This window comes from Neisseria sp. HMSC067G12, from assembly GCF_001812725.1.
Taxonomy (GTDB): domain Bacteria; phylum Pseudomonadota; class Gammaproteobacteria; order Burkholderiales; family Neisseriaceae; genus Neisseria; species Neisseria perflava.
Genome location: NZ_KV810182.1, coordinates 282,377 through 340,047, shown reverse-complemented (window position 1 = coordinate 340,047; position 57,671 = coordinate 282,377). Strand labels below are relative to the sequence as shown.

Here is a 57,671-nt window from a genome sequence, read left to right as displayed (position 1 = left end):
CTTTCCGGTCAGCGCAGCGTGCCGCAGATTTTTATCGGCGACACCCATGTCGGTGGCTTTACTGATTTGTACCGCTTGCAGCAGGAAGGCAAGTTGGACGAATTACTGAATCCTTAACCCTTAACTTAGGAAAATAAAATGAGCGAAGAATTGCAACCCGTATTCAGCGTTGAGCGTCTGTATGTAAAAGACTTGTCTTTGGAAGTGCCTCACGCACCACAAATCTTCTTGGAACAAGGCGAGCCTGAAGTCGATATGCGCGTTTCTACCGGCAACACCAAACTGGAAGACGGCTTCTACAGCGTTGACGTTACCGTGACCGTAACTGCCAAACTGAACGAAGAGCGCACCATGTTCTTGAACGAAGTTACCCAAAGCGGCATCTTCCGTTTGGAAAACATTCCTGAAGAAGACGTACAACTGCTGCTGGGCGTTGCTTGTCCGAACATCCTGTTCCCTTACGCACGCGAAGCCATTTCCAACAGCGTAACCCGCGCTGGCTTCCCACCTGTACTGCTTGCTCCGATCAACTTCGAAGCAATCTACCAAGAGCAACAGGGAGCTAACGCTTAATCGCGTTATACCTAAATTAAGGCCGTCTGAAACATTGCGTTCAGACGGCCTTTTTTATTTGAAAATTAGGACATAAGAAAAATCTATAATAAAAAAAGTTCATATATTAATGTAATAAGTATATAATGATACCGTTTATCATTACGATAATATTTTTAATTTTATAGGTTTATATACCATTTAAAATCAATAAATTAGAATTTTATCCAGTAAGTAGATTCTATTAATTAAGGAAATAGTTGTGAAACCTGATTTTCAAATGAAAACAATTTGTTTGTTATTAGTGCTGCCTTGCCAAACTGTTTTTGCAGATACGGGACATCAAGAAGTTGAACATGTAGATATGGATACGGTCAAGGTCAGTGGCAAACGGCAGGCACAAAGTAATACCGAGCGCAGTCAGTCTTATACAATCGGAACGATGGCAACGGCGACTGGGTTGCGTATTTCAGGCAAGGATACGCCGCAGTCGGTGAGCGTAATGACGCGTCGGCAGCTAGATGATAAAGCAATATATTCTTTAGAAGATGCAATGAAAAACACTACGGGAATCAACGTGGTTCGCGATTCGGGCCTACAAACTCGTTTTTTGTCTCGTGGTTTCTATGTTGATCAGATTGGTGAAGACGGTATTACTACTAATGTGTCTGGACGTTCGGGCTATACGGCAAAAATCGATGTCTCACCCAGTACAGACCTGGCTGTTTATGATCACATTGAGGTTGTCAGAGGTGCAACCGGTCTTACTCAGTCCAATTCTGAACCGGGTGGAACCATTAATTTAATCCGTAAGCGGCCAACAGCTCTGTTTAAGCATACAGGTGAAATCAGCACTGACCATAGGGGCAGCAAGCGTTTGGCTTTGGATGTATCTGGAAGCTTGAATAATGAACATACGGTACGTGGTAGGCTGGTTGGTGTTCATGAGGACCACCGTTCTTTTAAAGAGGGTGTATGGAACAAGAAAGACATGGTTTATGGCGTGATCGATACGGATTTGAGTGATAACAGTATGCTGACTTTGGGTGGTACTTATCAGAAAAATAAAGATATTCCCGATTTTGCCGGCGTGATTTTACCTTGTGAGGATCAAAAAACTGCGGCCTTCAGCTCCAGTCCGGCTTGTAACAATCCTTTGAAATTGCCACGTAATACTTATTTGGGTGAAACCTCATGGTCACGCCTGAATGCTGATAAATACAATATTTTTTCCGGTTTCAAACATGTCTTTGACAATGGATGGCAACTCAATGCCGAAATTTCTTATACGCGTAATGATTCAGATGCCAAAGTCGGACAATTTTTTCTGAAAAACGAACACGCGGCAGGTATTTCAGCATCTGCGGCAACAGGTTTCCTAACTGAAAAGGGAGAGGTGATCCCTTTTGAGCCTAAAGACAAGGCGTTGGCAAAATTAAAAGAATATCGTGATGGCGTCACGAAAACATATGAAGAGAAAAAAGCAGATTACGTTGCCCATCATTTCGATGCATCTGCTTTTGAACAATATCGCTCCCAAAGGGCGGCAGCACGTCGGGCAGGTTTTGATCAATGTATGCAGGACATTGGTTTGGATTTCCTGTGCAACGACTGGCAGGATCCGGGTGTAGAAGTAGATAAAAAAGAGTTTGTTGATAAGGAGCTTGCAAAGCAAGGCATTATTAACAATGCAGAAGGCCTGTTTCCCAACCGTCTATACGACTCAGCATACAATCTTCGCCACACATACAACCGCCGTTACAACTTCATGCCGTTGCACTATACCAAACATGATGTGCAATGGGGCTTTAAGCTGGATCTGACAGGTAACTACCGCCTGCTTGGACGTGAACATGATTTCTTTATCGGTTATGCGTATAACAATGAAAAAATCCGTTCTGCCTATACGGAAATATATCAAAACCGTTATTTTGTCCGTCCTCAAGGTTATGCAGGTGCAGGCAGTTGCGGCATTCATCCCGATGGTCCGGAGCGTAATCCTTTAGAAAAAGGCATTGTCGAACCAGATTGGCATATTTATAACGAAAAAGGTAATAACAAAATCTATGTGCCGGAATGTAGTGGCGCGCATGTTACCAAATATACTCCCCGTTTGGATGCAGAGGGTAAGCCTGTCTGGACAGTCAACGACAATGGTGAGCGCGTAATGGTGCAAGATCCTGTTTACGAATTGGATGCAAATGGAAACAAAATACAGGAGCGGGATGAAGAGGGAAATTTGAAATGGGCAAACCAATATCTGAAAACGCCGTTGTGGAAAACTGTTCAGGTTGCAGATGATCATGTTCCGGCGTTATACAATTATTCGAAATACCTTAACACGAATAAAACACATTCTTTGACTGTCAGCACCCGCTTTAATGCAACCAACCGCCTACATCTCTTGGGTGGTATGCACTATACGCGTTATGAAACCACACAAGCCAAAGAAATGCCTGTACGCTACGGCCAGCCTGCTACGGCATTCCAAACTGAGAGCAGTAACAAAATCGACAAAGAACACTACACCTCAAAAATGCAAAGTCATCGGTTTACGCCATATGCAGGCATTACCTACGACCTGACGCCGCAACAAAGCCTGTATGCCAGCTATACTAAGATTTTTAAACAACAGGATAACGTTGATGTAACCAGCAAATCCGTTCTTCCACCACTCATCGGGACTAACTATGAAATAGGTTGGAAAGGGTCGTTCTTGCAAGGCCGTCTGAATGCTTCGCTTGCCTTGTTTGTTTTACAGCAGAAAAACCGTACCGTTGTCGATTTCGGATTTGTTCCTGATACTAGTAGTAACGGAGGCTCATTCCAAACCATCGCTAAACCTGTGGGTAAGGTTAAGAGCAGCGGTGCAGAACTTGAATTGGCTGGCGAATTGTCGGAAAACTGGCGTATTTTTGTTGGCTACACATATAACAAAAGTAAGTATAAAAATGCGGCAGAAGTCAATGCGGAGCGGTTGGAGAAAAATACGACTGCCGACCCGTATAACTTCAGTAACTTCACGCCGGTACATATGTTCCGCCTCGGTACAAGCTACCGCTTGCCTCAAACTAAGTTAACCTTGGGTGGCGGAATATCTGCACAAAGTCGTACAAGTAGCCTTTACAATATTCGCCAAGGAGGCTACGGACTTATAGATGGCTTTGTTCAATATGACTTTCACAAACACGGCAGAATCAGCCTGATAGGAACTAACCTGGCTGACAGGACGTATTTTGAAAATAACTACAACCGTACGCGAGGTCAAAACAATTTCTATGGCGAACCGCGGACAGTTAAACTGAAATTGGATTGGCATTTCTAGAGAGAATGGATAATGATTGGGTATGTAAACATTATTGGCTAAATTCATAAAAGTATGGGTTGAATATCCTTCTTTTTTGAAAGCTGTTTCCTAACAATGGCTGAAGTTGATTCGATAGCCGGCGTATTTTCAAATATTAATTCGTTTCAAGTATTCAGCTTTGAAGGCCGTCTGAAACATTGCGTTCAGACGGCCTTTTTGTTTTCGGATAAAATACAGCAAACTTTCAATCAGCTGCCTTTTAAGATGACGCCCGAAACCCAAAAACAGCTCAAAATTACCGATGTCTCTGCTAAGAAGCTCGAAAAACTCAACCTCCATACCGCATGGGATTTGGTGTTGCACCTGCCGCTGCGTTACGAGGACGAGACGCACATCATGCCGATTAAGGATGCGCCGATCGGCGTGCCGTGTCAGGTTGAGGGCGAGGTCATCCATCAGGAAGTCACGTTCAAACCGCGCAAGCAGCTGATTGTCCAAATCGCCGACGGTTCCGGCAGCGTCCTTTTTTTGCGTTTCATCCACTTTTACGCCAGCAACCAGAAACAGATGGCGGTCGGCAAACGCATCCGAGCCGTGGGCGAAATCAAACACGGGTTTCACGGCGACGAGATGATTCATCCCAAAATCCGCGATGCCGAGAGCAGCGGTTTGGCGGAAAGCCTCACGCCGATTTATCCGACCGTAAATGGTTTGAACCAGCCCACTTTGCGTCGCATCATTCAGACGGCGTTGGACGTTACGCCGCTACACGACACGCTGCCCGATGCCTTATTGAGTCGTCTGAAACTACCGCACCTTGCCGAAAGCCTGCGCCTTTTGCATTCGCCGCCGCCGAGTTTCACCATCCACCAGCTTTCCGACGGCGCGCTACCCGCATGGCAGCGGCTTAAATTCGACGAACTTTTGGCGCAACAGCTTTCCATGCGCTTGGCGCGGCAGAAGCGTGTCAGCGGCTCAGCCACGGCATTGGGCGGCGACGGCATATTGACTCAAGCCTTGCGCCACGCCTTACCGTTTGCCCTGACCGATGCCCAAGAAAGAGTCGTGTCCGAAATCTGCCGCGATATGGCGCAAACCCACCCCATGCACCGCCTGCTGCAAGGCGATGTCGGCAGTGGCAAAACCATCGTTGCCGCCTTGTCTGCTTTGACCGCCATTGAATCTGGCGCGCAGGTGGCTGTAATGGCACCAACTGAAATCCTTGCAGAACAGCATTTTATCAAGTTCAAACAATGGCTTGAGCCGTTAGGCCTTGAAGTCGTTTGGCTTTCCGGCAGCCAGCGCAAAAAAGCCAAAGATGAAGCCAAAGCCAAACTCGCCGATGGCACCGTCAAAATCGCCGTCGGCACGCACGCCCTGTTTTCAGACGACGTCGAGTTCCAAAATCTGGGCTTGGTGATTGTGGACGAACAACACCGGTTCGGCGTTGCCCAACGTCTCGCCCTCAAAAGCAAAGGGCGCGACGTCCACCAGCTGATGATGTCCGCCACGCCCATCCCGCGCACGCTCGCCATGAGTTTCTTCGCCGACTTGGACGTGTCCGTCATCGACGAATTGCCGCCCGGGCGCACCCCGATTAAAACCCGCCTAGTCAACAACATCCGCCGCGCCGAAGTCGAAGGCTTCGTCCTCAACATCTGCCGCAAAGGACAGCAGGCATACTGGGTCTGCCCGCTGATTGAAGAAAGCGAAACCCTGCAACTGCAAACCGCCACCGAAACCCTAGCCCAGCTTCAGGCAGCCTTGCCCGAACTCAACATCGGCTTGGTACACGGGCGCATGAAGGCCGCCGAAAAAGCCGAAGTCATGGCTCAGTTTGCCGCAGGCCATCTGAACGTCTTGGTCGCCACCACCGTCATCGAAGTCGGCGTAGATGTACCCAACGCCGCCCTGATGGTGATCGAACACGCCGAACGCATGGGCTTGGCGCAGCTGCACCAATTACGCGGGCGGGTAGGGCGCGGCGCGGCAGAAAGCGTGTGCGTCCTCCTGTTTGCCGAACCCTTGAGCGAACTCGCTAAAGCGCGGCTGAAAGTCATCTACGAACACACCGACGGCTTCGAAATCGCCCATCAAGACCTCAACATTCGCGGCCCCGGCGAATTTCTCGGCGCGCGCCAAAGTGGCGTCCCCATGCTGCGTTTTGCCAATCTTGAAGAAGACCTGCACCTCTTGGAACAAGCGCGCGAAATCGCGCCCATGTTAATCGAACAAAACCCTGAAATCGTCGAAGCGCATTTGGCAAGATGGCTTTCCAGCAGGGAAGGTTATTTGGGCGTATAAAATTTGCATGAAAAGAAAAAGGCCGTCTGAAAACAGACGGCCTTTGGTTTGGCTGGATAGAGGTTTAGAAACCTTGTGCCAACATAGCATCGGCTACTTTGACAAAACCGGCAATGTTCGCACCGTTGACATAGTTTACTTTATCGCCGACTTTGCCGTATTTCAGGCAGGATTCGTGGATGTTGTGCATGATGTCGAACAGGCGTTGGTCGACTTCTTCACGGGTCCAAGACAGGCGGATGGCGTTTTGGCTCATTTCCAAACCTGAAGTTGCTACGCCGCCGGCGTTGGAGGCTTTGCCCGGAGCGTAGAGGATGCCGGCTTTGATAAATTGTTCGACTGCGCCTAAAGTTGACGGCATGTTCGCACCTTCGGCAACCACATAGCAACCGTTTGCCAGCAGGATTTTGGCAGCGTCTACATCCAATTCGTTTTGGGTGGCGCAAGGCAGGGCAACTTCGGCCGCAATGTTCCACGGTTTTTGGTTTTCAAAGTATTGCAGGCCTTGTTCTTTGGCGTAAGTGGCCACGCGTTCGCGGCGTACTTCTTTCAGCTCGATCAAAGCGGCCAGTTGCGCTTCGGTCATACCGCTATCAGGGAAGAGGACAAAGCCGTTGGAGTCGGAAACGGTCAATACTTTTGCACCCAGTTGGATGGCTTTTTCGGCAGCGTATTGCGCCACGTTACCGGAGCCGGAAATCAACACGCGTTTGCCTTCAATGCTGTCGTTGCGGGTTTCCAACATGGCTTGGGCAAAATACACGCAGCCGTAGCCGGTGGCTTCAGGGCGAATCAGGCTGCCGCCCCATTCGAGGCCTTTGCCGGTCAGGACGGAAGCAAATTCGTTGCGGATTTTTTTGTATTGGCCGAACAGATAGCCGATTTCGCGGCCGCCTACGCCGATGTCGCCGGCAGGAACGTCGGTATCGGCGCCGATGTGGCGGTAGAGTTCGGTCATAAAGGCTTGGCAGAAGCGCATTACTTCGGCATCGGATTTGCCTTTAGGATCAAAGTCGGAACCGCCTTTGCCGCCGCCCATAGGCAGGGTGGTCAGCGCGTTTTTGAAGACTTGTTCAAAAGCGAGGAATTTCAACACGCCCAAATCGACGGTCGGGTGGAAGCGTAAGCCGCCTTTGTAAGGGCCGATGGCGGAGCTCATTTGAATGCGGTAGCCGCGGTTGACTTGGACTTGGCCTTTGTCGTCCATCCAAGTGACGCGGAACATAATCACGCGCTCCGGTTCAACAATACGCTCAAGTAGGCTTTGTTGGGTGTATTTCGGGTTTTTCGCCAAAAACGGATCCAAACTCATGAACACTTCTTCAACAGCTTGGTGGAAGGGTTCTTGGTTGGGGTTGCGTTGTTTAAGATTGGTAAACAGGGTGTTCAGGTCAGTCATTTTTCTACTCCTATTGAGTGAGATATTTCAATATTTATGTTTTGAAATATAGCTGTAAAAATTTTACTTGCCAAGAAAAATTTTACCTAGATTGTTGACATTATTTTTTTACCAATTTGTAAAAATGGAATTATATTTTAAATTCAATTAAAAATATATAAAAATATTTTATTAAATAGATTTAAATAAAAATAAAATACCGAGTAATTAAACTAGAAAATGTTGAAAATTTTTTTGTAAAAATTTAATTCAGCTCATAAATTTGTGTAAATTAGCGCTGAATTGTCAACATTGTTAATGAGTGTACTACGCGAATATGGGGAAGGTTGCCCCATTGAAGACAGAGAGGCAGGCCGTCTGAAAATTCGGTACAATACACAAGAAATTCCCACAACACATACATTAAGGAAACACATGAAAGCCTATCACGACCTTATGCGCCATGTTCTCGACAATGGTATCGACAAATCCGACCGTACCGGCACCGGCACGCGTTCCGTGTTCGGTTACCAAATGCGTTTTGATTTGAGTGAAGGCTTTCCGCTATTGACCACCAAAAAACTGCATCTGCGCTCGATTATTCATGAGCTGCTTTGGTTTCTTAAAGGCGATACCAACATCAAATACCTGAAAGACAACAATGTGTCTATTTGGGACGAATGGGCGGATGAAAACGGCGATTTAGGCCCGGTTTACGGCTACCAATGGCGCAGTTGGCCTGCACCCGACGGCCGCCATATCGACCAAATTGCCAACGTGGTGGAACAAATCAAGAAAAATCCCGACTCGCGCCGTCTGATTGTATCGGCATGGAATCCGGCTTTGGTCGACGAAATGGCCTTACCACCTTGCCACGCGCTGTTTCAGTTTTACGTTGCCAACGGCAAACTGTCCTGCCAACTTTACCAACGCAGCGCCGATATTTTCCTTGGTGTACCGTTCAACATCGCCAGCTACGCATTGTTGACCATGATGATGGCGCAAGTGTGCGGCCTGGAAGCCGGTGAGTTTATCCATACGTTTGGCGATGCGCATTTGTACAGCAACCATATCGAGCAGGCCCAGCTGCAATTAAGCCGTGATTTCCGAAAACTGCCGACCATGAAAATCAACCCTGAAGTCAAAGACTTGTTTGCCTTCAAATTTGAAGACTTCGAATTGGAAGGCTACGATCCGCATCCGCACATCAAAGCAGCCGTATCGGTGTAATCCAAGTTAAAAAACAAAAGACCGTCTGAAACTTCAGACGGCCTTTTTATTTAGGTAGATTTATTGACGTTTCGCGCCATAGCCACCGATTAAGTGTTCGGTTGCATCTTTGTTTTTCAAGCCGTAAGTGCCGCCAATTTCTGCAGCATTGGGGCCGTAAAATTTGCCGTTCAGGTTGCCACTTAACTTGTCATCGGCCGTGCTGACTTTGCCGGAGAAGAGGTTGCCGTCTTTCCAGCTTGCCGTACCTTTGAAATCGTAGTTTTTATCTGCTTTGGATACGCGCTTACCATTTTCCAAAGTATGGAAGTGTGAGTTTGATGTTTCAAAACGGATACCTTTGAGGCCGAAATCAACGATAGCCATGACATTGGAAGTCAACTGACGATTGTTATTATCGGTAACCACATAGGCAGTAGAAATACCTTTGTAGGTGGCTGTACCTTTAGCAGGCAGGGTCGTGAAGACAGTTTCATCGCCCAGGCTTTGGTAGCCTTGGTATACATGTCCTTTAGGGTCGGTGTAATGCGCGAAGGTTTGATATGTCCAGCCGGCCGCAGAAGGATCATGCAACACAATTTCTGTGCCATCGCCAAAATTGATGACATAGACACCGTCGAATTGTTTGTCGAATACCAAGCCATCTTGGTCTGGACGGAAATAGGCTAGATTATTGCTAACATTCTCATTAATTTCTGCTAGTTTAGTTCGATTTTCAAGATTTTTAGCGTGTGAAGTCTTTAATTCTTCAATCTTTGCTTTGATCTCCGTTACTTTTTTATTGTTAACTGGACCTGCTTCTGGATTTTCTTCTTTTTCAAGCTTTTCTTCTTCAGCCTTTAATTTTTTATAATCTTCAGCAATTTTGTCATCCAAAGTTGATTTGCCGTATGCGAATTCGGTATTTTTCTCCTTGCCCGTTTGTTCGCTGACATCAGTTTGAGTATTGCCTTTTGAATATACTTTGGCAATAACAGAAGCGTAACTTGTCCATGTAGGTTGGGTTGCGTTGCCATTAGAGGTCTTATTAAATAATACAACGCCGTCCATTTTGACTTCATCATTGCTGTTAAAGTCAATAGAACTGATCAGACCATTTTGGTTGCGGTCTTGATTGTCCGTTTGGAACATTTTGCCTGCGGCATCTTTGCGGATTTGTACGTTAGGGTTGGATTGCTGTGCACCTTTGGAAGAGATGAAATGTGTGTGCAAAGGCTGGGTAACGTTGGCCGGATCGATTGGAGCTTCATCGGTCAGTTCGGCAAGGTTGTCGGCACTGTTAGTAAGCGTAGTAGACGGAGCTTTCGGAGTGTTGGCATTGCTGTTGTTGGCAGGATTGCCATTGTTGCCAGCAGAGTTGCCGGTATTATTGGTAGGAGTTGCGCCGGTGCTTAAAGCAGATGAACCGCCGCCTCCGCCACCACCGCATGCGGACAAGATGGCTGCGCTGATGGCTGTAAAAACGATGGTTTTAAGTTTGGTTTGGATGTTTGACATGAGATTCCCTGTATGGTTATTCGCTTGATTAAAAGGTCGGAGAGATCGTTTATCTGATTTTTAAACCTTTAATATCTGATAATAACCATAAATCATAAAAAAATAAACAGTTTGTTTGCATTTCTGTACAAAAATTAATCAAAGGGAAGATGGTTGGGTGGATATTTTCTTAGTTAATTGTTTTATATGAATTTATTTTGAATATTTTAGTGAGTTCTATAGCTAGTCTGTTTCTTTTTAACAAACTTTTCAGACGGCCTTTTGAAGATAAAAAAGCAGTCGGACTTTATGGATGCTTTTCTCTCAACGGATAAGCGTATTTCCGTTAAAATACGCCTTCTTTTCCGATTCGAAACATTGCCATGCGCCTTACCCACATCAAACTCTCCGGCTTCAAATCTTTTACCGACCCGACTACGATTCATGTGCCGGGGCAGCTTGTTGCGGTCATCGGGCCGAACGGCTGCGGCAAGTCGAATGTGATTGACGCGGTGCGCTGGGTGTTGGGCGAGGCTTCGGCGAAGCAGCTTCGCGGCGAGAGTATGCAGGACGTGATTTTTAACGGTGCGGCGACGCGCCGTCCTGCGCCGAGGGCTTCGGTGGAGCTGGTGTTTGACAACAGCGACCACAGTTTGCAGGGGGCGTGGGGGCAGTATGCCGAGGTGAGCATCAAGCGACAGCTAACGCGTCAGGGAGAATCGACTTATTTCATCAACAATCAGACCGTGCGCCGCCGCGACATTACTGATTTGTTTCTGGGTACGGGCGTGGGCGCGCGCGGTTATGCCGTCATCGAGCAGGGGATGATTTCACGCATCATCGAAGCGCGGCCGGAGGAGTTGCGCGCCTATATCGAGGAGGCGGCGGGCGTGTCCAAATATAAGGAACGCCGTAAGGAGACGGAAGGCCGTCTGAAAGGCACACGCGAGCATTTACAGCGTTTGGGCGATTTGCAGAACGAGTTGGCGCGTCAGGTGGAAAAGCTCGAGAAACAGGCGGAAACCGCCGAACGCTACAAATCCCTGACCGCGCAGTTGAACCAGCAACAGGATTTGCTCGATTACGCCCAATGGCAGCAATCGCTTGCCGCCGCAGATAAGGCGACCGCGCAGCATCAGTCTTTGCAGGCGCAGCAAGACGAAACCGCTGCGCAGATTCAGGCGTTAAACGACGAAGTCCACGCCTTGCAGACCGCCGAGCAGTCGCAGCAGCAGGCGGTACACGAATTGAGCAACAAACGCGGCGTGTTGCGCGAGCAGATTGCCCGTTTGGAAGAACAAATCCGCCATCAGCAAAACCTGCACCAACGCATCGAACGCGACAAACAGGCGGCGCAGGCGCAGATGCAGCGCATTCATCAAGAGCAGCAGCAAATCCGCGTGAAGCTGGAAGAAAACGAGTTGCAGGTCGAAGAAAAGCAAACCGAATTGGCGGAATGGGCAATGCAGGTTGCCGAACACGAAGAGCGTCTGCCCGAATTGGAAGAAGCCCAAGCCACGCTCAACGCCGCCTTCCAAACCCAGCAGGACGAGGCAAACCGCATCCGCCGCGAGTTGGCGTTGAAGCAGCAGCAGCTTGCCCATGCCGAACAAACCGTTGCCAAGCACGAAGAGCGCAAAGGTCGTCTGAAACAGGAAAACCAAGCCCTGAACCTGCCCGACGAAGCTGAAACCGCTGCCGCGCAGGAAGCCGCCGCCTTGTTGCAAAGCCAGCAAGAGCATTACGAAGAACAAATCATTGCTGCCGAAGAAGCCCTACACGCCTCCCGCGAGGCGTTTCAGACGGCCTCAAACCGCTTCCAAAGCCTGAAACAGCAACACATCACCTTGCAGGCGCAGCAGCAGGCGTTGTCGCAAATCCTGTCGCAACAGCAGGAAGCCGCCGACTTCTGGCAGGCAACCGACCACACCGCCGCGCCGCAGCTGTGGCAACACATCACCGCGCCCGCCGAGTGGCAGCACGCCTTGTCCGTCATCCTTGCCGAACGCCTGCACGCCCGCGCCGTGCCTTCTGGCTTTGTCCCGCCCGTGCCGTTGCCGCAGGGGCAGGCGGCGTGGCTTTCAGACGACCTCTCCGGCGGCATCAAAAAATCCCTGCCCGTACAGGCATTGCTGAACCAAATCCAAGCGCAGCCGCCGTTTCAGACGGCATTGCACCACTGGCTCGACGGCGTATTGTGCGCGCCCGATTTGGGCTACGCCCTCGCGCATCAAAGCGATTTGGGCGCACACCAAATCTGGCTCACGCCCGAAGGCCATCAGGTCGACAAAGTCAGCGTCCTGCTCTATGCCAAACCCGCGCAGGAAAGCCTGATTGCCCAAAAAGCACGCCTTGACGGCATCGCGTCCGAACTGGAAAACCTCGCCCCCGAACTTTCCGCCGCCGAAGCCGCGTTCAAACAGGCGGAAGCAGCCGTGCGCTCGTCCGAAGTGCAACATAAAAACCTGATGCAGCAGCAACAGCAGCACACGCGCCAATACAGTCAAGCGCAGCAACGCGCCGCCGAACTTCTGGTGCGCATCAACCAAGGGCAAATCCGCCGCGAACACATCGAGCGCGAACTGGCGCAGTTGGCAGAAGAGCAGACCGTGTTGCAACACACGTCCGACGGGCTTTCAGACGACATCGTTACTTTGCAGGAAGCCGCCGCCGAACTCGAACACCAACAGCAAACCACCGCGCACAGCCGCCAAGAGCAGCAAGGCCGTCTGAAACAGGCGCAGCTTGCCCTGCTGGAAGCCAACCGCCAATACGGGCTGGCGGAAGTCGCCGTCCACAAGCTCAACCAGCAAAAACAAAACTACCAACAGCAAATCGCCCGGCTCGAACAGCAAACCCTGGACTGGCAGGAACGCCAGCAAGAGCTTGCCCTCGCCTATGAAACCGAGTTCCAAAACGACGAGCAGCACATCAAGCTCGACGAGCTGACCGAAGCCGTACACACGCTGGACGAAGAATACATCGCCGTGCAGGAAAAACTCGCGCAGATTCAGGAGCAGGGCAGGGAGCAATACGCTAAAGTGCAAACTCTGCAAACCCAGTTGCCACAGCTTCAGGCCGCTACCCAAACCGCCCTGTTGCAGCAGCAGGAAGCCCTGATTAACGCCAAACGCTACCATCAAAACCTGACCGAACGTGCCGCCGATTTGGATGCGCTCGAAGCCTTGGCGAAAGAATCGCCGAAAGTATTGAACAGCAGCATCGGCAGCCTCACCCAGCAAATCGAAGCACTCGGCGCCGTCAACCTCGCCGCCCTGCAAGAACTCGAAGAAGCGCGCGAACGCGACGGCTACTACCGCAGCCAGAGCGAAGACGTGCAGGCCGCCATCACCCTTTTGGAAGAAGCCATCGCCCAAATCGACGACAAAACCAAAGAGCGTTTCAAAGAAACCTTCGATGCCGTCAACGGCAAAGTCCAAACCTTCTTCCCGACCCTGTTCGGCGGCGGCGAAGCCACCCTCAAAATGATAGGCGACGACCTCCTGACCGCCGGCGTATCCATCATGGCGCGCCCGCCCGGCAAGAAAAACAGCACCATCCACCTCCTCTCCGGCGGCGAAAAAGCCCTCACCGCCATGAGTCTCGTGTTCGCTCTGTTCAGCCTCAACCCCGCCCCCTTCTGCCTTCTGGACGAAGTCGATGCCCCGCTGGATGATGCCAACACCTCGCGTTTCTGCAACCTGGTCAAAGAAATGTCGGCGCAAACCCAGTTCCTCTACATCTCCCACAACCGCCTGACCATGGAAATGGCAGAGCAGCTCGTCGGCGTAACCATGCAGGAAAAAGGCGTCTCGCGCGTCGTCGCCGTGGACATCAAACAGGCGTTGGAAATGGCGGAGCCGAATTGAGGTAAGAACAAAGGCCGTCTGAAAGAATGAGGAAGAAATCTATAATTTCATCTTCCCATTTTTTCAGACGGCCTTTTTGTATTGGATACAGCGTTATTGTTTTGACGTATCATCTTTGGCGCGTTGAGGTTGCCCCGAGCGTTGGTTGCTGCGGTTGACGGCATCACGCCATGCTTTGCGTTCGGCTTCGATTTTGGCGGCTACTTCGTGAACCATGGTTTCTTGTTTTTTGACGGCCGGCTCTTCTGGTGTGTTGTCGGAAAAGTGGAGACCGTACCACAAGGCGGCGAAAATGCTGCAGACGAAGATAACGGCAATCAGGCCGATGATGGCCTGTTTGCCTGCGAGGGGTTTTTCGGGGGGAGGGACGAGGACATCAAAGCAGTCGGCGCAATCAAGGGCGAAGCAGACGTTTTCGGCTTCTTTGCGGCCGCGCCGGCCTTCTGTGATGTTGAAGGAGATGTGTTGCCCTTCGGCCGGAAGGCGGGTAAGGGTGGTGAAGGCGGCAAGGGCAAGAAAGATTTCTTGGCCTGTGTCTTCTATGGTAGCGGCTCCGAAGCCGCGCTTGCTGTTCCAGCGAGTAATCGTTCCGTAATAGCGCATAATGTATGTGGGGATATTATTATAGGTAACAGTTTTTCCTTGGACTGATTTTAAATCAAAAAGTTTAGTTATTGTCTTAATTTTACACTAGATTTGTCTTGTTGGAAGCAGGCAGGCCGCATGAAGGATTTCAGACGGCCTGTATGGTTTATGCCTACTTATTAAGCACTTTTTGGAATGTGCCGATCAGGTGTTGCGCAATGGCACGGCTGCCGAATTGTTGCAGGCAATCTTGGCGCAAACGGACGGGATCGTAGTTTACATGGTTTTCGTAGAGGGTGAGCAATGCTTTGGTCAGTTCCGGTATGTTTTCGATTGGAACCAGCAGGCCGTTGTCGGAAGTGACGATGGATTCGGGGCCGCCGCAGCGTGTGGCGATAATGGGCAAACCTTGCGACAGTGCTTCGATATAGACGACGCCGAAGGTTTCGGTACGGCTGGCGAGGACGAATGCGTTGCTGTGGCGCATGAGGTCTAGGGTTTGGTCGGTGGTTAATGCGCCGGTAAAGGTAACGGCGTGATTGATGCCCAAGTCGCTTGCCAGTTGTTTCAGACGGCCTTCTTCTGTGCCGCCGCCGCCGATTTTGAGTTTGAGTTGCGGATAGGTTTTGAGTGCTTTGGCAAAAGCAGGCAGGAGCAGGTCGTGGCCTTTGAGGTGGCGCAGGTGGGAGACGCTGCAGAAGGTGAAGTCTTGATTGTTTTTTTCGGGGAACTCGAAATCCTGTTCAAAATTGCCGCCCAGCATATTGGGCAGGTATTGCCAGTCTGTACCGGCGTAGGTTTTTTCGAGAATGCGGCAGAAATCACGGCTGACGGCGAACCGGGCGGCGCTGTGGCGCACGGCTTCGTGCATGGACGGCCATTGGTTTTTGCGGACAAGGCCGCGTGAAATGGCGCTGCTGTGTTCGGTAATTACATAGGGAATGCCGTATTTTTTGAAGATGGCGCAGGCTAAAATGGCGGCGTAGTTGACGCAATGGGCGTGAATTACGTCGGGTTTGCCGTTGTCGGCGATATAGGCTTCAAAAGCTTTCATGCCTGCGTTGACCCAGCGGATGCGGTCGATATCGACAACCGGGCATCGCGGGAAGAAATACATGCTGTCGTAGGCGTAAGTTTTGAGTCCGCCTTGCTGATGGCGGCGTAGGCCGTAGAAGCGCGAGAAGATGGTTTTCGGCTGGCTTCTCAAGTAGCGGAACATGGGCACGACCATGCCGATTTTCATGCCTTCGCGTTGCAGGGCTTGGGCTTGGAGGCGAAAAAAGATTCCGTCCACATCAGTTTCGGAAGAAGGATACCAAGAGGGGATAACGACAATATGCATGATGTATTTTTTATGGAAGTAGATAACGGCGAGGCCGTCTGAAAAGAAAAGATATCTTTCAGACGGCCTTTTGTCTATTTAGTTCAATCAGTTGCCGGCAACTGTCATTTTGGAAACCAAGATGGAGCCGATTTGGTTGGACGAACGGCGTAATGCGTCGTCTGCCACGCCGATGATGTCGCGGTACATATCCTGCAAACGTCCGGCAATGGTGATTTCCTGAACCGGATAGGCAATGACGCCGTTTTCCACCCAAAAACCGGCTGCGCCGCGCGAGTAGTCGCCGGTAATGCCGTTGACGCCTTGACCCATTAATTCGGTAACCAGCAAACCCGTCCCCATTTCTTTCAACAGGTCGGCCTGCGTGGCATGGGTGTGGTTCAGATACAGATTGTGCGCGCCGCCGGCATTGCCCGTTGTCTGCATGCCGAGTTTTTTCGCGCTGTAACTGCTGAGGAAATAGCCTTCGACTATGCCGTCTTTCACCACAAAACGCGGCTGCGTGGCCACGCCTTCGGCATCGAAATAAGTGCTGCGGAACGAGCGCAGGATATGCGGTTCTTCGCGCAGGCTGAGAAACTCGGGCAGCACCTGTTTGCCGATGCTGTCAATCAGAAAGCTGCTTTGACGGTAGAGCGCGCCGCCGCTGAGTGCGCCGATAAGGTGGCCGATTAAGCCGACTGCGACGGTGGTGTCGAACAGTACGGGATAGCTGCCGGTCGGAACGCTGCGGCTGTTCAGACGGCGTAAAGTCCGTTCGGCTGCAGTTTGGCCGATGAGTTCGGGCGCGTCCATGTCTTCGTGACGGCAGGAAGAATCATACCAATAGTCGCGCTGCATGCCGTGTTCGTCGCTGGCGACCACGCTGCAAGAAATGCTGTGGTGCGTGCTTTGCTGATGTGCGGCAAAGCCGTGGGCGTTGCCGTAAACATATTGGTAATGGCCGGTATGAACCGATGCGCCTTCGGAATTTTCAATGCGTTTGTCTGTTGACAGCGCAGCCTGTTCGCATTGCTTGGCCAAATCGATGGCGGATTCGGTACTTAAATCCCATTCGTGGTAGCGGTCGAGGTCGCCGATATGGGTTGCCATCAAGGCAGCATCGGCAAGGCCGGCGCAATCGTCTTCGGCGGTATAGCGTGCAATATCAATGGCGGCTTTGACCGTATCTTGCAGGGCGCGTTCGGAGAAGTCGGCCGTGCTGGCACGGCCTTTGCGTTGGCCGACATAGACTGTAATGTCTAAAGATTTGTCTTGTTGGAACTCGATTTGTTCGATTTCGCCCAAGCGCACGCTGACGCTTTGACCGAGCGACTCGCTGAAATCGGCTTCGGCCGAGGTAGCGCCGGATTGTTTGGCCAAATCCAGCGTGTGTCCGCACAAGCGCAACAGCTCGTCCGGTGTGTGGTTAAACAGCATAAAAAGGTTTCCTGACAGGGTTTTGCGGCATTTTAACCGTTTCAGACGGCCTCTGCAAAAATCGCACGGAAAGGCCGTCTGAAAACTGATAAAATAGGCAGATTCAGAAAATCAGGGAAACACAATGTTTGAACAAGAAGACGAATGGGTCAGCAAAACCCAAATGAAAAAGCAGATGAACGATTTGCAGGCTTTGGGTATGGAATTGACCAAACTCTCCAGCGATACGTTGAAAAAAATCGGCTTGGACGAAGAGCTGTTCGAGGCCATCGTTACCTATAAAAAAATCACCTCCAACAGCGCACTCAAACGCCAAGCACAATTTATCGGCCGCCTGATGCGCGATACCGACCCTGCGCCCATCGAAGCCTATTTGGCCAAACTGCGCGGCGACAATACGGTGCACAATGCCTTTTTGCAACGCGTCGAGCAGGCGCGTACCCGACTGTTGGCAGACGATGGCTCGATTACCCAATTTATGGCCGATTTTCCGCAAGCCGACGCCGGCAAATTACGCACCTTGATCCGCAACACTAAAAAAGAGCAGGAACAAAACAAACCGCCGAAAAACTTCCGCGCGCTGTTCCAAGAAATTAAAGCAGTGATGGAGGCCGGTCAATTCGATGCTTCAGAAGAAGGGCAGGATTGGGAGGAATAAACCTCAAGGCCGTCTGAAAACGGATTGCGGTTTTCAGACGGCCTGTATCGTAATGCCGAAGGAGGATGACCATGAAATTTCGCCGCTTTGTACCTGCCTTGTTAATTAGTGCACTAACCCTCAATGGTTGTACTAACGATCTTTGGGAAAGAAATAGCCCGTTCCATAAAACCACAACCGAAAAAACCGTTGCCAAAGACAATATTCAAGCATTTGGCGTGGTTGCCAAAGACAATACGCAGTTGGAAAAAGGCAGCTTGGTCATGATGGGCGGAAAATATTGGTTTGTCGTTAATTCTAAAGATTCGGCCAAGTTGAAGGCGATCTTGGATGCTAAGCTGAGCAAACGGTTTCAAATGGTTCGGCAAAACCCAAAACAGGTGTATGAGGCTTTGCCGGTTGAATTGAAATCCCCTGAAGCGCAAACTTTCCGCTCGAATTTCTGCCTGCGTTACGATACTCAAAAAGTTGCCGAGATTGTCAAGTTGAAACAACTGGCGTTCAAGCCGGTTGAGCTCGATGGTAAAACTGTCTACACACGGTGTATTTCTGCCGAAGGTCATTATTACGCAACGCCGAAAAATGTTGCCGAAGACCGCCATTTTGACACTGCCGTTCCAGTCAGAATTTATTATACGGAAACCAAAACAAGCACCGATGTTTGGAAGTTGACGGGGAATATCCTGAAAACGCCATTGGCGCTGGCTTTGGATGCAGTCGGCGTAGTGATAGCAGGCTCCTATGCCGTGATCGGTGAAATTGTCGATGATTCACGCAAATAATATCCAAGGCCGTCTGAAAACGGATTGCAGGTTTCAGACGGCCTGGCCCTTAAAATAAACGCTTCAAAAATATTAATTTCTCTCTATTTAATCCCACACACCATGTCCGTCAAAATCCAAACACGTTCCATTAATCCGACTGTTTTTAACGACTTGCTCACTGCCGGTACCGATCCTTTGATTGCGCGGCTGTGTGCTGCGCGTGATGTACAAAGTCCGGCCGAGTTGGACGACAAGCTTGCAGCTCTTTTGCCGTATCAAACGCTGACAAACTGCGAAGCCGCCGCCGGCCGTTTGGCGGATGCGGTTGAGCGTCAGGAAAAAATCCTGATTGTCGCCGACTACGATGCCGACGGTGCGACGGCGTGTTCCGTCGGTATGAGCGGTTTGGCGGCGATGGGGGCGAAAGTGGATTTTCTCGTGCCCAACCGCTTTGAACACGGCTACGGCTTAACGCCCGAGCTGGCTGAAATCGCGGCAGAGCAAGGTGTGGATTTATTGGTGACGGTGGATAACGGTATCGCCAGCATTGCAGGCGTGGCGCGCGCGCAGGAATTGGGTTTGGATGTGATTGTAACCGACCACCATCTGCCTGCCGAGACCGTGCCCGACTGCATCATCGTCAATCCAAACCAAAAAGGCTGCGGTTTCCAAAGCAAAAGCTTGGCGGGCGTGGGCGTGATTTTTTATGTATTAATGGCTTTGCGTGCCGAACTGCGCCGCCGCAATTATTTTTCAGACGGCCTGAAAGAGCCGAATCTGGGCGACCTCTTGGATTTGGTTGCACTCGGTACCGTCGCTGACGTCGTCACTCTAGACCACAACAACCGTATCCTCGTATCGCAAGGTCTGAAACGGATGCGTTTGGGTAAAATGCGCCCCGGTATCCGTGCCTTGTTTGAAGTGGCACGGCGCGATTGGCGCAAGGCTCAGCCTTTTGATATGGGCTTTGCGTTGGGGCCGCGCATCAACGCGGCCGGACGGCTGGACGATATGTCGGTCGGCATTGCCTGTCTGTTGGCGCGAGATAATGCCGAGGCGCAGGAACTGGCGGCGCAGTTAAACAACCTCAATATCGAGCGCCGCGAAATCGAGCAGTCTATGCTGCAAGACGCGCTGAATGCTTTTCCTGAAACCCTGCCTTCAGGTCAGACGACTTTGGTGGCGTATCGCGACGACTTCCATCAGGGCGTGGTCGGCATCGTTGCCAGCCGCCTCAAAGACCGTTTTTATCGTCCTACTATCGTGTTTGCGCCTGCCGACAACGGCGAAGTGCGCGGTTCGGGACGCTCCATTCCCAATCTGCACTTGCGCGATGCTTTGGACTTGGTGTCCAAACGCTATCCCGATTTGATTTTGAAATTCGGCGGACACGCGATGGCGGCGGGTTTGAGCATACTCGAACACAATATCCCCGCGTTTCAGACGGCCTTTGAAGAAGCCGTGCGCGAGATGGTGTGCGAAGACGATTTGTCGCAAACCTTCATCACCGACGGCAGCCTGCCTGCACGCGACATTACGCTGGAACAGGCGCAAAACCTTGCTAAACACGTTTGGGGGCAGGGCTTCGCGCCACCGAGTTTTACTGACGAATTTCATGTTGTCCGCCAGCAGCCGTTGGGTGCGGAAGGCAAACACAAAAAAGTCTGGCTGCAAAAAGACGGCTACGAATTTGAAGCCATGTTCTGGCGTTGCAGCGAAGACATTCCAGAATACATCCGCACGGTGTACCGCCCCGTTGCCAACGAATGGCGGAACAATCTCGAATTGCAGCTTTATATCGACTACTGGGAAGCCGCGTAAGCAAAGGCCGTCTGAAAAATGAAGAAACAAAAACCTTGGCTCGGCTTTTCATTGGCGCTGCTTGCCACCATGACTTGGGGTTCGCTGCCGGTCATCGCACAGCAGGCCTTAAAAGCCGTCGATGTGCCCACGCTGGTGTGGGTACGCTTTTTAGTGGCTTCGCTGGTGTTGTTTGTGCTGTTGGGTTTGACCGGCAAGCTGCCGAGGCCGTCTGAATTTTCCAAGCAAACCTTATTTTTATTGGTGCTGGGTATTATCGGCATTTCTGCCAACTTTGTTCTCGTTGCCATGGGTTTGCACTATATTTCGCCGACAACCACGCAGGTGTTGTGGCAGATCTCGCCCTTTACCATGATTTTGGTCGGCGTAGGCGTGTTTAAAGAAGCATTTACGCACTGGCAAAAAATCGGCTTGATGCTTTTGCTGACGGGTTTGGTCATGTTTTTCAACGACAAATTCGGCGAACTTTTCAGCTTGGGCAGCTACGCGGTTGGCGTGATGATGGCGGCTTCGGGCAGCATGATTTGGGTGTGCTACGGTGTGGCGCAAAAACTTTTGTCCAAACATTTCAATTCGCAACAAATTCTGCTCATGATTTATTTTTGCAGCAGCTTTGTTTTCCTGCCGTTTGCCGAACCGTCTCAAATCGCCCATATCGGCAATCCGTTTTTATGGGGCTGCTTTATCTATTGCTGTTTGAACACGCTGATCGGCTACGGTTCATTCGGCGAAGCGCTCAACCATTGGGACGCTTCAAAAGTCAGTATCGTCACCACGCTGATTCCTGTGTTTACCATGATATTTTCCACCATAGGCCATCATCTCGCCCCCGATTATTTTGCCGCTTCAGATATGAATATCGTCAGCTATGTGGGTGCCATGGTAGTTGTGACCGGAGCCTTGCTGGCGGTGGCCGGAGAGAAAGTAATGGGGCTTTTTTTGAGAAAGATATGAAGCATTTATTGCAAAACAGAATAAAACAAGGCCGTCTGAAACAGGTTTCAGACGGCCTTTTATTTTCTAAATCAGATTAATATGAAACGGCGGATTAATAGAAGCCTTCGCGTTCTTCACGGGTGCTGATGTAGATGTTTTTCACTTGGGTGTAGGCGGCGAGCATCATTTTGTGGGTCTCGCGGCCAATACCTGAAGTTTTGTAGCCGCCAAACGGCGCGCCGGCAGGCAGGCGGTTGTAGCAGTTTACCCAAACGCGGCCGGTTTCCAATGCATTGGAAACGCGCAGGCAGCGGTTGATGTCGGTACTCCAAACTGCGCCGCCCAAGCCATATTCGCTGTCGTTGGCCATTTTGATGACTTCTTCTTCGGTTTTAAATTTAATCACGGTAGCAACCGGGCCGAAGATTTCTTCTTGGGCAACGCGGGCTTCGTTGCTGCTGGCTTCAATCAAAGTAGGCTCGACAAATTCGCCTTTGCCCAATTCGCCTTCGATTTTTTTACCGCCGGTAATGATGCGGCAGCCTTCTTGTTCGCCGATTTTGACGTATTTCAAAATAGTCTCGAGTTGACCGGCATTGACTTGAGAACCCATTTGGGTGTCGTCTTCCCAAGGCAGGCCGACTTTGATTTTTTTGAATTCTTCAGCCAAAGCATTGACGAATTTGTCGTAAATGCCTTCTTGTACAAAAATGCGCGAACCGGCGCAGCACACTTGGCCTTGGTTGAACAAAATACCTTTTTGCGCGCCTTCGAGGGCTTTGTCGAAAGGCATATCGTCGAAGAAGATGTTGGCAGATTTGCCGCCCAATTCCAAAGTGGACGGAATCAGCAATTCGGCGGCGGCGATGCCGACGCGGCGGCCGACTTCGGTTGAGCCGGTAAAGGCCAGTTTGTTGAAGCCTTTGTGGTGTAGCATGTATTCGCCGGATTTGGAACCGCGGCCGGTAATCACGTTCAACACGCCTTTAGGCAGTAAGTGGTTGATTTTTTGAGCGAGGGACAACAGGCTCAATGAAGTGCTGGAAGAAGGATGGATGACGATGGTGCAACCTGCGGCCAATGCCGGAGCGATTTTCCATGCGGCCATCAAGAATGGGAAGTTCCAAGGAATGATTTGGCCGACAACGCCGATCGGTTCGCGCAGGACGATAGACAAGTCTTCGGCATCAAGTTGGGTCGCAGTGCCTTCTTCGCCGCGGATCACGCTGGCGAAATAGCGGAAATGGTCGGAAGCCAAAGGCACGTCGGCGGCGCGGGTTTCGCGGATCGGTTTGCCATTGTCCAAGGTTTCTTGCAGGGCAAACAATTCGGCATTTTCGTCGATCACATCGGCGATTTTGTTCAAAATGGCTGCGCGTTCGGCAGTCGTGGTTTTGCGCCATGTTTTGAACGCTTCTTGCGCAGCGGCTACGGCAGCATCGACATCGGCATCGGTTGCGTCTGTGAACTTGGCCAACTCATCGCCATTAGCAGGGTTGTAAGAGGATAAAAGTTTGCCTTCGCTACCTTTCGTCCATTCGCCGTTGATTAAAAGACCATATTCTTTATCAAACACATTTAAATCTTTTGCCATAATGCTGTCTCCTTAATGAATGGGAAGGCGTGTTTCTGCGCCATAAAAACAGCTTATGCTTTTTTCTTTTTAAGTTCAAGTACTAAAAATGAGAATATTCTCAAAATTTACATTTGCAATGTTGTCTCATGTAGCAGGCCGTCTGAAAATAAAGGATTTTATTGAAATGAAAGTGCATTTGTTAATATATTTAAAGATTTATACGGGTTAAATAGATTTTGTTATGGTATAACATTATAAATCATTGTTTTAAAAAAGATTATGGGTTGACGGCTTCAGATATGGGGAGTATTCTCATTCATAGCTAAACAGTTTTTAACACCCTAGGAGACTCTCTTATGAAAATGCATGCTGTGGTAGTAAATAAAGATGTAGCAGGTGATGTAGAAGTTGTTGAACGCGAACTGCGTCCGCTGGAATACGGCGAGGCGTTAGTGGAAGTTGAGTGTTGCGGCGTGTGCCACACCGACTTGCACGTTGCGGCAGGCGATTACGGCGACAAACCGGGTCGCGTGTTGGGACACGAAGGCATCGGTTTGGTTAAAGAAGTTGCTGACGGTGTGAAAAATCTGAAAGTTGGCGACCGTGTTAGCATCGCATGGTTGTTCCAAAGCTGCGGTTCTTGCGAATACTGCAATACCGGCCGCGAAACCTTGTGCCGCTCTGTATTGAACGCAGGCTATACTGCCGACGGCGGTATGGCGACCCACTGTATCGTGAGTGCCGATTATGCGGTCAAAGTCCCTGAAGGCTTGGATCCTGCGCAAGCTTCGAGCATTACTTGTGCCGGCGTGACCACTTATAAAGCGATTAAAGTTTCCGGCGTTCGTCCGGGTCAATGGATTGCGATTTACGGCGCAGGCGGTTTGGGCAACTTGGCGGTTCAATACGCGAAAAAAGTGTTTGGCGCGCATGTCGTCGCCATCGACATCAACGATGAAAAACTGGCATTCGCTAAAGAAAGCGGCGCAGATTTAGTCATCAACGCCGCCAAAGAAGATGCCGCCAAAGTGATTCAGGAAAAAACCGGCGGTGCACACGTAGCCGTTGTTACCGCCGTATCCGCCGCCGCGTTCAACTCCGCTGTGGACTGCGTCCGCGCAGGCGGTCGCGTCGTCGCCATTGGCCTGCCGCCCGAATCTATGAACCTGTCCATCCCTCGTCTGGTCTTGGACGGCATCGAAGTGGTCGGCTCTTTGGTCGGTACCCGCAAAGATTTGGAAGAAGCATTCCAATTCGGCGCAGAAGGCTTGGTTGTGCCTAAAGTCGAGTTGCGTGCTTTGGATGAAGCGCCTGCCATCTTCCAAGAAATGCGCGAAGGTAAAATTACCGGCCGTATGGTGATTGATATGAATAAAGAGTGCAGCTGCATTCATCACTAATCAAATGATTCAGTGACAAAAAGGCCGTCTGAAACTTTTCAGACGGCCTTTTTTATTGGACTGGATAACTTACAGCGTAAAGCCGCTTTCAAATGCGCGGATTTCTCCGCTGACAGGATCGGTAAACTCTATTCTTTTGGCCAGAAGTTTTAAAGGCTTTTCATAGTCTTCATCACCGGCTGCCAATGGGGTAGGGTAAAGCGCATCGTTCATCAGCGGCATATTCAAACTCATCATATGCACGCGCAGCTGGTGTTTCTTTCCGGTATGCGGCGTGAGGCGGTAGAGGCTGAATGCGCCGCGGTTTTCGATAAGTTCGATGGTCGTGTGGGCGTTGGGTTCTCCTTCCGTTTCCCGCGTGAGAAAGAATTTTTCGCCGCGTTCCATTCGGGACGAAATATCCAGCGGATAGTCCAAATCCGTCCTCGTCGGCGCCACCGCTTCATAGGTTTTTCGGACGTTTTTTTCTTGGAACATGGTCTGATAGTCGCGACGCGTGGCAGGGTTGAGCGAAAGCAGCATAACGCCAGCCGTATCTTTATCCAAGCGATGAATCGGCGTAATGTCTTCAACATTCAAATACTGCAATTCAGGCCGCAGACGTAGGCGCGTGAGCAAGGTTTCTCGCAAAAACCTGCCGCTGGGGATGACGGGCAGAAAATGCGGTTTGTCCACCACAATCAAATGCTCGTCAATATGCAAAATCTTTTCTTCAAACGGAATACGCGGCTCGCTCTCACGGCTGGTTTCACGGTAATAAAACATCGTCTTGCCGGGCTCAAACAAAGTATTTTCATCAAACGGTACGCCATCCGCACCCACCACAAAACCGCTGTTCAGCCGCCGTCGCCAGTTTTCTTCGCCGACAAAGGGAAAATGAGCGCATAAAAAATGCAGCAGAGGCAAGCCGTAAAATTGCTTTTTATGTGGCAAAACTAAGTAGCTGGGTTTGACACCGTCTAAAAGGGGTAGGGGACTAGTACGTTTTTTCATGCGGCGGATTGTACTCGTTTTTTAGGATTTTTTCAGACGGCCTTGTTTATATGGAAAATAAACTTCTAATAACGGATATGTAGTGATGCCGGTTTTGTGCTTAAATAGATTCTTCAACCGACCAAAGAAACTGGTTTTGTTTGAACTTGCTTTTGTGGCATAAATTAAAGAAATGATAAAGAAGCAATATTTGAGAAAAGGAGAATATTATGCAGAGAAAAATCGGCATAATCATCATGTTATCCGCGTTTTCCGTATCCGCTATGGCGGGAGGGGAAGTTCGGCTTGGCAAGAGTAAGGCATACGATAATGAGTATGAACTTGTGGCAGAGCATGAAGTCAATGAAGAAGGTTCACAATTAAATCAAGATGAGTATGCCGCACATCCAATACGCAACGATAGCGGCGTCATGCAGTCAGGGAAAGTGGCTTCAGGCAGACAAGCTGTTTCCCAATACGGAAAACCTAATTTGCCGCCTGTCCGCTTAAATCCGCATCCTTCACGACCTTGATTTCAAAATCAAAGGGCTGCTCCATTTGTTTGGGCAGCCCTTTTGTTTTGTCGGCTCACTCACATTTTTGTTTGCGCAAAACAAGTTTGTAATCGGTTTTGATGCCGGTTTGATCGCCAATCATCTTAAAATCATCTATCAAACAACGGTTTTCTGTACATTTCAACGTGAAATCTGCACCGACCCTATGGCCGTCAAATTGTTTAAATGTTGCCCGGACGGTATGGGGAGAAGTGACTTTGACTTGCAAGGTTTTATGGAAGTTATCAGGATGATCTTGACCAAAGCCTAAGTAGTAATGTATCGGCATGTCACATCCCATCTCCATATCGGGTTGCTTACGGATATTTGTGTCGAATTTATTGAATTGTCGGATGATTTTTTGTAGTTCAGGCGTAGTAACACGATTATGTTCAGAGCCTAAATCCACTTTAGACAGATAAACCTTTTTGACTAAATCTATTTTCGTTTGATTGTTTGTGGCGTTATTTGCAGCCGTCGCTTGTGAGGGGAAGATAGTAGTTAACAAGCCGATAACAAAAAGAGAGTGCAGTGTTTTTATGATGTGCATATGGACGGGATGAAAAGAATCCAAGTATAACGGCATTGAATCTATATTGAATATGTCTCTAAGAAATTTAAGTTGAAAAGCAGGGGAAGTGTTGGAATCATTGAATATGATTCTGTAATCTGCTTTACAGGCCGTCTGAATGCGAAAACCAATTTTCAGACGGCCTTTTGATTTGTTTCCAACCTCACAAACCCTTAAAAATCAGCTATAATGCCCAACTATTTGATTTTCGCTTATCCCATATTGAAATGGCACAAAAAATTCAATCTGTAAAAGGTATGAACGACCTTTTACCTGTCGAACAAAAAGATTTCAAACTGACGGCTGCGTTTTGGCAGGCGTTTGAAGATACGGTCGGCCGTTGGACACGCGCTTACGGCTATCAGCAAATCCGTACGCCGATTGTCGAGCAAACCGGTTTGTTTGTCCGCTCCATCGGCGAGGAAACCGATGTGGTCGGCAAGGAAATGTACACCTTCTCCGATTCAAACGATTCTTTGAGTTTGAGCTTGCGTCCTGAAGGTACGGCTTCTTGTCTGCGTGCTGTGGTTGAACACAATCTTCTCTACAACAGCCCGCAAAAGCTGTGGTATATGGGGCCGATGTTCCGCCGCGAGCGTCCGCAAAAAGGCCGTTATCGTCAGTTCCATCAGGTTGGTATCGAGGCTTTGGGTTTTGAAGGGCCGGATATTGATGCGGAAATTATCGCGATGTCTGCCGACTTGTGGGAAAAATTGGGTATTCGCGAATACCTGACTTTGGAAATCAACAGTTTGGGCAACCGTGAGGAACGCGCGGCACACCGTGCGGCATTGGTTGAATATCTGACCCGTTATGAAGATAAATTGGACGAAGACAGCAAACGCCGTCTGAAAACCAATCCTTTGCGCGTTTTGGATACGAAAAACCCTGATTTGCAGGAAATCTGCAATGCGGCGCCACGTTTGGTGGATTATTTGGGCGAGGCTTCGCAAAACCACTATGCACGCTTCAAGGCGATGTTGGACGGTTTGGGTATTCAATATATTGAAAATCCGCGCTTGGTACGCGGTTTGGATTACTACAATCAGACGGTTTTTGAGTGGACGACCGACAAACTCGGCGCGCAAGCGACTGTGTGCGGTGGCGGCCGTTACGATGGTTTGATTGAAGAGCTTGGCGGCAAACCTGCGCCGTCTATCGGCTTTGCAATGGGTATTGAGCGCCTGCTGCTTTTGGTGAGCGAATACGGCTCTCTGGAAGTGAACGCTGCGCCTGATGTCTATGCAATGCACCAAGGCGAAGGTGCGGACTTGCAGGTGATGAAATACGCGCAAGCCTTACGCGCACAAGGCTTCAATGTGATGCAGCATTCCGGCTATCAGAGCCTGAAAGCGCAAATGAAAAAAGCAGACAACAGTGGCGCAAGCTTTGCCCTGATTGTGGCTCAGGATGAGCTGGCAAACGGTACGGTTACCCTGAAAGATATGCAGGGCAAACACGAACAGAAAACCGTTGCCGCCGCTGATTTGACAGACACTTTACAACAATGGAAGAACGCATAAATGGCAGCCCATTTGGAAGAACAACAAGAGTTAGACAACTTTAAATATTTTTGGAAAAAAACCGGCCGTTGGATCTTTGCCTTGCTGATTGTGGCGGCTTTGGGGTATTTGGGTTACACCATTTACCAAGGCCAAAAAGCTTCAAAAGATCAGGAAGCCGCCGCCGTATTGGCGCAAATGGTGGAAAAGGCGCAGCAAAAAACCGACCAAAAAGCCATCAACGCCGATTTGGCCGAATTGCAAAAAAACTATCCTGATTCCATTTCGACAGCCCAAGCCACTTTGATGGTAGCGGCGACCGAGTTTGATGCCGGCCGTTATGATGTGGCGGAAGGTCATTTGAATTGGGTGTTGAAAAACCAAAATGCACCGCTGGTTCAAGCTTTGGCAGCGCAACGTTTGGGCGTTGTCCTGTTGCAGCAGAAAAAATACGATGCCGCCATCAATGTCCTGAATACTCAGGTTGAGGCTGATTTCGAGCCTTTGATGCTGGAAACCAAAGGCGATGTTTACGTTGCCCAAAATAAAACCAAAGAAGCCGTACAAAGTTACGAAGCTGCTTTGAGCAAAATGCCGCAAACCGCAGTAGGCCGCGAATTGCTGCAAATGAAAATCGACAGCTTGAAATAAGTTTGTTTGAAATCAAGGCCGTCTGAAGTTGCAATGACTTTTCAGACGGCCTACACTTATCCTTATCAACCGTGTTTTTAAAACACCTGCTTGTGTTCCGCTCCCGTTTTTAGGCGGCACTTGACACAGAAAGACTCAATTATGAAACCAACCATCGCGCTTGTCGGCCGCCCCAATGTCGGCAAATCTACTTTATTCAACCGTTTGACGCTCACCAAAGACGCGCTCGTGCATGACTTGCCCGGCCTGACGCGTGACCGCCATTACGGTCATGGCAAAGTCGGCAGCAAACCTTATTTGGTCATCGATACCGGCGGTTTTGAGCCGGTTGTCGATAGCGGCATTTTGCACGAAATGGCAAAACAAACCTTGCAGGCTGTCGATGAAGCCGATGCGGTTGTGTTTTTGGTGGACGGCCGCACCGGTTTGACGCCGCAAGACAAAATCATTGCCGACCGTTTGCGCCAAAGCCCACGCCCCGTTTATTTGGCCGTGAATAAAGGCGAGGGTGGCAATAGGGCTGTACTTGCAGCCGAGTTCTACGAACTTGCCTTGGGCGACCCTTATGTTATCTCAGGTGCGCACGGCGATGGCGTGTATTATTTGATTGAAGATATTTTGGAAACCTTCCCTGAGCCTGAAAAGGAAGAGGAAGAAGCGAAACATCCTGTTTTTGCTGTAATCGGCCGTCCAAATGTCGGTAAATCGACCTTGGTAAACGCCATTCTCGGCGAAGAGCGCGTGATTGCCTTCGATATGGCAGGCACGACGCGCGACAGTATCCATATTGATTTTGAACGTGAAGGCAAACCGTTTACCATCATCGATACTGCAGGTGTGCGCCGTCGTGGCAAAGTGGATGAAGCGGTGGAAAAGTTCTCCGTTATCAAAGCCATGCAGGCGGTTGAAGCGGCAAACGTTGCAGTTTTGGTATTGGATGCGCAACAAGATATCGCCGACCAAGATGCGACGATTGCAGGTTTTGCTTTGGAAGCAGGCCGTGCCTTGGTCGTAGCGGTCAATAAATGGGACGGCATCAGCGAAGAGCGCCGTGAGCAAGTGAAACGCGATATCAACCGCAAACTGTATTTCCTTGATTTTGCTAAGTTCCACTTTATTTCTGCATTGAAAGAGCGCGGTATAGACGGTTTGTTTGAAAGCATTCAGGCTGCCTACAACGCGGCAATGATTAAGATGCCGACGCCGAAAATCACGCGCGTATTGCAAAGCGCGATCGAGCGTCAACAGCCGCCGCGTGCTGGCTTGGTGCGTCCGAAAATGCGTTATGCCCACCAAGGCGGCATGAATCCGCCGGTGATTGTGGTACACGGTAATTCGCTACACGCCATTTCTGACAGCTATACGCGCTATTTGACCCAAACGTTCCGCAAAGCCTTCAATCTGCAAGGTACGCCGCTCAGAATTCAATACAATGTTTCGGAAAACCCGTATGAAAATGCGGAAGACAAACCGAAGAAAAAACCGCTGCGCCGTGTCAGCTTGAGCAACCGTATTGAGAAACGCGAAGGCCGCAAGGAAGAGAAAAACCGCTTCAAGAAGAAAACCAAAGTCAGCGTGAAAAAACAATTCAGCAAATAAGCATAAAGGCCGTCTGAACAATTTCAGACGGCCTTTTTTTAATGAAAAACAGCTCGTTAGAGCTTCATGGCATATTTTCGATAGGATTTGCCGAATTTTAAAAAACATCCAATTTGGATTTGGGATTGTTGTGAATATGGAAATGAAACAGTCGGTTTGACGTGAAGTTCCCTTATTGCTGGATTCCTAAATGGTGTGATAGAAAAAAATAGTTGGTAATTTATCCTATTCGGGGCTACAATCCCATCAAACGCCGATTTTGGCGTCTTTACAATCATAATAATGGAGCTCAAGAATATGACAGCTAAAGGACAAATGTTACAAGATCCTTTTTTGAATGCGTTGCGTAAAGAGCACGTTCCGGTTTCGATCTACTTGGTAAACGGCATCAAGCTGCAAGGCCAAGTGGAATCATTCGACCAGTACGTTGTTCTGCTGCGTAATACTTCCGTCACTCAAATGGTTTACAAACACGCTATCTCAACAATCGTTCCTGCACGCGCAGTCAGCCTGCAACACGAAAACAAACAACCTCAAGCCGCTGCCGCAGCTGCTCCGGTTCAAGTTGAGACTGTGCAACAACCTGCCGAATAAATGATGTAACGCATTCCTGTTTTTCAATACCTTACCGCTTTTGCGGTAGGGTATTTTTATTTTCAGACGACCTTTATCATGCTGCTTGAAAACATTCTTCCCTTTGCCCACTCCCTGTTACGACAAGCCTTAAAAGCAGGCGGCCACGCTTTGGATGCAACGGCCGGAAACGGGCATGATACTTTGCTGTTGGCGCAATTGGCTGGCGAAACGGGTAGAGTGTGGGCTTTTGATGTGCAACCCAAAGCATTGGCGCAGACTCAAGGCCGTCTGAAAGAAAACGGCGTAGATGGTCGGGTAGCCCTGATACATGACGGCCATGAAAACCTTTTGTCTTATATCGACGAGCCTTTAGATGCCGCAGTATTTAATTTCGGTTGGCTGCCGGGAGGCGATAAAAGCTGTACAACTGAAGCAGCAAGCAGTATCCGTGCGCTGACGGATACTTTGGGTTTGCTGAAAGAGGGCGGGCTTGCCGTGGCGGTATTGTATCCTGGACATGAAGCCGGCCGAATAGAGGCTGAAGCGATTGTGCAATGGACGGAAACTTTGCCGCAGGAAGCCTTTGCCGTGTTACGCTATGGCTTTGTCAACCGCCGCAATGCGCCTCCCTATCTGCTGGCGATTGAAAAGTTGCGTCAGAAATAGATGTTTGCGGTAAAATAGCTGCTTTGTTTTTCAACCCTCAACATAAGAAACTGCCATGCAATATCTGTTTGTAAAATACAGCCATCAGATTTTCGTTGCCATTACCATCCTGTTGTTCAACATCCGTTTTTTCCTGCTCTGGCGTCATCCTGAGAAACCGTTGGCAGGCATTTGGAAAGCCATGCCGCATTTGAACGACACCATGTTGCTGTTTACCGGCTTGTGGCTGATGAAGATTACCCATTTTTCGCCGTTCAATGCGCCGTGGCTCGGCATGAAAATCCTGCTGTTGCTGGTTTATATTGTGTTGGGCATGATTATGATGCGTTCGCGTCCGCGTTCGCCGAAATTCTATATCGTCTACGTTTTGGCCATGTCGTGTGTTGCCACGATTGTTTTCCTTGCCAAAACCAAAACGCTGCCGTTTTAAAAGAGGCCGTCTGAAATGTATCCGCATTTTGCCGTTATTGCTTTGGGCAGCAATCTTGCCAATCCTGCCGAACAGGTTCGCGCAGCTTTGGCCGAATTGGACGTGCATCCGCATATCCGGCTCGAAAAGGCTTCTTCCTTGTATTTGACTGCGCCGGTCGGCTATGACGATCAGCCCGATTTTGTGAACGCCGTTTGTACCGTGAAAACTTCATTGGACGGCGTGGCGCTGTTGGCAGAGTTAAACCGCATCGAGGCCGAATTTGGGCGCGAACGTACTTTCCGTAATGCGCCGCGCACTTTGGATTTGGACATTATCGATTTTGACGGTATTCGCAGCGATGACCCTCATCTGACCTTGCCGCATCCGCGCGCGCATGAGCGCAGTTTCGTTATGTTGCCTTTGGCCGAAATTCTTCCGGATTTCGAGTTGGGCGAGCATGGCCGTGCGGCTGATTTGGCTCAGGCTTTGGGCGGGCAGGGTATTCGCCTGTTGAAAGAATAAGGGCCGTCTCAAAAACGGACTAAAACAAGAAAGGGCGTGTTGGACACGCCTTTTTTACTATAAAATATTGTTGGGAAACACATTACAAAGAGTTACTATGAATCCTCGTTATATTGTTGTCGAAGGCGCCATCGGTAGCGGCAAGACCGCTTTGAGCCGCCGCTTGGCAGAGCATTTCAGCGCGTTGCTGTTGTCAGAGAATCCGGATCACAATCCGTTTCTCATGAAGTTTTACAGCAATGTTTCCAATAATGGCTTGGCTGCCGAACTTTTCTTCCTGACGCGCCGCGCTGAAAGCGTGAATATTATTGAAGAGCAATGCGCACAAGGCGGAATGGTTGTGGCTGACTTTTTATTGGAAAAAGACCGTATTTTTACGCCCATCGTTTTGAATGATGACGAGCAGCAGCTTTTTGCCGATATGAAGCAACGTATTCTGCCGCAATATGCGGAGCCCGATGTGGTGATTTATCTGCAAACCGCCGTCGAAAACAACCGCAAACGCCTGCAAAAACGTCACGAAGGCATTATCAGCTTGTTTCCCGAAGGCTATTTGGGACGGGTGCATGACGAATACAGTCATTTCTTCCATTTGTATCAAAGCGCGCCTTTGCTGACCGTCAATGCCGATGAGTTGGATTTGGCCGGCAATGACGACCACTTTCAGCTTTTGTTGCGCGCATTGGAAGATTTTCAAGGCACGCGCAGTTATTTGAATTTAAGCGAAAAATGAATGCAGGCTAAATTTAGGCCGTCTGAAAGGAATAATATGTCAAAATATCAATTCACACTCCCATCTTCTTCCGGCAGCGATTTTAACTCTGCCGAACATTTGCCGTTGGTTGTCTATTTTTATCCCAAAGACAGCACGCCCGGCTGTACCACTGAAGGCTTGGATTTCAATGCCCGATTGGAGCAATTCAAAGCATTGGGCTATACCGTTGTCGGTATTTCGCGCGATGGTGTCAAATCGCATCAGAATTTCTGCGCTAAACAAGGCTTCCAGTTTGAATTGTTGAGCGACAAAGAAGAAACCGTTTGCAAACTGTTTGACGTGATCAAGCTGAAAAAGCTTTACGGCAAAGAATCCCTCGGCATCGAGCGCAGCACGTTTGTGTTGGATGAAAACGGCGAAATCGCCCATGAATGGCGCAAAGTCAAAGTGGCCGGACACGCGCAGGAAGTTTTGGATACAATTTCTCAAGCCTCTTAAATAGGGCTTTGGAAACCTAAGGCCGTCTGAACGGATGTAAAGTCATGCCGTTCAGACGGCCTTTCAATACAGTTTGATGAATATGGACGATTTAATAGACAAGCTGCTTGAATCCCTTTGGCTACAAGACCGGCTCAGCCACAATACGCTGCAAAGTTACCGCCGTGATTTGGTCAAAGTCGCGGCGCGTTTGGCCGAGGGCGGGCAGGATTGGTTGAGTGCCGATGAGTTTGCCCTGTCTGATGCCGTGTATGCGGAGGGGGAAAAAAACACGTCCCAAGCGCGGGCATTGTCGGCTTGCAAGCGTATGTACGGCTGGTTGGAAGAAACGGGTCAAAGGGCAGACAATCCCACCCGTTTTCTCAAAGCGCCGAAATCGGAACGCAAACTACCCACGCTGATTACCGAAGCCCAAATCGACGCGCTGCTGGCTGCGCCGGATGTGGACACGCCGCACGGACTGCGCGACAAAGCCTTGCTTGAAGTCATGTATGCAACAGGTTTGCGCGTGACCGAAGCCGTCAAATTGACGCTCAGCGATATCGATTTACATCGCGGCAGTATCCGTACCATAGGCAAGGGCAACAAATTGCGTCTGGTTCCGCTGGGTCAGGAAGCGGCATATTGGGTGGAACGCTATTGCAACGAATCGCGCCCGTTGTTGCTGAAAAACAAAATCTGCGACGAAGTGTTTGTCAGCCAGAAACGCAGCGGCATCAGCCGTCAACTTGCATGGATGATAGTCAAAGAATATGCCGAAGCGGCCGGTATTGCTTCGCTCAGTCCGCACGGTTTGCGCCATGCTTTTGCCACGCATTTGGTTAATCACGGCGTCGATTTGCGTTCGGTCCAGATGATGTTGGGACATTCCGATATCAACACCACACAGATTTATACCCATGTTGCTAATATTCGTTTGAAAAACATGGTCGATGAACACCATTCCCGTTCATGAATAGAGGCGGCATTTCGAAGATGCCGCCTTTTGTTATCGTGGCCGTCTGAACGGTTATAAAGTTTATTATTTATAAAATAACAATCAAAATACAAATTTACATAGAAAAATTTCAAAACAAAAGGACAGTGCCAATATTGCAATGCAAACCGTTTTTATTTATATTTACGTTCAAGAATAAATCCTACTCTCAATTACAGAGGGTAACAAAATTATTGGAGCACATCATGTTTGTCTGCATCTGCAACGCCATTACTGACCACGACATCAAAGAGACTATCGCCGCCGGTGCAACCACCATGAGCGATTTGCAGGCTCAATTAGGTGTGGCGACTTGTTGCGGTTGTTGCGGCGAATTGGCAGCGTCATTTTTGACTGCAAGCAGTGCCCAAAATACTGTGACTGCCGGTATCAACGTTCAGTCTTAATTTTAGAATATACACAAAGGCCGTCTGAAGGCGTGACAGAAATCCTTGATTTCGTTTCGCGCCTGTTCAGACGGCCTTTGTCATGCCTGTATGGTTTGGCGGCATTTTGCTATACAATGGCCGCTTTTGTCCCTCCGAGAGTAACCGCCATGAAACTGACCTTGATGTTTCGGGAGTATTGCAGCCTGTGCCACAAAATGCGCGAACAATTAAAGCCTTATCAGGAGCAGTTTGGATTTGAGCTGGATATTGTCGATGTTGATGAAGATCCGGTTTTAGAAGAAAAGTACAATGAGCTGGTGCCTGTTTTGCTGGATGGCGATACCGAAATCTGCCATTGGTTTTTGGACGAAGAAAAACTGAAAGCGCATTTGAGCGCATAACAAACCGTTGACCATATTGTCTTTCAGACGGCCTTTTGCTGTTCATGCCGTCTGAACATTGATTTTATTATGACTGAAAAACTTTCTCCCGATGCGCTGATTGAAGCGGCGCTGTTGACGCAAGTCGAACCCTTAAACGAAAAAGCCATGCGCGAATTGTGCGTGCCGCCATTGTCGCAAGACAAGCTGATTGACGTGTTGGCGCAACTGAAGGCCCGTTGGCAGGGCAGGGCTTTGCAACTGGTGCATACCCATGAGGGCTGGCGCTTCCAAATTGCCCAAGCCGCATTTGAGCGACTGGGCAGCCTGCAAGAGCAGCGCGCGCCGCGTTATTCCCGCGCCGTGATGGAGACGCTGGCGATTATTGCCTATCAGCAACCGGTAACGCGTGGCGATATTGAAGGCATACGCGGCGTGGCAGTGTCGCAAAATGTCATGCAAACCTTGCAGGATAGGGGCTGGATTGAAGTCATCGGCCACCGTGATTCTGTCGGCCGTCCGGCTTTGTGGGCGACAACGGCAACTTTTTTAAGCGATTTGCGTTTGGAAAGTTTGGAAGAATTGCCGCCGCTGACTGAATTGGGTGAGCTGGTGTTGCCTGATTTGATGGAAACGCCGCCGACAGGCGATGAGGAGGCTGAAGAAGCAGTTGAATCAGGAAGCAGACTGATTAACTGATTTGAATGTAAAGGCCGTCTGAAACAATCGTGTTTCAGACGGCCTTTATTATTGTATAACATCATGATTTTAAATATAATTTTCATCTATTTTAATAACTTATTGATTTTGTGATATAATTTAAGAATTATTAGAATAAATATCTCTCATTCTGTAATAGTTTGAGAAGGCATACGGAAACGTTTCTTTCTTTATCAATCGGCAGCCCGTTTGTTCTTCAAATATGCGCTGTATCAACTACGGAACCGATATGAAATTCAAACAATTTATTCAAAACAAATCTTCTTTCAATCCAAGCGTGGTCGGTATTACGCTTTTCTTCGTCCTTTTGCTTTTGTCAGCTGCTTTGGTTTGGCCTCAAAATACTGAGGCTTTGTTAAATGCAATGAAGCAGTTTATCTTTCAAAATGTCAGTTGGTTTTACATTCTGACTTTCTCTGTATTCCTTATTTTCTTATTGGCGCTTCCCATCAGCAGCTTCGGCAGTATCAGGCTGGGTACAAACGAGGACGAACCTGAGTTTTCGTTTTTATCATGGTTGGCCATGCTGTTTGCGGCCGGCATGGGCGTGGGCTTGATGTTTTTTGGTGTGGCCGAGCCTTTATCGCATTTTTCTTCCCCGATTGCCAAAGGCAATGCGCAAGAGGCGATTCTGCATACGGTATTCCACTGGGGGATTCATGCCTGGGCAATCTACGGAATCATTGCGCTTGCCTTGGCGTATTTCGGTTTCCGCTATAAATTGCCGCTGGCGTTGCGTTCCTGCTTTTATCCGATTTTAAAAGACAAAATCAACGGCAAAATGGGCGATGCCATCGATGTGATGGCTTTGATTGCGACTTTGTTCGGTATTATCACAACCTTGGGATTTGGCGCGGCACAAATGGGTTCCGGTTTGCTGAAGATGGGCTGGGTGCAGGACAACAGCTATGTCTTGCAGGTCGGCATTATCGTTGTTGTGATGGCGATTGCCATATTTTCCGCAACTTCGGGCGTGGGCAAAGGCGTCAAAATTTTGAGTGAAACCAACTTGGTATTGGCACTGTCATTGCTGTTGTTTGTCTTGTTGAGTATGCCGACGACGTATTTGATTTTCGCATTCAGCGACAATTTGGGCACTTATTTGAGTAACTTCGTTTCGTTCAGCTTTAAGTCATATACCTACGAGCCTGAGCATACAAAATGGTTTACCGGCTGGACGGTGTTGTATTGGGCTTGGTGGTGTTCGTGGTCGCCTTTTGTCGGTTTGTTCATTGCCCGAATTTCGCGAGGCAGAACCATCCGCGAATTTATTTTTGGTGTATTGGCAGTGCCTAGCCTGATGAGTATTTTGTGGTTTACCGTATTTGGCAATTCAGCCTTGTGGCTGGACACGCATGTGGCAAACGGCGCCTTGTCTGCCTTGACCAACGAGCCTGAAAAATTGTTGTTTGCCTTTTTGAATTATTTGCCGTGGCCGGTTGTCAGCAGCTTGGTAGCATTGCTGGTGATTTCGCTGTTTTTTATCACTTCTGCCGACTCGGGCATTTATGTGCTGAACAATATTGCTTCGCGCGATAAAGGGCTGGCTTCGCCCAAGTGGCAATCGGTTATGTGGGGCGTGTTGATTTCGGCTGTGGCTATTGTGTTGCTGGGCGCCGGCGGTTTGCCTATCTTGCAAACCATGACCCTGATTGCGTCTCTGCCGTTTGCGGTGTTGATGATTTTTATGATGGTTTCTTTGTGGAAAGCCCTGAACAACGATGCCAACTATTTTGCAACCGCCGTCAATCCGAGCAGTATTTTCTGGTCGGGCGATCATTGGAGGGAACGCCTTGGCCAAATGATGAATCAGACGCAGGAAGTCGATATCATCAAATTTATGAAAAATACGGCGCTTCCGGCAATGCAGGAATTGAAAAACGAATTGACCGAAAAATACAATATGGACGTAGAAATCCGTTGCCTGTTGCAACAGGATGAGCCGTCGGTGGAGCTGGTGGTGCATAAAGGGACGGTAAGGGATTTTGTCTATGGGATTAAATCCGTAAAGCGGGAAATTACCGACCAGTTGATTCGTGAAGACAGCCTGCCTCATTTCAAATATGCAGCAACGTTCATACCGTTGACGTATTTTTCGGATGGGCGCGATGGATACGATGTGCAATATATGACGCAAAAAGAATTGATTGCCGATATGCTCAAGCAGTATGAGCGTTATCTGAACCTGCTTGCAGGAGTAGGGCAGGAATTGATGGGGCATGAACAAGTAGAACTGGCAGAGTAAAATAAATTTAGGCCGTCTGAACATGTAGCAATATTCAGACGGCCTTTTTATTGCCCGCTTAAAAAATAATTTGTTTAAAATAAATATCTTAGATAAATCATAAGAAAAATCTGATTTAAACTATAAAAAACCTTAGTTATAATCAACTTATCTAAAGCTATTCCGCATGAGTGCGGGTGATTTACTAAGGAATACTGCAATGCTGTTGGCACTTTCTTTGCGTGATTTTGTCATTGTTGAAAACCTGAATCTTGATTTTCAAAACGGCTTTACCGTTTTAACGGGCGAAACCGGCGCAGGCAAATCGATTACTCTGGATGCGATTGGCCTGTTGTTGGGCGATAAAGCCGACTACAGCCAAGTGCGCAACGGCGCCAAAGAGGCGCAGTTGTCGGCTTTGTTTGACATCAGCGGTTTGCCCGAACTGAAAGCGCAGCTGCAGGAGCAAGGCCTTTTGGAAGAAGATGCAGAAGAGCTCAGCATCCGCCGTATTATCGATGCCAAGGGCAAAAGCCGCAGTTATATCAATAACCAAGCGGCAACACTGGCGCAGCTGAAAGCCATTGGCGAGCAGTTAATCGATATTCACGGCCAAAATGCCCATCATTCGTTGAATCAAGAATCTGCGCAACGCGAGTTGTTGGACGCATTTGCCGGCAGCAAAGAGCAGGCGGAAACGGTCAAGCAGCTTTATCAAAATTGGGTCAATGCGAAAAAAGCCCTGCAAGAAGCGCAAGAGCAGGCAGAAACCATGGCCATCGAACGCGAGCGTTTGGAATGGCAGTTTAATGAATTAAACCAATTGGAGCTCAAACCCAACGAATGGGAAACCTTAAGCCAAAGCCACGACAGCCTGGCGCATTCGGCCGAGTTGCTGCAAACCGCCGAGCAGGTGGGCGAAAGCATAGACGGCGACAACGGCATCCAACGTCAAATCTACCAATGCCAAAAACTGCTGGGCAATCTGCAAAACATTGAGCCGCGCTTTGCCGAAAGTCTGAATATGTTGGCAAGTATTGAAGCAGAATTGGGGGAAATCAGTGCTAATATGCGCGATGTGGCCGGCCGCAGCGATATCGATCCGAATGAATTGGCCGCACAAGAAAGCCGTATGGGCGAATTGATGAGCATGGCGCGCAAATACCGCATTGAGCCGGAAGAGCTGCCGCAAAAGTTGGCGGAAATTGACGAGCGCCTGCAAAACCTGCAAGCGGCCGCTGATTTGGAAGCCTTGGAAAATACGGTTGCGCGCAATCTTGCCGAATACCACGAAGCCGCTCACGTTCTCTCCGCCATGCGCCATCAGGCTGCCGGCCGTTTGGGCGAAGAGACCACTGAGCATATGCAGCATTTGGCCATGAAGGGCGCACGTTTTGACATCGTCTTGTTGCCGTCTTCGCCGACCGCGCATGGTCTGGAGCAGGTGCAATTCCAAGTGGCGGCAAATAAAGGCAATCCGTCCCGTCCTTTGAACAAAGTAGCTTCCGGCGGCGAATTGGCGCGTATCAGCTTGGCTTTGCAAGTGGTTGCCAGCCAATACACGCAAGTGCCGACATTGATTTTTGACGAAGTGGATACCGGTATCGGTGGCGGCGTCGCCGAAATGGTCGGTAAAGCTTTACGTGCCTTGGGTAAAAAACATCAAGTCTTGGCGGTAACCCATCTTCCCCAAGTCGCCTCTTGCGGTGAAAACCATTGGCAGGTACGCAAACATAGCGAAGGCGAACAAACCGTCAGCGAAATCAGCGTATTGGATCATCATCAGCGCATTGAGGAAATCGCGCGTATGTTGGGCGGCGAAATCATTACCGATACCACACGCAGCCATGCTGCCGAACTCTTACATCTGGCCGCCGCCTAAAAGTCTTAAGGCCGTCTGAAAATGAAATTCAGACGGCCTTTCCCGTATTTTGCGCCCTTTCAGACAAGCAGAATACAAGGTATGATTATAGCGTCTGTTTATAAGGAAATTTTGATGAAAGTCCTGTTTATCGCCGATCCGATGGCAAGTTTTAAAACCTATAAAGACACTACTTACGCCATGATGCGTGAAATGGCAAAGCGCGGTTGGCAGCTTTTTCATACCTTGAGCGGAGAATTGTCCGTCCGTGAAGGCTGGGTGGTGGCTCAGGCAGCGGCATTTGAGTTTGTCGGTGCGAAGAACGATGACGATCACGAATGGTTTAAAGCAGAGGCAAAAGTTCAGACGGCCTTAAAAGATTTCGATGCGGTCATTATGCGCACTGATCCGCCGTTTGATATGCAATATTTGTACGCAACCCAATTTTTGACATTGGCACAGCAGCAGGGCGCAAAAGTATTTAACAGCGGACAAGCAATGCGCGATTTCAATGAGAAATTGGCTATTTTGAACTTCAGCCAGTTCACCGCCCCCACTTTGGTAACCACGCGTTCTGCCGATGTTCGTGCCTTTTTGAAAGAACACGGCGACATCATCATCAAACCGTTGGACGGCATGGGCGGTATGGGTATTTTCCGCCTGACCGAATCCGATCCCAATATCGGCAGTATCCTTGAAACCCTGATGCAGCTTGATTCACGCACCATCATGGCACAACGCTATATTCCTGAAATCGTACATGGCGACAAGCGCATTTTGATTATCGGCGGGGAAGTTGTTCCGTATGCTTTGGCGCGTATTCCGCAAAACGGTGAAACGCGCGGCAACTTGGCTGCCGGCGGCCGCGGCGTGGCGCAGGAATTGAGCGAGCACGACCGTGAAATTGCAGAAACCCTGGCGCCTGAATTGAAGCGCCGAGGCATCTTGCTTGCCGGTTTGGATGTCATCGGCAACAACCTGACCGAAGTCAATGTAACCAGCCCGACCGGCTTCCAAGAAATCATGAAGCAAAAAGATTTCAACGTTGCCGCTATGTTTGCAGATGCCGTAGCATCTTGGGCAAAACAATAAACCCAAAGGCCGTCTGAAAATTGACCCGACCGTTTCTTTTCAGACGGCCTTTTTATGTTGAGAATATGATGGAACCATCTTCCTACGCATCTGAAAAAAAAGGTAAAAACGGCATTAAGCGCATTATCAATGCGTTTGGTTATTCCAAAGACGGACTGGCTGCCGCGTATCGTTATGAAAGCGCATTTCGCCAAGTTTTTTGGTTGAACCTGATTTTAATTTTCTTAGCGTTGTTTCTTGATTTCGGATCGGTCACCAAAATGGTGCTTGTTGTCGCATCGTTTATTTCACTGATTACCGAATTGTTTAATACCGCCATCGAGGCAGCCGTTGACCATACTTCTACTGAAAAACACGAGCTGGCCAAGCGTGCCAAAGATGCCGGCTCGGCCGCGCAATTGATGGCTTTGTTCATGTTATTTATTGTTTGGATTATTGCATTAACTGCTTAAAAATGTGGTAATATAGTAATTCGTTAGGATTAGATAGTATTAATTAATCTATATCAAAGTTTTCAGGCGGCCTTTGGTTGTAAGATGAAGGCTGTATATCCCAGCCATTTGGCAAACACAAGGAGCAAAACATGAAAAAATTAATGGCAACCCTGATTCTGGCAGGCTTGGCAACTTCCGTATCTGCAGCCGGTATCCATATTGAAGACGGTTGGGCACGTGCCACTGTCGAAGGTATGAAAATGGGTGGCGCATTCATGAAAATCCAAAACGATGAAGCCAAACAAGACTTCTTGGTAGGCGGCAGCAGCCCTGTTGCCGAACGTGTTGAAGTACACACCCATATTAACGACAATGGTGTTATGCGTATGCGCGAAGTTAAAGGCGGCGTGCCTTTGGCTGCAAAAGGCGTAACCGAGCTGAAACCGGGCAGCTACCACGTTATGTTCATGGGTCTGAAAAAACAATTGAAAGAAGGCGAAAAAGTGCCTGTAACCCTGAAATTCAAAAACGCGAAACCTCAAACTGTCGAGCTGGAAGTGAAAACCGCACCTAAAGCCGAAATGCAGCATGATCACGGCGCACACGGTGGCGCACATCAGCACTAATTGCTTGAATTTGCATATAAAGGCCGTCTGAAAGTCGTTGGGCTTGCAGACGGCCTTTTCTGTCGTCAAATCAAAATGTGCTAAAATCACGCTTTAAAAAATGTATTTAAAACCCACATTCCGCTCATGAATACTCACAACACACCAGCAAACATCATCGTCGGCCTCTCCGGCGGCGTCGATTCATCCGTTACCGCGGCCCTGCTCAAACAGCAAGGCCATCAAATCAGCGGCGTGTTCATGCAGAACTGGGAAGATGACGACAACGACGAATATTGCAGCATCAAACAAGATTCCTTTGATGCCATTGCCGTTGCCGATATCATCGGCATCGACATCGACATCGTCAATTTTGCCGCGCAATATAAAGACAACGTATTTGCCTATTTTCTCAAAGAATACAGCGCAGGCCGCACGCCAAACCCGGATATCTTGTGCAATGCCGAAATTAAATTCAAATGCTTTTTGGACTATGCCATAGAGCAGGGCGCCGATACCATTGCCACCGGACACTATGCCCGCAAAGAAGTTCGAAACGGCGTGCATTACCTGCTCAAAGGCTTGGATCAAAATAAAGACCAAAGCTATTTCCTATATCGTCTCAAGCCTTTCCAACTCGAGCGCTCGATTTTCCCATTGGGTGAGTTGGAGAAGCCTGAAGTCCGCCGTCTTGCCGAAGAATTCAAATTACCGACTGCAACCAAAAAAGACAGTACCGGCATCTGCTTTATCGGCGAACGCCCGTTCCGCGAGTTTTTGCAAAAATACCTGCCGACCAATAATGGCAAAATGGTGACCCCTGAAGGCAAAGTAGTCGGCGAACACGTCGGCTTGATGTTTTACACGCTGGGCCAACGCAAAGGCTTGGGCATCGGCGGCGCAGGCGAGCCGTGGTTTGTTGCGGCCAAGGATTTGACCAAAAACGAACTGATTGTCGTCCAAGGCCATGACCATCCTTTGCTTTATACGCAAAGCCTGGTTATGAACGATTTGAGCTTCACATTGCCAGAACGCCCGAAAGAAGGCCGCTATACCTGCAAAACGCGCTACCGTATGGCCGACGCGCCTTGTACGTTGCGTTATTTAGATGATGAAACCATCGAGCTTGTTTTTGACGAGCCGCAGTGGGCAGTAACCCCAGGCCAATCTGCGGTACTGTATGACGGCGATGTGTGCTTGGGCGGCGGTATCATCATGTCCACCGACAAGCCTGTCATTATTACAGCTTAATAAAAGGGCCGTCTGAAAACGAAGCGGCAGATTGAATAAAGCCTTTCAGACGGCCTCGATTTCAAAAAACGACTAAATAAAAGACTGATCAATATGGAAAAACTCTGGCTCAAAAGCTACGAACAAGGCGTAAACCCTGAAATCGATATCTCTCAATACAGCTCCATCAGCGATGTATTCCGTCAAAGTGTCGAGAAATTCGCAGATAAACCTGCTTTTCAAAATATGGGCAAAACACTGACTTATGCCGAAGTGGGCAAGTTGGCGACCGATTTTGCGTCTTACCTGCAAAACGTATTGAAACTACCGCGCGGTGAGCGTGTGGCAATTATGATGCCGAACGTTTTGCAATATCCGATTGCGCTTTTCGGTATTTTGCAGGCAGGTTTGGTGGCAGTGAATACCAATCCGCTTTATACGCCGCGCGAGTTGGAGCATCAGTTGAAAGACAGCGGTGCGACCACGATTGTCGTGTTGGAGAACTTTGCCAATACGCTGGAGCTGGTGTTGCCGCGTACGCAAATCAAACATGTGATTGTCGCGTCGGTCGGCGAGATGTTCGGCATGATTAAGGGCGCGTTGCTGAACTTTGTCATCCGCAAAGTGAAAAAAATGGTGCCGGAATACCGCATTCCAAATACCATCACTTTTCAGACGGCCTTGAAGCAAGGTGCAGCAAATACGTTCAAACCAGTCGAGTTGACACGTGACGATACTGCCTTGCTGCAATATACAGGCGGCACGACCGGTTTGGCAAAAGGTGCCGTCCTCAGTCATGGCAATATCTGCGCCAATATGTTGCAGGCAAAAGAATGGATTAAAAACAGCCTGCACGAAGGCAAAGAAACGGTTATTGCCGCGTTGCCGCTTTATCATATCTTTGCCTTGACGGTAAACCTGATGATCTTTGCGAATACCGGTTCTAAAATCATCCTGATTACCAACCCTCGCGATATGAAGGGGTTTATCGGCGAATTGAAAAAAGAGCCGATTAGCGTGTTCATCGGTGTGAATACCTTGTTTAATGCGATGGTCAACCGTCCGGATTTCGCCGAAGTCGATTTTTCCCGTTTGAAGCTGACTTTGGGTGGCGGTATGGCAACGCAAAAAGCCGTTGCGGAAAAATGGAAAAAAATCACCGGTACGCCGATTGTGGAAGCTTACGGTTTGACCGAAGCCAGCCCGGGTGTGTGTTGCAATCCTTTGAATATCGAGGCTTACAGCGGCGGTATCGGTTTGCCGGTTCCTTCGACCGAAGTCGAATTACGCGATGCGGACGGCAAAGAAGTGCCTATCGGACAGCCGGGCGAATTGTGGGTACGCGGTCCGCAAGTGATGAAAGGCTATTGGAACCGTCCTGAAGAAACCGCCAAAGCAATCGATGCACGCGGCTTTTTAGAGACCGGCGACATTGCCGTGATGGATGAAAAAGGCTGGCTGAAGCTGGTGGACCGCAAAAAAGATTTGATTGTGGTATCCGGTTTCAATGTATATCCGAACGAAATCGAAGAAGTGGTGGCCAGCAACGACAAAGTCTTGGAAGTCGCCTGTATCGGCGTGGCAAGCGAGAAAACCGGTGAAGCGATTAAGGTCTTCGTCGTACGCAAAGACCCGTCTTTGACCAAGGAAGAACTGATCGATTTCTGCCGCAAAGAACTGACGGCGTATAAAGTGCCGAAAGACATCGAATTCCGCGACGAGTTGCCAAAATCCAACGTTGGCAAAATCCTGCGCCGCGAGCTGCGCTGATATATAGAATCAGTATGATAAGGCCGTCTGAAAACGCTGTTTTCAGACGGCCTGAAGCTTTTGCCGTTTGCCAGAATATGCTGCTTCAAGTTAAAATCACACATTCCAACATGGGTATCACATCATGACTAAATTCATTTTCGTAACCGGCGGCGTTGTATCTTCTTTGGGTAAAGGTATCGCCGCCGCTTCTATTGCTACTATTCTCGAGTCGCGTGGCTTGAACGTGACCATGCTTAAGCTTGACCCGTATATCAACGTTGACCCGGGTACCATGAGCCCGTTTCAACACGGCGAAGTATTTGTGACCGATGACGGCGCGGAAACTGACCTCGACCTTGGTCACTATGAGCGTTTCATCAACGCCACCATGACCCGCCGCAACAGCTTCAGTACCGGCCAAGTCTATGAAAACGTGATTGCCAAAGAGCGTCGCGGCGACTATTTGGGCGGTACCGTACAAGTGATTCCGCACATTACTGATGAAATTAAACGCCGTATCCATGAAGGCGCGGCTGGTTATGATGTGGCGATTGTTGAAATCGGCGGTACAGTCGGCGATATCGAATCGTTGCCTTTCTTGGAAGCCATCCGTCAAATGCGCAGCCAGCTCGGCCGTAATAATACATTGTTTGCCCACCTGAGCTATGTTCCCTACATTGCCGCCGCCGGCGAAATCAAAACCAAACCGACCCAGCATACCGTTAAAGAAATGTTGAGCATCGGTTTACAACCGGACATCCTGATCTGCCGTATGGACAGAGAAATGCCTGCGGACGAGCGCCGTAAGATTGCTTTGTTCTGTAACGTTGAAGAACGCGCCATCGTGGGCAGCTACGATGTGGACAGCATTTACGAATGCCCTGAAATGCTGCACAACCAAGGCATCGATAGCATCATTACCGAGCAGCTTCAACTGAATGTCAAACAAGCCGATTTGACCGAATGGAAGAAAATCGTTCACGCGATTCAAAATCCGAAACATACCGTCAAAATCGCGATGGTCGGCAAATACGTTGATTTGACCGAGTCCTACAAATCATTGATCGAAGCACTGAAACACGCCGGTATTCACACTGAAACCGACGTACAAATTACCTTTGTCGACAGCGAAAGCATTGAGAAGGGCAATGGCGACGTTTCCATGCTCAAAGACATGGACGCGATTTTGGTGCCGGGCGGCTTCGGTTCACGCGGCGTGGAAGGCAAAATTGCCGCCGTACGCTATGCGCGTGAAAACAACGTACCATACTTGGGCATCTGCTTGGGCATGCAAATTGCCCTGATCGAATACGCCCGCGATGTTGCAGGCTTGAAAGGTGCGAACTCTACCGAGTTTGACTTGAAATGCGCTGCGCCTGTCGTTGCCCTGATTGACGAATGGCAAACTGCAGACGGTAGCGTAGAAACCCGTGACGAATCTGCCGATTTGGGCGGTACCATGCGTTTGGGTGCGCAAGAAGTTGACCTCAAACCGGGCAGCCTTGCCGCAAAAATCTACGGTAGCGAACATATCCGCGAACGTCATCGCCACCGCTACGAGGTCAACAACAACTATGTGCCTCAGTTGGAAAAAGCTGGTTTGGTCATCGGCGGCGTATCCGCAGGCCGTGAGCGTTTGGTTGAAACCATCGAATTGCCAAATCATCCTTGGTTCTTCGCGTGTCAGTTCCATCCGGAATTTACTTCCAATCCGCGCAAAGGCCATCCTTTATTCAGCGCGTTTGTGAAAGCCGCGTTGGGTAACAAAAAAGCCTGATTGATGTGATTGAAAAAGCACCCGTTATCCGGGTGCTTTTTTCTTTTCAGACGGCCTTAGAAGTTATTTGTCTTCATTGACTTCGCGGTCGTTCAAAGGTTGTACGGGACGGTTGTTTTCGCCACCGATAATGTCGCGCATGGCTTTAAACTGCGCCGCATCTGCCTGAACCGGAGTTTTTAAGACAACCCAAGTCACGTTTTCGCTGCAAGGCGGCGTTGTCAGCGAGCCTTTCAGCTGAAATGACTTGCTATCTTTAGGCAGCAGGGCTTGGATATTCAAGTTTTTCAAATCTACGGATTCGCCTGCTTTCAGTTTTTTGGCAATGAGTGCGGACAAGGCAGGGTTGTTTTTGCCCGGTTTAAATACAGAGCCGATGACCGCCAAAGTACCGTCTTCGGCTTGATGGACGAAATGCGCTTCCATCGGGAAATGTTTGCCTTTGAAAGTATGTTCGCTCGGCGTATGGAAGTGGAATTGTTTTAAGGTATAGGTTTTACCGTTAATCACGATGGTTTGTGCCTTGCCTTGCGGCGTGGCTTGAAGGGTATGGCCGTTATTTTCTACTTTGTAGTCGGCGACGTTGTAACGGTATGCCAGTTGTTTGCCTTTTACTGCTTTTGTTGCGGAGAAGTCCACAGGAGATTGCTGTTTGCCTGTTTTGCAGACAGCAAAGTCTTCACTTAAATCGCCCCAGTGTGCAGCATCGTTTTCACCTGTGTAAGACCAATGTGCATGATGGGTTTCGGCGGATACCGTTGCAGTAGAGACAGCCATTAGCAAAGATAAAAAGAGATGTTTGTTCAACATAAGGGCTCCTGTTTATTTATATTAGGTAAAAGAAAAAATTTATACCAAATAAATTATTGATATAAAAAAACTTCTTCATAAGAAGAAAGTTAATGATAGTGGCAATTTGGGAATGTTGGGTTGATATATGGCAAACATTTATCAAGCAATCATTTTTGATTAAATGATTGCAATAAGAGGGATGATTGTCCTTGCAGTGACTTTGAATGGGAGAGGCCGTCTGAAATTTCTTTCAGACGGCCTGTTTTATTTGAAAATGTTGTAAAAAGTCTAAACTCTAATAAATAAAAGTGCTTATCAAGATGAAAGTAGTTGTTTGTAGCGTTGGAAAACATTAATATTGCTAAACGTGTTTTCACGAGATTTTAACTTTGTTTTGGAGAGAATAATGAAAAAATCGATTATCGCTTTGGTTATTGCCGGTTTGCCGCTGGCTGCATCTGCAGAAGTGATTCTGTATGGTCAAATCAAAAGTAGCGTGACCGTCGGTCAAGTAAAAATCAAAGGTGATGCAGGTTCTGAAACCAGCTCTACCGCAACCAGCATCAATGACAATACCTCCCGCATCGGTTTCAAAGGCAGCGAGAACTTGGGCGGCGATTTGAAAGCCATTTGGCAGGTAGAACAAAAAACGGCCATTACCGGCGGTTCCCAAGGTTTTGCCACTCGGGACTCCTTCATCGGCCTGCAAGGTAACTTCGGTAAGATTCGCGCCGGTAAACTCAGCAATATGCTGAATGAAATGGACACCATCGATCCATGGATGTACAAAACCAATGCCGCAGGCTTGGGCATCTTTACCCGTACCGGCAACCGCAACGCCGCTGTACGCTACGACAGCCCGGATTTCGGCGGATTCAAATTCAACGTGTCTTACGCACCGCGCGACAACCGCAATCCTTCAGATAAATACACGCATACCCAAGCGGCCAAAGACCAATACACCGGCGGCGTGAGTTTCTCTAAAAACGGCTTTACCGCCAATGCGGCTTACGGCCACTACAACGGCGCGTACACCGACAAATCAAGCAAAGCCAAAGCGGCGCAAATCGCCAAAGTCGAAACTTATTACGATAAAGACAATCTCTTTGTCGGCGGCGGCGTACAATATGCCAAAGGCCATGAGACAGCCAACAAATATTTAGGCTATTTCACCGATGATTTTAATCAGTACAAGGGTAGTGACATCACTACCGACACAGGCAAAGAGGAAGCCGTGAAAGTAGTTGATGCAGCGGTAACTGTCGGCTACAAATTCGGCAACGTGACCCCACGCATTACTTACGCACACGGCTGGCCTGCCAAGGGCGTGAACAGTGGCGAGAAATTGGTGGATAAATTCGACCAAGTCGTTATCGGCGGCCAATACACCTTCAGCAAACGCACCGGCATCAATGCTCAACTGGCGTATCTGAAAGTCGGCAACAAAACCCGTCTGACTGCGGCCAACAAAGGCGGCGTTGAACAAAAAGCCGCTTCTGTGGGCCTGTATCACAAATTCTAAACCGTCTTGAAAGACAAGGCCGTCTGAAAAATTTCAGACGGCCTTTTTGTTGATTAAAGCGGTTTATTTGTCGTGCTTGGTCAGTGTTGTGCCGTGACGGCCGCCGCGTTCTTTCAAACGTTGTACCAAGCCTTCGACCGTTGTCGGCATACCGTCGATACAGAATGCCTGATACAGGGCGGTGTGCAGGGCATCATTGCGGCTGAACGCATTGCCGATCAGCTTCCAATCGCCTTTACGCGGCTCGATCCAGCGGTGGTTTACTGTGTCGCCGTATGCGAATACTTTGTAAGAAGAACGCTTGTCGTTACTGTAAGTAAAGGACGTACGGGCGCAATAGAGGCCTTCGACGGAGAGGTTGTCGTAGCCTTTGTCGGAGCGTACGTTCAAGACATAGCGGATGCTGTTGTCCGGCGCAGGCATGATTTGCAGGCTGCTGAGCAGGATTTTGGGCTGCTTGCCGTAGGTTTCGTTGACATAGAGGTCGAACCAATCGCCCGATTGGGTATCGGGCAAGGGCGGCAACTCGGCTTTATGTTCTTTAAATTCGCGTGCGGCAACTTCTTCAGGGCTTTCCTGATAACGCGTGTTGGTCAGCGTATCCTTTTGGCTGAAACCCAAAGCAAATGCTTGAGTCGCGGCAAGGCTGAGAGCGAGAAGGGCAAAACGGCGCATAGACAGCTCCAAAGTGAAAAACGGCTTTATTTTATGGGCTTGCAGGGTGGGGTGCAAGTAAGTGCGGTATAATTGACGTTAATTCTGATTAATATGACGAGTTTTCATCATGAATACACAAACTCTGGATGTCATCGGTTTGAAATGCCCGCTGCCGATTTTGCGTGCTAAAAAAGCTTTGGCGCAAATGCAGGAGGGCGAAGTGCTGACCGTATTGGCTACCGATGGCGGCGCGCCCGGCGATTTTGAAGCGTTTTGCCGTCAGACCGGACATGTCTTGTTGGAATCGAGCGAAGCCGACGGCGTGTTCAAGCTGGTGTTGAAACACAAATAAAGGCCGTCTGAAATGTCTAAAGCCGTCGCGTTGTCTGCCGTCGTATTGGCTGTTTGCCTGAGTGCATGCGGCAATGAAGGCGTTTCACCGCAGAACGCTGCCGATTATGCCCAAAATGTAACCGACTTGTTCCGCCAAAGCTGCGTGGCCGCAGACGGCGATGCCGCCCTTGTCGGCGAGTTTGCCAATGCCAACAAACTGGTTTTATTGTCGAAAAAAGATATTGCCGATTTGCCTGCCGGAATGATGGATTTGGAGGCATTAAGCATTTGGAAGAAAACGGTAAACGGCGCAGATTATTATTTGAGCCTGACTGAAGACAGTTGCAGCGTGCGCACGGCTAAAGCCGACGACCATCTGATTTTTAAACAATTTTTGGCTTTGGCAGAAAATCCGCCGCAAGGTTTGAACGCTGAATTGCGTGCCGATAATTTGTCGGAAGCTCCGTTGCCTATGCGTCAGATTTCTTACGCATGGCGCGCGTCCGGCAGTCCGAAAGAAACCTTGTTGACTGTCAAAACAACGTCGTCCGAGCATTTTCAGGTACAGGCTGTTTTTTATTTGACCCATCATTCTTACGACAATAAGGCTGCCGTTTTGCCTTAGGCCAGCTGACGATTGAAACATCAAATTAATAGAAACCGTTACCGCCGAATAAAGGCCGTCTGAAACATTATCAAACCAAACCACTCGAAAGTAAGCTATGCAAACCCTGACTATCATCCGCCCCGACGATATGCACTTACACCTGCGCGACGGCGATGCGCTCAAAGCCGTTGCCCCGTACACCGCCCGACAAATGGGCCGCGCGGTTATCATGCCCAACCTGAAGCCGCCTGTCGTCAGCGTTGCCGATGCCCAAGCATACAAAGCGCGCATTATGACCGCCCTGCCGGAAGGCAGCACCTTTCAGCCGTTGATGACGCTTTATTTGACCGACAATGCCACTCCCGAACTCGTGCGTGAGGCTAAGGCTGCCGGTATTGTGGCTTTCAAACTTTATCCTGCGGGCGCGACCACCAATTCCGATTCCGGCGTGACCGACTTGTTTAAGCTGATTCCCGTGTTGGAAGAAATGGCAAAACAGGGTATTTTGTTTTTGGTTCACGGCGAAGTAACTGATTCAGAAATCGATATTTTCGACCGCGAGGCCGCCTTTATCGAGCACGTGATGAAGCCGGTTTTGGCGCAAGTGCCGAATCTTAAAGTCGTGTTTGAACACATCACTACTGCCGAAGCAGCCCGACTGGTATTAGAAGCCGGCGATAATGTGGCCGCGTCCGTTACGCCGCAACACTTGCTGCTCAACCGCAACGACCTTTTGGTCGGCGGCGTACGCCCTCATCATTTCTGCCTGCCGGTTCTCAAACGCGAAACCCACCGTCAGGCTTTGGTTGCCGCCGTTACCGGTGATAAGGCGCACAAATTCTTCCTCGGCACGGATTCTGCACCACATGCCAAAACTGCCAAAGAAAATGCTTGCGGTTGTGCCGGTATGTTCAGCGCGATGACTGCCATTGAGCTTTATGCTGAAGTGTTTGAGAAAGCAGGCGCGTTGGACAAACTGGAAGCCTTTGCTTCTAGAAACGGTTCGCACTTCTACGGTCTGCCTGAAAATACCGATACCATCACATTGGTCAAACAAACACAAACCGTACCTATCAGCGTACCTTACGGCGATGGCGAGCTTGTACCGATGAGGGCCGGCGGTGAGATTGAATGGACGGTGCAATATTAAATTTGCTGTCAATAAGGCATAAAAAGAAACAACCTGCTTGAAAGGGCAGGTTGTTTTTTTATTGTCGTTCAGACGGCCTGTCGTGGGGAGGGGAGACAGACAAGGCCGTCTGAAAACCAAATTATATTGCGTGTTTATTCGGTCAACATGGGTTTCAGTGCTTCCCAAGCCTGCGGCAGTTGGGTAAAGCCGTCCGAAGCCATCAAATGGCCGCCTTCGGGAATATGGGTAACAGGACTTTTGAGTTTGGCCGCCATGTCCAAAGTCAGTTCGGGCGGAACATGGGTGTCGTTGTCGGAAACCAGACAGTGTTTGGGCATGTCGATTTTGCGCAGGATGTCGAAATCGGGCGACGCTGCTTTAATGTAGGCATCAAGCGCAGGCAGGGGTGGCAGCGTATCGGCAAAACCGGCGGCAAGCAACAGACCGCCGATTTTTTGGGGCTGTTGGCGGCTGAGAAAGTGAAGGAGGGTAATGCAGCCGAGACTGTGGCCGACTAGGAAGGTATGGGCATCGGGCTTGCCGATGTGCTGGTCAAGGGTAAACTGCCACGCGGTCGTGCTTGGTTTGTCGGGATTGGGCATGGCGAGGGAGATTGCTTGTGCGCCGGTGCTTTTGATTTGGGCGCAAAGCCAGTCAAACCAGTTGCCGTGCGGATTGCCTTCAAAGCCATGTACGATATAAACGCGTCGATTCATGTTTTTCCTCCTTCAGACGGCCTGAGACTTTTGTCTAAATCTCTGCCTGTAAGCGTTTATTATACCATGTTTGTTTATGTTTTATTGTTTGTCGCTTGGTAAGGATTTTTAATTAAGCTTTTGTTGTTAAATGATATTTGCAAGAATAATAAAGCAAACAACACGGCAGGGGCAGATGGTTTTGCCGTGTTGTTCGGGTTTGAAATATATATGGGCCGTCTGAAAAACCGGTTTAGAAATAGCCTTGTTTTTTGCGTTCTTCCATTGCCGCTTCCGATACGCGGTCGTCCATGCGCGTGGCGCTGCGTTCGGAAATGGTTGCGGCGGCGGTTTCAGCAATGATGTCTTCGGGCGTGGCGGAGGTACTGGCAACAGGGCAGGTGCAGGAAATATCGCCGACGGTGCGGAAACGGACATCACGGATTTGGGCAATTTCGCCTTCGCGTTTTGGGGTCAACGGGGTAACGGGAACGAGCAGGCCGTTGCGTTCGACAACTTCGCGCTTGTGGGTGTAATAAATCGGCGGCAGGGCGAGTTTTTCGCGTGCGATGTATTGCCAGATGTCCAATTCCGTCCAGTTGGAAATCGGGAATACGCGCATGTTTTCGCCTTGGAACAGGCGTGTGTTGTAGAGCGACCATAATTCAGGACGTTGGTTTTTAGGATCCCATTGGCCGAACTCGTCGCGGAAAGAGAAGATGCGTTCTTTGGCGCGCGCTTTTTCTTCATCGCGGCGAGCGCCGCCCATTAGCGCATCAAAGCCTTGTTCTTCAATGGTTTCAACCAGCGTAACGGCTTGGGCGGCGTTGCGAGAATCGGTTTCGCGGCGCAAGACGACACTGCCTTTGCGGATGGATTCTTCTACGCTACCGATCACAAGTTGTACGCCGGTACGCGCGACTGTGTCGTCGCGGAATTGGATGACTTCGGGGTAATTGTGGCCGGTATCGACGTGCAGGAGTTTGAACGGCAGCTTCAGCGGACGGCCTTCGATTTGGAAGGCTTTGACGGCAAGCGCCAGCAATACGACTGAGTCTTTGCCGCCGGAAAACAGCAAGGCCGGATTTTGGGCGTTGGCAATGACTTCGCGGATGATGTAGATAGACTCGGCTTCGAGCCAGTCGAGGTGGTGGTTTTGGATGGACATTTTTTCTCTCTTTGCAACCTTGGCGATAGTCGATACTTTAGTGAGGCCGTCTGAAAAAGGGAAAGAATGGTTTGTTTGTTGCAAAGATGTTTTTGTTATATTGCAAGGCCGTGTTTTTCAGACGGCCTTTGCGCTTTAACTTATTTTTAAACCGATTTCTCTGACGAAGCCTCTGTCTTCGCGTACACTTTGGTCTTTTAGAAATGAGAATGGTTTATGTATCACGGCGAGAGATTTAATGCGTACAGCCATTTGGCCGGTTTCTTATTGGCAGTGGCGGCGTTGGTGCTGATGCTGGTGAAAGCGGTGGAATCGGCGGACGGCTATCGGATTGCCGGTGCACTGACTTACGGAATCTGCCTGCTGCTTCTGTATTTGGGTTCAACCTTATATCACAGTATTCCGCAGCCTAAGGCCAAGGCGATTTTGCAAAAGGTTGATCATTGTATGATTTATCTTTTGATTGCAGGCAGTTATACGCCGTTTACGCTGATTACCCTTCACGGCGGCTGGGGCTGGTCGCTTTTCGGCGTGTCTTGGGGATTGGCTTTGCTAGGCATTGTTCAGGAACTGACAATTGGGCGCAAAAGCGAGAAGCGGCTGCTGTCGATGGTGATTTATGTGTTGATGGGCTGGCTGATTGTGGTGGCGGTATGGCCGCTGATACAGTCGCTTTCGGCTGGTGGATTATTTTGGCTGGTGTTGGGCGGCGTATTGTATAGCGCGGGGATTTATTGGTTTATCAACGATACGAAAATCCGCCACGGCCACGGTATCTGGCACTTGTTTGTCTTAGCAGGCAGTTTGACGCAATTTATCAGTATTTATTTTTATGTGTTGTAGTTTCAGACGGCCTGAAATAAAAAACCTCTCAGTTTGACTGAGAGGTTTTTGTTTGTCGTTAATCTGGGTTTTTGTCGTGGAATTCGTGGAATTCGTAGTTGTAGGTCAACTCTTTGCCGGCTTTGGTTTGCGCCAGATAATCGTCATAAACCGCACGGATTTCCTTACGCAGCAGGAAGAGGGCGATTAAGTTCGGCAAAACCATAAAGCCGTTGAACATATCGGACATACTCCAAACCAAATCCACTTTGCCCAATGTACCCAATACGATGGCCACCAAAACCAGTGCGCGGTAGATGCCCAAGTGTTTGCCGCGGAACAGGAAGCGGATATTGGATTCGCCGAAGTAGTACCAGCCGATGATGGTGGTGAAGGCGAAGAAGGTCAGGCAGACGGCGAGCAATTGTGAACCAAAACCCGGGAAGGCTTTGTTAAACGCCAGTTGGGTAACTGCTGCGCCGGTTTCGCCGGACAGGTTGGCATCGGTCAGCAGGATAATCAGCGCGGTTGCCGTGCAGACCATCAGCGTATCGATAAAAATACCGATAAACGCGGCCATACCTTGTTGCACAGGGTGTTTGACGTTGGCGGTCGCGTGAGCGTGCGGGGTCGAACCCATACCGGCCTCATTGGAAAACAGGCCGCGTGCCACGCCGAAGCGGACTGCCTCGCGCATACCGATACCGGCCGCACCGCCCAATACCGCTTCGGGATTGAAGGCGGCAACAAAGATACTGTGGAACATCGGGATAATGTGGTCGGAGAATTTGAACAAAATAATCACGGCACACAAGATGTAAATTACCGCCATAAACGGCACGACAAATTGCGCGATACCGGCAATGCGGTTGATACCGCCGATGATGATCAGGCCGGCGAATACCGCCAAAGCAATGCCGACAGCCATCGGAGGAATATCGAAAGCCAAATTCATGGCCGAGGCGATGGAATTGGATTGGGTTGCGTTGCCGATGAAACCCAGCGCGATAATCAAGGCGATGGAGAAAAAGCCGGACAGGAAACGCGCCGCGCCACGGCCGATTTTCGGGGTCAGGCCGTGCGTGATGTAAAACGCAGGGCCGCCGATGTATTTGCCGTGGCTGACCACGCGGTATTTTTGCGCCAAAACGGCTTCTGCAAAAATGGTAGACATGCCCAGAATGGCAGACAACCACATCCAAAAAATGGCCCCCGGGCCGCCGGCAGTAATCGCAGTGGCGACACCGGCAACGTTACCGGTACCGATTTGCGCAGAAATCGCTACGGCAAGCGCTTGAAATTGAGACAGGGATTTGCTTTCGTGGTCTTTGTCTTTTTTGCTGAACAAGCCGCCGAAAACGGCTTTAAAACCCGCCCCCAATTTGGTAATTTGCGGCGCGCCCAAGTACAGGGTAAAAAACAGGCCAATACCGATTAAGGCATAAATCAGCAGGTAGTCCCAAAGAACCAGATTGACTGCACCCACCAGAGCAGACAATATTTCTTCCATAATAAAACCTTTAATAAAAACAATAAAAATAAAATGATACGGGTAACTACTCCCACTCATTTTTCGCGTTTGGCAATATCGGCGAGCAGGCCGTTTTGCCATTCGATACCGGTTAAGTTGTTAACAATTTTGACCGATTTTGTCATCATACCGTAAACCTTCGTGAATTAAAACGAAAAACTGACAAAGGTTTGCCGCAAATGTGCTTCTTTATTTAAAAAAGTTTCTTTGTTTTCAGACGGCCTGTTTTTGCAAATATTCGGGCCGTCTGAATATTTTGGCTAAAGGCAACTTATGATAAAATGCACGCCTTACAAATGAAGCAAATTCCGCCTCAGCGCGTGAAAAAACGAAAGGAATCAACATGGCAGGCCATAGTAAGTGGGCAAATATCCAACACAAAAAAGCCCGACAAGATGCCAAACGCGGCAAAATCTTCACCCGTCTGATTAAAGAAATTACCGTTGCTGCCCGCATGGGCGGCGGCGATCCCGGCGCGAACCCGCGCCTGCGCCTGGCTTTGGAAAAAGCCGCTGAAAACAATATGCCTAAAGACAACGTGCAACGTGCCATCGACAAAGGTACGGGCAATCTGGAAGGCGTGGAATACATCGAGTTGCGTTACGAAGGCTACGGCATCGGCGGCGCGGCTTTGATGGTGGACTGTCTGACCGACAACAAAACCCGTACCGTTGCCGATGTGCGCCATGCGTTCACTAAAAACGGCGGTAACTTGGGTACCGACGGCTGCGTAGCGTTCAACTTCGTTCATCAAGGCTATTTGGTGTTTGAACCGGGCGTTGACGAAGATGCGCTGATGGAAGCAGCTTTGGAAGCCGGTGCGGAAGACGTCATCACCAACGACGACGGTTCCATCGAAGTGATTACCGCGCCGAACGACTGGGCCGGTGTGAAATCGGCTTTGGAAGCCGCAGGCTACAAATCTGTTGACGGCGACGTTACCATGCGCGCCCAAAACGAAACTGAATTGAGCGGCGAAGATGCGGTTAAGATGCAAAAACTGATTGACGCATTGGAAGATTTGGACGACGTACAAGACGTTTACACTTCTGCCGTGTTGAATCTGGACTAAACAGTTTAAAGAACAAAAGGCCGTCTGAAATTTCAGACGGCCTTT

52 protein-coding genes (1 of these 52 cut by a window edge) are annotated in these 57,671 nt (G+C 49.3%); 39 read left to right on the top strand and 13 right to left on the bottom strand.

The window, feature by feature from the left end; all coding sequences use genetic code 11:
* From grxC to recG, 4 genes are all read left to right on the top strand, one after another.
* A protein-coding gene (gene grxC / locus HMPREF2871_RS01670; protein WP_003684090.1) for a glutaredoxin 3 crosses the window boundary here: on the top strand, positions 1-117 show its end. It extends 141 nt beyond the left edge of the window; only the last 117 of its 258 coding nucleotides appear in the window; its start codon lies off the left edge, out of view; the stop codon is at positions 115-117.
* Positions 118-138: 21 nt separating this feature from the next.
* Positions 139-573, top strand: a complete 435-nt coding sequence (secB, locus tag HMPREF2871_RS01665; RefSeq protein ID WP_003682271.1) for a protein-export chaperone SecB — start codon at positions 139-141, stop codon at positions 571-573.
* A 259-nt stretch (positions 574-832) separates the two neighbouring features.
* Entirely contained in the window at positions 833-3,877 is a 3,045-nt protein-coding gene (locus HMPREF2871_RS01660; protein ID WP_049344154.1) for a TonB-dependent siderophore receptor, read from the top strand.
* A 246-nt stretch (positions 3,878-4,123) separates the two neighbouring features.
* Positions 4,124-6,163, top strand: coding sequence for an ATP-dependent DNA helicase RecG (gene recG, locus HMPREF2871_RS01655; protein WP_039862031.1), 2,040 nt, complete (start codon positions 4,124-4,126; stop codon positions 6,161-6,163).
* A 64-nt stretch (positions 6,164-6,227) separates the two neighbouring features.
* Here recG and gdhA read toward each other — a convergent pair whose 3' ends face one another.
* On the bottom strand, positions 6,228-7,562 hold the full coding sequence (gene gdhA / locus HMPREF2871_RS01650; RefSeq protein ID WP_039861980.1) for an NADP-specific glutamate dehydrogenase: 1,335 nt from the start codon (positions 7,560-7,562) through the stop codon (positions 6,228-6,230).
* A 414-nt stretch (positions 7,563-7,976) separates the two neighbouring features.
* On the opposite strand from gdhA, the gene HMPREF2871_RS01645 reads away from it, so the two are divergent.
* On the top strand, positions 7,977-8,771 hold the full coding sequence (locus tag HMPREF2871_RS01645; protein WP_039861983.1) for a thymidylate synthase: 795 nt from the start codon (positions 7,977-7,979) through the stop codon (positions 8,769-8,771).
* 60 nt (positions 8,772-8,831) lie between these two features.
* Here HMPREF2871_RS01645 and HMPREF2871_RS01640 read toward each other — a convergent pair whose 3' ends face one another.
* Entirely contained in the window at positions 8,832-10,268 is a 1,437-nt protein-coding gene (locus tag HMPREF2871_RS01640; RefSeq protein WP_004519414.1) for a transferrin-binding protein-like solute binding protein, read from the bottom strand.
* A 362-nt stretch (positions 10,269-10,630) separates the two neighbouring features.
* Here HMPREF2871_RS01640 and smc point away from each other — a divergent pair, with 362 nt between their 5' ends.
* Positions 10,631-14,116 (top strand): chromosome segregation protein SMC, encoded by a 3,486-nt coding sequence (gene smc / locus HMPREF2871_RS01635; protein ID WP_049344058.1) that lies wholly within the window; start codon positions 10,631-10,633, stop codon positions 14,114-14,116.
* 93 nt (positions 14,117-14,209) lie between these two features.
* On the opposite strand, the gene HMPREF2871_RS01630 is transcribed toward smc, so the two are convergent.
* The 3 genes from HMPREF2871_RS01630 to pmbA all read right to left on the bottom strand — a co-directional run bounded on the left by HMPREF2871_RS01630 (position 14,210) and on the right by pmbA (position 17,462).
* On the bottom strand, positions 14,210-14,719 hold the full coding sequence (locus HMPREF2871_RS01630) for a cold-shock protein (protein ID WP_049344060.1): 510 nt from the start codon (positions 14,717-14,719) through the stop codon (positions 14,210-14,212).
* Positions 14,720-14,873: 154 nt separating this feature from the next.
* Complete coding sequence (locus HMPREF2871_RS01625) at positions 14,874-16,043, bottom strand: glycosyltransferase (RefSeq protein WP_049344062.1); 1,170 nt, start codon at positions 16,041-16,043, stop codon at positions 14,874-14,876.
* 87 nt (positions 16,044-16,130) lie between these two features.
* Positions 16,131-17,462 (bottom strand): metalloprotease PmbA, encoded by a 1,332-nt coding sequence (pmbA, locus tag HMPREF2871_RS01620; RefSeq protein WP_070588341.1) that lies wholly within the window; start codon positions 17,460-17,462, stop codon positions 16,131-16,133.
* 124 nt (positions 17,463-17,586) lie between these two features.
* On the opposite strand from pmbA, the gene yjgA reads away from it, so the two are divergent.
* The 4 genes from yjgA (at position 17,587) to HMPREF2871_RS01600 (ending at position 21,659) form a co-directional block, all read left to right on the top strand.
* Complete coding sequence (yjgA, locus tag HMPREF2871_RS01615) at positions 17,587-18,120, top strand: ribosome biogenesis factor YjgA (protein WP_049344065.1); 534 nt, start codon at positions 17,587-17,589, stop codon at positions 18,118-18,120.
* Positions 18,121-18,191: 71 nt separating this feature from the next.
* The gene (locus HMPREF2871_RS01610; protein ID WP_049344067.1) at positions 18,192-18,902 is read left to right on the top strand and encodes a hypothetical protein; all 711 of its coding nucleotides are present in this window, start codon (positions 18,192-18,194) and stop codon (positions 18,900-18,902) included.
* A 102-nt stretch (positions 18,903-19,004) separates the two neighbouring features.
* On the top strand, positions 19,005-20,705 hold the full coding sequence (gene recJ, locus HMPREF2871_RS01605) for a single-stranded-DNA-specific exonuclease RecJ (RefSeq protein ID WP_049344068.1): 1,701 nt from the start codon (positions 19,005-19,007) through the stop codon (positions 20,703-20,705).
* An 18-nt stretch (positions 20,706-20,723) separates the two neighbouring features.
* Complete coding sequence (locus tag HMPREF2871_RS01600) at positions 20,724-21,659, top strand: DMT family transporter (RefSeq protein ID WP_070629742.1); 936 nt, start codon at positions 20,724-20,726, stop codon at positions 21,657-21,659.
* 94 nt (positions 21,660-21,753) lie between these two features.
* Here HMPREF2871_RS01600 and HMPREF2871_RS01595 read toward each other — a convergent pair whose 3' ends face one another.
* On the bottom strand, positions 21,754-23,235 hold the full coding sequence (locus HMPREF2871_RS01595) for an aldehyde dehydrogenase family protein (protein ID WP_049344070.1): 1,482 nt from the start codon (positions 23,233-23,235) through the stop codon (positions 21,754-21,756).
* A gap of 338 nt (positions 23,236-23,573) precedes the next feature.
* On the opposite strand from HMPREF2871_RS01595, the gene adhP reads away from it, so the two are divergent.
* Positions 23,574-24,617: an alcohol dehydrogenase AdhP gene (adhP, locus tag HMPREF2871_RS01590; protein WP_079453977.1), complete on the top strand. Its 1,044-nt coding sequence runs from the start codon at positions 23,574-23,576 to the stop codon at positions 24,615-24,617.
* Between the two features lie 69 nt (positions 24,618-24,686).
* Here the strand turns inward: adhP and HMPREF2871_RS01585 are convergent, their stop codons facing one another.
* Positions 24,687-25,610 (bottom strand): RluA family pseudouridine synthase, encoded by a 924-nt coding sequence (locus HMPREF2871_RS01585; protein ID WP_049344072.1) that lies wholly within the window; start codon positions 25,608-25,610, stop codon positions 24,687-24,689.
* A 209-nt stretch (positions 25,611-25,819) separates the two neighbouring features.
* On the opposite strand from HMPREF2871_RS01585, the gene HMPREF2871_RS01580 reads away from it, so the two are divergent.
* The gene (locus HMPREF2871_RS01580) at positions 25,820-26,122 is read left to right on the top strand and encodes a hypothetical protein (protein WP_004519429.1); all 303 of its coding nucleotides are present in this window, start codon (positions 25,820-25,822) and stop codon (positions 26,120-26,122) included.
* Between the two features lie 55 nt (positions 26,123-26,177).
* Here the strand turns inward: HMPREF2871_RS01580 and HMPREF2871_RS01575 are convergent, their stop codons facing one another.
* Positions 26,178-26,693: a hypothetical protein gene (locus HMPREF2871_RS01575; protein WP_004519431.1), complete on the bottom strand. Its 516-nt coding sequence runs from the start codon at positions 26,691-26,693 to the stop codon at positions 26,178-26,180.
* Between the two features lie 248 nt (positions 26,694-26,941).
* Here HMPREF2871_RS01575 and hisS point away from each other — a divergent pair, with 248 nt between their 5' ends.
* The 21 genes from hisS (at position 26,942) to HMPREF2871_RS01470 (ending at position 47,295) form a co-directional block, all read left to right on the top strand.
* On the top strand, positions 26,942-28,237 hold the full coding sequence (gene hisS, locus HMPREF2871_RS01570; protein WP_049335487.1) for a histidine--tRNA ligase: 1,296 nt from the start codon (positions 26,942-26,944) through the stop codon (positions 28,235-28,237).
* Positions 28,238-28,867, top strand: coding sequence for a YfgM family protein (locus tag HMPREF2871_RS01565; protein ID WP_049335489.1), 630 nt, complete (start codon positions 28,238-28,240; stop codon positions 28,865-28,867). It begins immediately after the preceding gene.
* 141 nt (positions 28,868-29,008) lie between these two features.
* Positions 29,009-30,466, top strand: coding sequence for a ribosome biogenesis GTPase Der (der, locus tag HMPREF2871_RS01560; protein ID WP_049335490.1), 1,458 nt, complete (start codon positions 29,009-29,011; stop codon positions 30,464-30,466).
* A gap of 297 nt (positions 30,467-30,763) precedes the next feature.
* Positions 30,764-31,060, top strand: a complete 297-nt coding sequence (gene hfq, locus HMPREF2871_RS01555; RefSeq protein ID WP_036493792.1) for an RNA chaperone Hfq — start codon at positions 30,764-30,766, stop codon at positions 31,058-31,060.
* A gap of 78 nt (positions 31,061-31,138) precedes the next feature.
* On the top strand, positions 31,139-31,708 hold the full coding sequence (locus tag HMPREF2871_RS01550; protein ID WP_049344076.1) for a tRNA 5-(aminomethyl)-2-thiouridylate-methyltransferase MnmM: 570 nt from the start codon (positions 31,139-31,141) through the stop codon (positions 31,706-31,708).
* Positions 31,709-31,763: 55 nt separating this feature from the next.
* Positions 31,764-32,138 (top strand): SirB2 family protein, encoded by a 375-nt coding sequence (locus HMPREF2871_RS01545; RefSeq protein WP_003681989.1) that lies wholly within the window; start codon positions 31,764-31,766, stop codon positions 32,136-32,138.
* A 15-nt stretch (positions 32,139-32,153) separates the two neighbouring features.
* Entirely contained in the window at positions 32,154-32,642 is a 489-nt protein-coding gene (gene folK / locus HMPREF2871_RS01540) for a 2-amino-4-hydroxy-6-hydroxymethyldihydropteridine diphosphokinase (RefSeq protein WP_049335494.1), read from the top strand.
* A 97-nt stretch (positions 32,643-32,739) separates the two neighbouring features.
* Positions 32,740-33,375, top strand: coding sequence for a deoxynucleoside kinase (locus HMPREF2871_RS01535; RefSeq protein WP_049335496.1), 636 nt, complete (start codon positions 32,740-32,742; stop codon positions 33,373-33,375).
* Positions 33,376-33,411: 36 nt separating this feature from the next.
* Positions 33,412-33,855: a peroxiredoxin gene (locus HMPREF2871_RS01530; RefSeq protein ID WP_003683206.1), complete on the top strand. Its 444-nt coding sequence runs from the start codon at positions 33,412-33,414 to the stop codon at positions 33,853-33,855.
* 82 nt (positions 33,856-33,937) lie between these two features.
* A complete protein-coding gene (gene xerD / locus HMPREF2871_RS01525; RefSeq protein WP_049344078.1) occupies positions 33,938-34,810 on the top strand; it encodes a site-specific tyrosine recombinase XerD in 873 nt (290 codons plus the stop codon).
* A gap of 227 nt (positions 34,811-35,037) precedes the next feature.
* On the top strand, positions 35,038-35,238 hold the full coding sequence (locus tag HMPREF2871_RS01520; protein WP_003681978.1) for a (2Fe-2S)-binding protein: 201 nt from the start codon (positions 35,038-35,040) through the stop codon (positions 35,236-35,238).
* 149 nt (positions 35,239-35,387) lie between these two features.
* Entirely contained in the window at positions 35,388-35,621 is a 234-nt protein-coding gene (locus tag HMPREF2871_RS01515) for a glutaredoxin family protein (RefSeq protein ID WP_036472354.1), read from the top strand.
* Positions 35,622-35,690: 69 nt separating this feature from the next.
* Positions 35,691-36,299, top strand: coding sequence for an SMC-Scp complex subunit ScpB (locus HMPREF2871_RS01510; RefSeq protein ID WP_004519443.1), 609 nt, complete (start codon positions 35,691-35,693; stop codon positions 36,297-36,299).
* A 250-nt stretch (positions 36,300-36,549) separates the two neighbouring features.
* Positions 36,550-38,565 (top strand): BCCT family transporter, encoded by a 2,016-nt coding sequence (locus tag HMPREF2871_RS01505; RefSeq protein ID WP_039861995.1) that lies wholly within the window; start codon positions 36,550-36,552, stop codon positions 38,563-38,565.
* 199 nt (positions 38,566-38,764) lie between these two features.
* The gene (gene recN / locus HMPREF2871_RS01500; RefSeq protein ID WP_049344080.1) at positions 38,765-40,426 is read left to right on the top strand and encodes a DNA repair protein RecN; all 1,662 of its coding nucleotides are present in this window, start codon (positions 38,765-38,767) and stop codon (positions 40,424-40,426) included.
* Between the two features lie 114 nt (positions 40,427-40,540).
* Complete coding sequence (gene gshB / locus HMPREF2871_RS01495; protein WP_049344082.1) at positions 40,541-41,497, top strand: glutathione synthase; 957 nt, start codon at positions 40,541-40,543, stop codon at positions 41,495-41,497.
* 68 nt (positions 41,498-41,565) lie between these two features.
* Positions 41,566-41,949: a diacylglycerol kinase gene (locus HMPREF2871_RS01490; RefSeq protein ID WP_039862003.1), complete on the top strand. Its 384-nt coding sequence runs from the start codon at positions 41,566-41,568 to the stop codon at positions 41,947-41,949.
* 131 nt (positions 41,950-42,080) lie between these two features.
* Positions 42,081-42,557: a copper chaperone PCu(A)C gene (locus tag HMPREF2871_RS01485; protein WP_004519448.1), complete on the top strand. Its 477-nt coding sequence runs from the start codon at positions 42,081-42,083 to the stop codon at positions 42,555-42,557.
* A 126-nt stretch (positions 42,558-42,683) separates the two neighbouring features.
* Positions 42,684-43,787 carry a tRNA 2-thiouridine(34) synthase MnmA gene (gene mnmA / locus HMPREF2871_RS01480; RefSeq protein WP_004519449.1) on the top strand — a complete coding sequence of 368 codons (1,104 nt, stop codon included), beginning with the start codon at positions 42,684-42,686 and terminating at the stop codon, positions 43,785-43,787.
* A 93-nt stretch (positions 43,788-43,880) separates the two neighbouring features.
* On the top strand, positions 43,881-45,536 hold the full coding sequence (locus HMPREF2871_RS01475) for an AMP-binding protein (protein ID WP_004519450.1): 1,656 nt from the start codon (positions 43,881-43,883) through the stop codon (positions 45,534-45,536).
* A gap of 124 nt (positions 45,537-45,660) precedes the next feature.
* Complete coding sequence (locus tag HMPREF2871_RS01470; protein ID WP_004519451.1) at positions 45,661-47,295, top strand: CTP synthase; 1,635 nt, start codon at positions 45,661-45,663, stop codon at positions 47,293-47,295.
* A 63-nt stretch (positions 47,296-47,358) separates the two neighbouring features.
* On the opposite strand, the gene HMPREF2871_RS01465 is transcribed toward HMPREF2871_RS01470, so the two are convergent.
* Positions 47,359-48,105: a carbonic anhydrase gene (locus HMPREF2871_RS01465; protein ID WP_004519452.1), complete on the bottom strand. Its 747-nt coding sequence runs from the start codon at positions 48,103-48,105 to the stop codon at positions 47,359-47,361.
* Positions 48,106-48,493: 388 nt separating this feature from the next.
* Between HMPREF2871_RS01465 and HMPREF2871_RS01460 the strand changes: the two genes are divergently transcribed.
* Positions 48,494-49,609 carry a porin gene (locus HMPREF2871_RS01460; RefSeq protein ID WP_004519454.1) on the top strand — a complete coding sequence of 372 codons (1,116 nt, stop codon included), beginning with the start codon at positions 48,494-48,496 and terminating at the stop codon, positions 49,607-49,609.
* Between the two features lie 63 nt (positions 49,610-49,672).
* On the opposite strand, the gene HMPREF2871_RS01455 is transcribed toward HMPREF2871_RS01460, so the two are convergent.
* Entirely contained in the window at positions 49,673-50,284 is a 612-nt protein-coding gene (locus HMPREF2871_RS01455) for a CNP1-like family protein (protein ID WP_039862007.1), read from the bottom strand.
* A gap of 109 nt (positions 50,285-50,393) precedes the next feature.
* Here HMPREF2871_RS01455 and HMPREF2871_RS01450 point away from each other — a divergent pair, with 109 nt between their 5' ends.
* The 3 genes from HMPREF2871_RS01450 (at position 50,394) to pyrC (ending at position 52,356) form a co-directional block, all read left to right on the top strand.
* Positions 50,394-50,618, top strand: a complete 225-nt coding sequence (locus HMPREF2871_RS01450) for a sulfurtransferase TusA family protein (RefSeq protein WP_003681929.1) — start codon at positions 50,394-50,396, stop codon at positions 50,616-50,618.
* Positions 50,619-50,630: 12 nt separating this feature from the next.
* Positions 50,631-51,224, top strand: a complete 594-nt coding sequence (locus HMPREF2871_RS01445; protein ID WP_049335508.1) for an NMCC_0638 family (lipo)protein — start codon at positions 50,631-50,633, stop codon at positions 51,222-51,224.
* Between the two features lie 97 nt (positions 51,225-51,321).
* The gene (gene pyrC, locus HMPREF2871_RS01440; RefSeq protein WP_049335510.1) at positions 51,322-52,356 is read left to right on the top strand and encodes a dihydroorotase; all 1,035 of its coding nucleotides are present in this window, start codon (positions 51,322-51,324) and stop codon (positions 52,354-52,356) included.
* A 134-nt stretch (positions 52,357-52,490) separates the two neighbouring features.
* Here the strand turns inward: pyrC and HMPREF2871_RS01435 are convergent, their stop codons facing one another.
* Both HMPREF2871_RS01435 and cysD read right to left on the bottom strand, forming a co-directional pair.
* The gene (locus HMPREF2871_RS01435) at positions 52,491-53,054 is read right to left on the bottom strand and encodes an RBBP9/YdeN family alpha/beta hydrolase (RefSeq protein ID WP_049322739.1); all 564 of its coding nucleotides are present in this window, start codon (positions 53,052-53,054) and stop codon (positions 52,491-52,493) included.
* Positions 53,055-53,286: 232 nt separating this feature from the next.
* Entirely contained in the window at positions 53,287-54,228 is a 942-nt protein-coding gene (gene cysD, locus HMPREF2871_RS01430) for a sulfate adenylyltransferase subunit CysD (RefSeq protein WP_079453679.1), read from the bottom strand.
* Positions 54,229-54,417: 189 nt separating this feature from the next.
* Between cysD and HMPREF2871_RS01425 the strand changes: the two genes are divergently transcribed.
* A complete protein-coding gene (locus HMPREF2871_RS01425) occupies positions 54,418-55,044 on the top strand; it encodes a PAQR family membrane homeostasis protein TrhA (protein ID WP_049335514.1) in 627 nt (208 codons plus the stop codon).
* 58 nt (positions 55,045-55,102) lie between these two features.
* On the opposite strand, the gene HMPREF2871_RS01420 is transcribed toward HMPREF2871_RS01425, so the two are convergent.
* Positions 55,103-56,533 (bottom strand): alanine/glycine:cation symporter family protein, encoded by a 1,431-nt coding sequence (locus HMPREF2871_RS01420; RefSeq protein ID WP_049335517.1) that lies wholly within the window; start codon positions 56,531-56,533, stop codon positions 55,103-55,105.
* Between the two features lie 364 nt (positions 56,534-56,897).
* Between HMPREF2871_RS01420 and HMPREF2871_RS01415 the strand changes: the two genes are divergently transcribed.
* Positions 56,898-57,626, top strand: coding sequence for a YebC/PmpR family DNA-binding transcriptional regulator (locus HMPREF2871_RS01415; protein ID WP_049329917.1), 729 nt, complete (start codon positions 56,898-56,900; stop codon positions 57,624-57,626).
* The last annotated feature ends 45 nt before the right edge of the window (positions 57,627-57,671 follow it).

Excerpts from the sequence above, each read along its gene's own strand:
- secB (WP_003682271.1), top strand. The coding sequence starts at position 139 with ATGAGCGAAGAATTGCAACCCGTATTCAGCGTTGAGCGTCTGTATGTA.
- HMPREF2871_RS01660 (WP_049344154.1), top strand. The coding sequence starts at position 833 with ATGAAAACAATTTGTTTGTTATTAGTGCTGCCTTGCCAAACTGTTTTT.
- recG (WP_039862031.1), top strand. The coding sequence starts at position 4,124 with ATGACGCCCGAAACCCAAAAACAGCTCAAAATTACCGATGTCTCTGCT.
- gdhA (WP_039861980.1), bottom strand. The coding sequence starts at position 7,562 with ATGACTGACCTGAACACCCTGTTTACCAATCTTAAACAACGCAACCCC.
- HMPREF2871_RS01645 (WP_039861983.1), top strand. The coding sequence starts at position 7,977 with ATGAAAGCCTATCACGACCTTATGCGCCATGTTCTCGACAATGGTATC.
- HMPREF2871_RS01640 (WP_004519414.1), bottom strand. The coding sequence starts at position 10,268 with ATGTCAAACATCCAAACCAAACTTAAAACCATCGTTTTTACAGCCATC.
- smc (WP_049344058.1), top strand. The coding sequence starts at position 10,631 with ATGCGCCTTACCCACATCAAACTCTCCGGCTTCAAATCTTTTACCGAC.
- HMPREF2871_RS01630 (WP_049344060.1), bottom strand. The coding sequence starts at position 14,719 with ATGCGCTATTACGGAACGATTACTCGCTGGAACAGCAAGCGCGGCTTC.
- HMPREF2871_RS01625 (WP_049344062.1), bottom strand. The coding sequence starts at position 16,043 with ATGCATATTGTCGTTATCCCCTCTTGGTATCCTTCTTCCGAAACTGAT.
- pmbA (WP_070588341.1), bottom strand. The coding sequence starts at position 17,462 with ATGCTGTTTAACCACACACCGGACGAGCTGTTGCGCTTGTGCGGACAC.
- yjgA (WP_049344065.1), top strand. The coding sequence starts at position 17,587 with ATGTTTGAACAAGAAGACGAATGGGTCAGCAAAACCCAAATGAAAAAG.
- HMPREF2871_RS01610 (WP_049344067.1), top strand. The coding sequence starts at position 18,192 with ATGAAATTTCGCCGCTTTGTACCTGCCTTGTTAATTAGTGCACTAACC.
- recJ (WP_049344068.1), top strand. The coding sequence starts at position 19,005 with ATGTCCGTCAAAATCCAAACACGTTCCATTAATCCGACTGTTTTTAAC.
- HMPREF2871_RS01600 (WP_070629742.1), top strand. The coding sequence starts at position 20,724 with ATGAAGAAACAAAAACCTTGGCTCGGCTTTTCATTGGCGCTGCTTGCC.
- HMPREF2871_RS01595 (WP_049344070.1), bottom strand. The coding sequence starts at position 23,235 with ATGGCAAAAGATTTAAATGTGTTTGATAAAGAATATGGTCTTTTAATC.
- adhP (WP_079453977.1), top strand. The coding sequence starts at position 23,574 with ATGAAAATGCATGCTGTGGTAGTAAATAAAGATGTAGCAGGTGATGTA.
- HMPREF2871_RS01585 (WP_049344072.1), bottom strand. The coding sequence starts at position 25,610 with ATGAAAAAACGTACTAGTCCCCTACCCCTTTTAGACGGTGTCAAACCC.
- HMPREF2871_RS01580 (WP_004519429.1), top strand. The coding sequence starts at position 25,820 with ATGCAGAGAAAAATCGGCATAATCATCATGTTATCCGCGTTTTCCGTA.
- HMPREF2871_RS01575 (WP_004519431.1), bottom strand. The coding sequence starts at position 26,693 with ATGCACATCATAAAAACACTGCACTCTCTTTTTGTTATCGGCTTGTTA.
- hisS (WP_049335487.1), top strand. The coding sequence starts at position 26,942 with ATGGCACAAAAAATTCAATCTGTAAAAGGTATGAACGACCTTTTACCT.
- HMPREF2871_RS01565 (WP_049335489.1), top strand. The coding sequence starts at position 28,238 with ATGGCAGCCCATTTGGAAGAACAACAAGAGTTAGACAACTTTAAATAT.
- der (WP_049335490.1), top strand. The coding sequence starts at position 29,009 with ATGAAACCAACCATCGCGCTTGTCGGCCGCCCCAATGTCGGCAAATCT.
- hfq (WP_036493792.1), top strand. The coding sequence starts at position 30,764 with ATGACAGCTAAAGGACAAATGTTACAAGATCCTTTTTTGAATGCGTTG.
- HMPREF2871_RS01550 (WP_049344076.1), top strand. The coding sequence starts at position 31,139 with ATGCTGCTTGAAAACATTCTTCCCTTTGCCCACTCCCTGTTACGACAA.
- HMPREF2871_RS01545 (WP_003681989.1), top strand. The coding sequence starts at position 31,764 with ATGCAATATCTGTTTGTAAAATACAGCCATCAGATTTTCGTTGCCATT.
- folK (WP_049335494.1), top strand. The coding sequence starts at position 32,154 with ATGTATCCGCATTTTGCCGTTATTGCTTTGGGCAGCAATCTTGCCAAT.
- HMPREF2871_RS01535 (WP_049335496.1), top strand. The coding sequence starts at position 32,740 with ATGAATCCTCGTTATATTGTTGTCGAAGGCGCCATCGGTAGCGGCAAG.
- HMPREF2871_RS01530 (WP_003683206.1), top strand. The coding sequence starts at position 33,412 with ATGTCAAAATATCAATTCACACTCCCATCTTCTTCCGGCAGCGATTTT.
- xerD (WP_049344078.1), top strand. The coding sequence starts at position 33,938 with ATGGACGATTTAATAGACAAGCTGCTTGAATCCCTTTGGCTACAAGAC.
- HMPREF2871_RS01520 (WP_003681978.1), top strand. The coding sequence starts at position 35,038 with ATGTTTGTCTGCATCTGCAACGCCATTACTGACCACGACATCAAAGAG.
- HMPREF2871_RS01515 (WP_036472354.1), top strand. The coding sequence starts at position 35,388 with ATGAAACTGACCTTGATGTTTCGGGAGTATTGCAGCCTGTGCCACAAA.
- HMPREF2871_RS01510 (WP_004519443.1), top strand. The coding sequence starts at position 35,691 with ATGACTGAAAAACTTTCTCCCGATGCGCTGATTGAAGCGGCGCTGTTG.
- HMPREF2871_RS01505 (WP_039861995.1), top strand. The coding sequence starts at position 36,550 with ATGAAATTCAAACAATTTATTCAAAACAAATCTTCTTTCAATCCAAGC.
- recN (WP_049344080.1), top strand. The coding sequence starts at position 38,765 with ATGCTGTTGGCACTTTCTTTGCGTGATTTTGTCATTGTTGAAAACCTG.
- gshB (WP_049344082.1), top strand. The coding sequence starts at position 40,541 with ATGAAAGTCCTGTTTATCGCCGATCCGATGGCAAGTTTTAAAACCTAT.
- HMPREF2871_RS01490 (WP_039862003.1), top strand. The coding sequence starts at position 41,566 with ATGGAACCATCTTCCTACGCATCTGAAAAAAAAGGTAAAAACGGCATT.
- HMPREF2871_RS01485 (WP_004519448.1), top strand. The coding sequence starts at position 42,081 with ATGAAAAAATTAATGGCAACCCTGATTCTGGCAGGCTTGGCAACTTCC.
- mnmA (WP_004519449.1), top strand. The coding sequence starts at position 42,684 with ATGAATACTCACAACACACCAGCAAACATCATCGTCGGCCTCTCCGGC.
- HMPREF2871_RS01475 (WP_004519450.1), top strand. The coding sequence starts at position 43,881 with ATGGAAAAACTCTGGCTCAAAAGCTACGAACAAGGCGTAAACCCTGAA.
- HMPREF2871_RS01470 (WP_004519451.1), top strand. The coding sequence starts at position 45,661 with ATGACTAAATTCATTTTCGTAACCGGCGGCGTTGTATCTTCTTTGGGT.
- HMPREF2871_RS01465 (WP_004519452.1), bottom strand. The coding sequence starts at position 48,105 with ATGTTGAACAAACATCTCTTTTTATCTTTGCTAATGGCTGTCTCTACT.
- HMPREF2871_RS01460 (WP_004519454.1), top strand. The coding sequence starts at position 48,494 with ATGAAAAAATCGATTATCGCTTTGGTTATTGCCGGTTTGCCGCTGGCT.
- HMPREF2871_RS01455 (WP_039862007.1), bottom strand. The coding sequence starts at position 50,284 with ATGCGCCGTTTTGCCCTTCTCGCTCTCAGCCTTGCCGCGACTCAAGCA.
- HMPREF2871_RS01450 (WP_003681929.1), top strand. The coding sequence starts at position 50,394 with ATGAATACACAAACTCTGGATGTCATCGGTTTGAAATGCCCGCTGCCG.
- HMPREF2871_RS01445 (WP_049335508.1), top strand. The coding sequence starts at position 50,631 with ATGTCTAAAGCCGTCGCGTTGTCTGCCGTCGTATTGGCTGTTTGCCTG.
- pyrC (WP_049335510.1), top strand. The coding sequence starts at position 51,322 with ATGCAAACCCTGACTATCATCCGCCCCGACGATATGCACTTACACCTG.
- HMPREF2871_RS01435 (WP_049322739.1), bottom strand. The coding sequence starts at position 53,054 with ATGAATCGACGCGTTTATATCGTACATGGCTTTGAAGGCAATCCGCAC.
- HMPREF2871_RS01425 (WP_049335514.1), top strand. The coding sequence starts at position 54,418 with ATGTATCACGGCGAGAGATTTAATGCGTACAGCCATTTGGCCGGTTTC.
- HMPREF2871_RS01420 (WP_049335517.1), bottom strand. The coding sequence starts at position 56,533 with ATGGAAGAAATATTGTCTGCTCTGGTGGGTGCAGTCAATCTGGTTCTT.
- HMPREF2871_RS01415 (WP_049329917.1), top strand. The coding sequence starts at position 56,898 with ATGGCAGGCCATAGTAAGTGGGCAAATATCCAACACAAAAAAGCCCGA.